Source organism: Roseobacter insulae (assembly GCF_019375555.1).
GTDB classification, from domain to species: Bacteria; Pseudomonadota; Alphaproteobacteria; order Rhodobacterales; family Rhodobacteraceae; genus Roseobacter; species Roseobacter insulae.
This window is the reverse complement of record NZ_JAHXDN010000003.1, coordinates 57,280-113,046: the sequence shown is the minus strand read 5'-3', so window position 1 is coordinate 113,046 and position 55,767 is coordinate 57,280. Positions and strand designations below refer to the sequence as shown.

Below are 55,767 nucleotides of genomic sequence, written 5' to 3'. Positions count from 1 at the left end.
CGACTTTCCAGTCCTGCGTGACATTGGCGTAGGAAATCGTGCGGCCTGCATTCTCCCCCCGGGTGATGCGTGCTTCCCGCTTCGGCTTGTACCGCAGCAGCTGAACCACCATCGGGCCGGTGCCGCGCCGCAAGACCTCCGCATCGATCTGAACCCGGTCACCAACGCGTTTCAACGCCACCTTCACGGCCGCCGGATATTCCTTGTGAAGGGCGATGGCTTTCGACACCTCCATCGGTTTCGCCCCGATAATATCGGTAAGCCCGTTCACGATCATTTCCGGCGTATAGATCGACCGGCGACCGGCCACGGTGGCATAGGCGCGCTGCCGCTCCGCGTTGCGCGGGTCGGCGAATTCATCCTTCCATCCGATGTAATCCCAGTAGTCCACATGCAGCGCCAGGGCGATGACATCGTCGCGTTCCGCAAGCGCATGCAGCATTTCATCCGCCGGCGGGCAAGAGGAACATCCCTGCGAGGTGAACAGCTCGACAACCACCGGGGAGTTTTGCGCAAAACCGGGAACGGCAAAGAGCCAGAGCGCGGCGATGCCTTGAAACAGTCGTTTCATGTGATTCCTCTACTGGCCAAAAGGGCCTTTCCAGTAGCGTAGATTCTCCGCCCTGTAATGACCAATCAAGGTTTCTTGAGAGTTGCAGCGCGATTTAACACAAAAACGGTACACAATGGTATACATTTATGGGAATCGACACCGAATTGAGTTGATCTGCCCCGCGCCATAGGGCATTCAACAGCCAATCCACAAAGATGATCCAGCCCAAGCCAGAGGAACCCTCTTATGCCCATTACCGTTGGTCACGACACGTCCAAGACCCGTAAAAGCCTGAGCGTTGGCGCACAGAGCGTTGACTATTACTCCATCCCCGCGGCGACCGCGGCCGGGTTGGGTGATTTTGCGAAACTGCCCGCCGCGCTGAAAGTGGTGCTGGAAAACATGCTGCGCTTCGAAGATGGCAAGACGGTCACGACCGACGACATCAAGGCCTTTGCCGAATGGGCCAGCAAGGGCGGCAAGAACCCGCGCGAGATCGCCTACCGCCCTGCCCGCGTACTGTTACAGGATTTCACCGGCGTTCCGGCGGTGGTCGACCTTGCGGCGATGCGCGATGCGATCATCAGCCTTGGCGGGGATGCGGAAAAGATCAACCCGCTGAACCCGGTGGATCTGGTCATCGACCACTCTGTGATGATCGATGAATTCGGCAACCCGCGGGCGTTCCAGATGAACGTGGACCGCGAGTACGAGCGCAATATGGAGCGCTACACTTTCCTGAAATGGGGTCAGAAAGCCTTCAACAACTTCCGCGTGGTGCCCCCCGGCACCGGCATCTGCCACCAGGTGAACCTTGAGTATCTTGCCCAGACCGTCTGGACCGACACGGATCAGCACGGCAAGGAAGTGGCCTACCCCGACACGCTGGTCGGGACCGACAGCCACACCACCATGGTCAATGGTGCTGCCGTTCTGGGGTGGGGTGTCGGCGGGATCGAGGCCGAAGCCGCGATGCTGGGCCAGCCCATTTCCATGCTGATCCCGGAAGTTGTGGGCTTTGAACTGACCGGTACGATGATGGAAGGCACCACTGGCACGGATCTCGTTCTGAAAGTGGTCGAGATGCTGCGCGCCAAAGGCGTTGTCGGCAAATTCGTCGAATTCTACGGCGAGGGGCTCGACCGCCTGCCGCTTGCGGACCGCGCCACCATCGGCAACATGGCACCAGAATACGGGGCCACCTGCGGGTTCTTCCCGATCGACAACGAAACCCTGCGCTACCTGCGCACCACGGGCCGGGATGAAGACCGCATCGCGCTGGTCGAAGCCTACGCCAAGGAAAACGGGCTGTGGCGCGGCGACGATTACGCACCGATCTACACCGACACCCTGCACCTCGACATGGGCACCATCGTGCCCGCGATCTCCGGCCCGAAGCGGCCGCAGGATTACGTGGCGCTGGACCAGGGTCAGATCGCCTTCCGCAAGGAGATGGAAGAGACCTTTAAACGCCCGATGGGCAAGGAAGTTGCCGTCGCAGGGGAAGACTACACCATGGAAAGCGGCAAGGTGGTGATCGCGTCGATCACATCCTGCACCAACACCTCCAATCCTTACGTGATGATCGGTGCGGGCCTCGTGGCGCGCAAGGCGCACGAGCTGGGCCTGAACCGCAAACCCTGGGTGAAAACATCGCTGGCGCCGGGGTCTCAGGTCGTCTCCGCCTATCTGGAAGCGGCCGGTTTGCAGGACGATCTCGATGCGCTCGGGTTCAACCTCGTAGGCTACGGCTGCACCACCTGCATCGGCAACTCCGGCCCGATCCAGAAAGAGCTGTCGGACGCCATCGCCGAGGGTGATCTGGTGGCCACATCGGTTCTGTCGGGCAACCGTAACTTCGAAGGTCGGATCAGCCCGGATGTACGCGCCAACTACCTCGCGTCGCCGCCGCTGGTGGTGGCCTACGCACTTGCGGGCACGCTGGACATCAACCTTGCGAAAGACCCGATCGGCCAGGACAAGGACGGCAATGATGTCTTCCTCAAGGACATCTGGCCTTCGACGCAGGAAATCGCGGAACTGGTCGAACAGACGGTGACGCGCGAAGCCTTCCAGACCAAATATGCCGACGTCTTCAAGGGCGACGACAAGTGGCAGGGCGTCAGCACCACGGACAGCAAGGTCTATGACTGGCCGGTGTCCTCCACCTATGTCCAGAATCCACCCTATTTCCAGGGTATGGGCAAAGAGCCGGGCACGATCAGCAACATCGAGAACGCCTCGGTGCTGGCGATCCTCGGCGACATGATCACCACGGACCACATCTCGCCTGCCGGATCGTTCAAGGAGACCACCCCTGCCGGTCAGTACCTGATCGAGCGTCAGGTGCCGGTGCGGGAGTTCAACTCCTACGGGTCGCGGCGCGGCAATCACGAGGTGATGATGCGCGGCACTTTCGCCAACATCCGGATCAAGAACGAGATGCTGGATGGCGTCGAGGGCGGCTACACGAAAGGCCCCGATGGCAAGCAGACGTCGATCTATGATGCGGCGATGGCCTATCAGGACGCCGGCACCCCGCTGGTGATCTTTGGGGGTGAGCAATACGGTGCCGGGTCGTCCCGTGACTGGGCTGCAAAGGGCACAGCGCTGCTGGGTGTCAAGGCCGTGATTGCCGAAAGCTTCGAGCGTATTCACCGCTCCAACCTGGTCGGCATGGGCGTGATCCCCTTCGAGTTCACCGGTGGCGACACCCGCAAATCCCTCGGCCTGACCGGGGAGGAAACGGTATCAATCGCCGGCCTCGACACGATCCAGCCCTTGCAGGAAGTACCCTGCACCATCACCATGGCGGATGGCAGCGTGAAGGAAATCACGCTGAAATGCCGGATCGATACCGCGATCGAGATCGAATACATCGAACATGGCGGCGTGCTACACTACGTGCTGCGCAACCTCGCGCAGGCGGCGTAAAACCCATGCGCGTGGCACTCATTACCGGTGCCGCGCGGGGCCTTGGCCGGGCAATAGCGCAGGATCTGGCGACGGACCATCATGTCGCGATCACCTACAACACCACGGATCCCGGGCCGCTTCTGAAAGAGCGGCCCGACGTCTTTCCCATCAAGGCAGATCTGGCCGGGGCCGCGGCCGCCGCAGATGTGATAACGCGGACAATCACGACCTTCGGGCGGCTGGATGTGCTGGTAAACAACGCCGGGGCAATTGTCCCCACGGCGCATGATGCGACGGATTTTGCAGACCACAAGCTCAACTTCGATGTGAATGTCATCGCCCCGATGGCGCTGTTGTCCGCCGCGCTGCCCTACCTGAACCCGAGTGCCAGCGTGATCAATATCTCCTCCACCAACGCGGTATTGCCCGCCATGGGGGCGTCGGCCTATTCCGCCAGCAAGGCGGCCTTGAACACATGGACCCGCGGCATGGCCAAGGAGCTGGGACCACGCGGCATTCGCGTCAATGCGGTGGCCCCCGGCGCGACGGAGCGGCCGGAAAATCCGCGCCCGGAGGAGCTGATCGAGAAATTCGTCGAGATGACCGCTCTCGGCCGGATAGGCCAGCCCGAGGACATTGCTGCTGCCGTGCGCTTTCTGGCCTCGGATGCTGCCAGCTTCATCACCGGCGAGATACTCAACGTGAACGGCGGCTACCGGCTGTAACCGGGATCAGTTGTTCAGCGCCTTTTCCAGTTCCGGCAGGAACCGCTGTTCATAGTCGCTGCCGACCAGCGGTCCGGCAAAACGAAACAGCACCGTGCCCGATGCATCCAGAATGAAGGTCTCGGGCGGGGCGGTCACACCCCAGTCGATGGCGGTGCGTCCTTGCGGGTCATAGGCCACGGCGGCGAAGGGGTTTCCATCGTCGTCCAGATAGGATGTCGCGGGCCCGGCCTTGTCCTTGAAGTTCACGCCGATGATCGGCATGCCGTCAGCGGCCATCCGCAGCAGGTTGGGGTGCTCGGCCCGGCACGGCGGGCACCAGCTGGCCCAGAAGTTGACCAGCGTCACCTCGCCGGTTGCCATCGCTTCGGGCGTAACGGGTGGATAATCTCCCAAGGCGTCCTGCGTGATCGCGGGCGCACTCTGCCCGACCATGGTGGAGGGCAAGCGGCTTGGATCGTCGCGCAGCATTCCAATGCTCGCCAGTATCACGAAACCGGCAAAGATCAGCGGCGGCGCAATCATCAGGGGCGAGATTTTAGCCACTGGGATTTTTCCTTTTCTCGACGGCCTCAAGGGCGGCACGCGCGGCACGCCCCTTGCGCAGGGTGAAAACCACCAGCAGAAGAAGCAGCAGCGACGACACGCCGTATGCGGACAGCACGGCGTCAGCGTATTTCCCCAGGTCGGGCATCACGCGCGGACCTCCCGGGCCTGCAGGGCGCGGGTCCGGCGCAGGCGGATTTCGGTGCCGGTCCGGTAAAGGACAAGGGCCAGAAACAGGAAAACAAACCCGGCGATGCAAACGAGAAGCGGAAAATAGTAAACATCCGCCACATTCTCCTCCTTATCTAGGCTGAGAGAGGCGCCCTGGTGCAGTCCCTGGTTCCAGAAGTTCACCGCGTAGCGCGACAGCACGGCAAACACCGATCCGACAAGGCATAGCACCGAGGTCAGATCGGCAGCGGTATCCGGGTCTTCAATGGCCTCCCAGAGCGCGATGTATCCAAGGTAGAACAGGAAGAGGATCAGGAAGGAGGTCAGGCGCGGATCCCATGCCCACCACGTGCCCCACATGGGCTGGCCCCAGATCGCACCAGTAAAGAGCGCAATCAGCGTCATCACCACGCCCACGGGCGCGGCCGCCTTGGCCGCAAGCGCAGAGACGTGATGCCTGCGGACAAGCCAGATCAGCGAGGCGACCAGCATCATGACCCAGACGTTGATCGCCATCATGGCAGAGGGCACATGCAGGTAGATGATCTTGACCGTCGATTCGAACTTGTCGGCGTTCGGCGTGAAGAAGAAGCCCCAGATCAGTCCAGAGACCAGACACAGGGCGGCAAGCCCCCAGAATACCGGCAACACGCGGCTGCTGAGCGCGAGAAATCGGACCGGATTTGCATATTCCCACAATGACATGACGCTTACCTAATCGCTTGGCCAGCGCGGCTCAATGGACAAATAGCCGCGATCACCGCAAGTTCACCCGCAACGCGGCAGCCGACGCAAAGGGCATAATGGCAATCGTTCCCGCCGTGATCCCCGCCAGCATCAGCAAAGGCGTCGCAGGGTCCATGCCGGTGGCACCCCGGCGGGCCGCCTCGGCGCCGAAAATCAACGTGGGCACGTAAAGCGGCAGCACCAGCAGCGACATCAGTAACCCCCCGCGTTTCACGCCAACCGTGAGCGCCGCGCCGAAAGTACCGATCACCGACAGCGCCGGGGTGCCAAGCGCCAGCGAGACCACCAGCCAGAAAAACCCCGGAGCTGGCAGGGCCAGAAGGATGCCCAGAACCGGCGCGGCCAGCACCAGTGGCAAACCTGTCGTAAGCCAATGCGCCAGCGCCTTGACGCTCAGCGCGGCTTCGAGCGGCAGAGGTGAGGTCGCCAGCAGATCCAGCGTGCCGTCCTCCCAATCCAGTGCCAGCAGGCGGTCAAGTGACAGAAGGCAGGCCAGCAAGGCACCCAGCCAGAGGATGCCGGGCGCGATCTGCGACAGCAGCGCGGAGTGCGGTCCCACGCCGAAAGGCACCAGAACGGTCACGATCAGAAAGAACGCCAGCCCCAGCCCAAAACCGCCGCCAGCACGAAAGGCCAGTGTGAGATCCCGGATCAACAGCGCCTTCACAAAAAGGCCTCATCACTTGCGCCTGCCCGCGCGTCGGGTTGCGCGCGAAGGGGGGAGATGTCCAGAACCTCCGCCTCCAGCCCCAGATCGATGTGGGTCGCGATCAACGCGGACCCGCCCGAGGCCAGATGTCCCGCAACCACGGTGGCGAACTGGCGCACGGCGTCCTTGTCCAACGATACCGTGGGTTCATCCAGCATCCAGACAGGCCGCCCGGTCACCAGCATGCGCGCCAGACCGAGACGGCGTTTCTGTCCGGCCGAGAGGGTTCCGGCCAGTCGATCCCGAAGCGGTTCAAGAGAGAACGCGTGGAGAGCTGTGGTCACGTCCCGTTGGCCGAAGACATCAGCCCAGAATGCCAGGTTTTCCGAAACGGTCAGCATTGCCTTCAAACCGTCGGAGTGGCTGGCATAGGCGATCAGGTCCTCGCCACCGGTGACCGCGCCCGAAAGCGCCGGCTGCAACCCCGCCAATGTCCGCAGGAGCGTCGTCTTGCCCGCACCGTTGGGTCCGCGCAGGATCAGCGCCTTGCCAGGCGGCAAATCGAAGGACACGCCCATAAGCACCGGCACACCGCCCCGTTCAACGCAAAGATCACGTACTTCCAAACCCATACGACCAGCGTTAACCGATTGCCGCCGCGCGCAAAAGCCCGATTAGACCGGGATCAGCGCAAGGGCGATGCGCCGTCCTTCGCTGAGCAGGACATTGTAGGTACGGCAGGCCGCGGGGGTTGCCATGACCTCGACGCCAAGACCGGCGTCTTCGAGCGCGGTGCGCAGGTCGGCCGGCACATGCGCGGTCTCCTGCCCGGTGCCTATAAACAGGACATCGATGTCACCGGCGAGTTTCAGCAGCGGATCGCGGTCATCGTACCCGCCCCACGCCGCTGTGCCATGCGGTCCGGCGATAACCGCCCCATGAAAAACCTCGCCGCCGATGCGAAAGAAGCCCGCGCCATAGCCTTCGACAGGCTTGGCGTCGGTGAATGTCATCTCGTTCAGGCGCATGTGGCTCTCCTAACTCCAGATCGGCAGCCCCAGAATAGCCGAGGCGGCGATCACAAGGTAGGCCACCCGGCGAAAAAGTACTTCGGCGTCGGGGTCAAACAGCCGCGCGCCCACCATATTCGCGAGCAAATTCGGCACTCCCGCCAAAAGACCCAGCAAGGCGATTTTCCAGACGAACAGATCCAGCATGAAAAACACCGCGACCATGACCACGTCAAACGCGAGCAGGTAGAGCAGGAAATTGGCACGTATCACGGAGATCGGCAGCTTGCTGGACATGTAGAGCATGATCACCGGCGGGCCCGGCACCCCGGCGAAACCGCCCATGAACCCGCCCAGGGCCCCGGTACCTACCGTCAGTTTCGGTGTCAGCACGCCCTTGTAGCGCCACCCGGACATCAGCAGCACCAGCAGGATCGCCACACTGGTGGAAACCACCCATCCGAAAACGGTCGTGTCCATGTGGGACAGGCACAGGATTCCGACAGGCACCGCCAGCGCGCATCCGATCATCAGCCGCCCGACATCGCGCGGCGCGCCGTCCCGCCAGGCCGCGGGCAGATTCGGCAAAGGCCCGACCAGTTCCGCCATCATCATGAAAGTCACCGCCGCGACCGGCGGCAAGACGGCGGAGGCCACGGGCATGATAATCATGCCGCTGCCAAACCCAGCGAAGCCCCGCACGAGACCGGCCGCAACAACCCCCAGCGTCAGCCAGATCAGGCCCCCGGTGTCGACGACACCAGAAAGGGCCTCAAGCATCTATGTTGGCGTATTGATTGCCGGAGTTTGCGTCCGGTTTGGACCAGTCGCGTTTCACACCGAGGTACAGCAGAGCCGCGGATGCCACGAAGATCGAGCTGTATGTGCCCACGATCACACCCCAGATCATCGCAAAAACGAATCCCCGGATCACGTCGCCGCCCAGTACGAAAAGCGCCAGCAGCGCCAGCAGCGTGGTGACAGAGGTCATGAAGGTCCGGCTGAGCGTCTCGTTGATCGAGATGTTCAGCACCTCGTTGAGCGGGCGTTTCTTGTATTTGCGCAGATTCTCGCGGACCCGGTCGAACACCACCACCGTGTCATTCAGCGAATAGCCCACGATGGTCAGAAGCGCCGCGATAATCGCGAGATCAAAGCGGATCTGCAGTTCGGAAAACACGCCGATGGTCAGGATCACGTCATGCACAAGCGCCAGCACGGCCCCCAGCGCAAACTGCCATTCAAAGCGCAGCCAGATGTAGATGAGAACCGCCCCAATCGCCAGCACGACCGCAATCGCCGCCGTCTGGATCAACTCGCCGGACACTTTCGGCCCAACCGATTCCACAGAGACGAACTTGATGTCCGGGCGCACGGTCTTCAACACCTGTTCCGCCGCCTCGATCACATCTGCGGTGACCGCCTCCTGCCCCTCCTGCGCCTGAATGCGGATCATCGCAACGTTCTGATCCGCCTCAAATGTCGGATCGAAGACTTCGGTGATCGACACATCCCCAAGATCCAGCGTCGCGATGGCATCGCGGTAAACGCCGATATCCACCGGCAGCGGGCTTTCCGTCCGGATTGTCGTGCCGCCCCGGAAATCAATGCCGAAATTCAACCCCTGGATCATGAAGGAGGCGAAAGCCACCACCATCATCAGGGCCGATATGCCCAGCCACATCTTCCAGCGCTTGAAGAAATCGAAGTTCGTGTTCTGCTTGACCAGTCTCAGACGCATATCAGACCTCGATTGTTTTCGGGCGCTTGCGCTCGAACCACATGACCACGAAAAGCCGGGTCACGAAAATTGCCGTGAAGACGGATGTCAGGATGCCGAGGCCAAGAGTGATCGCGAAACCTCGCACCGGGCCGGACCCCATCGCAAAGAGGATCACCGCCGTGATGAAGGTGGTGATATTGGCATCCAGAATGGCGCTCAGCGCCTTTTCATACCCCAATTCGATGGCGCGGGCCGGCCCCTTGGAGGTCTTCAATTCCTCGCGGATACGCTCGAATATCAGCACGTTGGCATCCACCGCCATCCCCACCGTCAGCACGATCCCGGCAATGCCCGGCAGCGTCAGCGTCGCACCGATCAGGCTGAGCAAGCCGAAGATCAGGCCGATATTGATGATCAGCGCGATATTGGCAAAGAAGCCGAACAGCCCGTAGCTGAGGAACATGAACACCAGTACCGCAGAAAAGGCGACAAGGGTCGCGACCTTGCCTGCGTCGATACTGTCCTGACCCAACTCCGGGCCGATGGTGCGCTCTTCGAGAAATTCCAGACCGGCGGGCAAGGCCCCTGCCCGCAGCAGAACGGCCAGGTTCGTCGATTCCTCGACCGTGAAACGGCCGGTGATGATGCCCGAGCCGCCGGGGATATGGCTTTGAATGGTTGGTGCGCTGACCACTTCGTCGTCCAGCACAATGGCGAAGGGAGAGCCGATGTTCTCTGCCGTGTAGTCGCCGAATTTACGCGCGCCAGAGGTGTTGAACCGGAAATTGACGGCCGGACGACCGTTCTGGTCAAAGGCGGGTTGTGCGTCCACCAGCTCTTCGCCGGTCACAACGGGGGCTGCCTCGATGGTGTAATAGCTGCCCGGCTCGTCCAGCGACGGCACGATCCTGTTGCCGATGCCGGGGGCCGCGTTGGCATCGGTGCCCCGGGTGATGACCGGATTGAAGGTCAGTTGGGCAGTGGTCCCGATGATTTCTTTCAACTCGCTGGCTGATCCGACGCCGGGCACCTGAATAAGGATGCGGTCCGCTCCCTGACGCTGGATCGTGGGCTCGCGGGTGCCGACCTCGTCGATCCGGCGGCGAATGATTTCAAGGCTTTGCTGGACCGTACGTTCGTCCGTCGCCAGCTTTTCCGCCTCTGATAGCGTCACAATCAGCAGGTCATCCGCAGCGCGCACTTCAATGTCGGTGGCACCAACCCCTGTCAGGGTTTGCACCGGGCGCGCCAGCCCGCGCACGATTTCCAGCGCACGGGCCATGCCTTCCGGCTGGCTGATGCGGACGCGTACCTCGTCGGCGGCTGAGGGTTGCAGACGAATTGTCCCGACCGTTGCCCGCTCAGGCCGCAGCGCGTCGCGAATTTCCGGCCAGGCCGCCTGCATCCGCGCCTCGTAGACGTCCGCGACCTTGACCTCGGCCAGCAGATGCGCTCCGCCGCGCAGATCGAGGCCAAGATTGACCAGCCCCGAGGGCATCCATTCCGGCCAGAGCGCGCGGTCGGCCGCCAGTTCCTCGGTTGTCCCGCCCAGTTCGATGGCGGCACCGGCATCATTGTGTTTTTCGACGTTGGTGTAAAAGGCGTTCGGAATGGCCAGCCACAATCCAACTGCGCAGGTCAGCCAAATCATGATCCGTTTCCAAAGGTCAATCTGGAGCATAAAGACGCCTTTTCAAAGCGTTAAAGGGCGCAGTTACTTTGCCGGTTCAGTCTTGGAAAGCACGGTTGCAATGGTTGACTGGATCACGCGGACCTTCACCCCATCGGCAATTTCAAGCTCCAGTTCACCGTCGTCCTTGACCTTGGCAACCTTACCCACGATCCCGCCCTGCGTGACGACCTGATCGCCGCGGCGCAGCGCCGACACCATGGCCTGATGTTCCTTGACCTTCTTCTGCTGTGGCCGGATGAGCAGGAAATACATGATCGCAAAGATCAGAATAAGGGGCACAAATTGCGCGAACGCTTCCATGGAAATAGTCCTTCTGGGTAGATCGACACCCTGCGGACGCAGTATGCCAAATTTTGGCGGAACCTATGGTCTGTGACGCCGCTTTGCAAGGGACGGCGTGCAGGATATGCAAAAGCCCTGTGCCGCGGTTTGCCGGACGATGCCCGCCACTTGGCCTGCCCGCAAATTAAGTGCATCCTGATCCCGGATCGCCTGCTTCGGAGGGGTCGTGACGCGACGGAATAGCATAACGATGGTGCTGGGCTGGCTGCCCTTGGCGTGGGCGCTTCTTGCAGGGCCGCTCCACAGCGAGTTGCTGCCCGCGCTGGACCAGAGAGAACGCCTCGCATGGCAGGCCGTCGGATGGGTCAATGCCACTGGTATTCACGGTCACGCCTCCTGCAGCGGCACGCTGATCGCGCCTGATCTGGTGGTCACGGCGGCCCATTGCGCGGGCGGCACCAATAAATTCAAGGGCCGCCGACATTTCGTCGCGGGCTGGGACAAGGGCGGATTCATCGCCACCAGCAGATCCGCGGAGATTTTCGTTCATCCCGAATACGAAAGAACAAAGGGCAATCACAAGTTCAAATACGACGTCGCCGTGATCCAGCTGGAATCCCCTGTTCCGGGCTCGGCGGTGACCCCACTGCGCATCGCGGATAATGCCGCATTGCGCCTCGGAGAGCTTGCGGTGCTTGGCTACCACCGCAAAAGCCCGAACGTGCTGAACGGACGCTTTGACTGCATGACCCTGTCCTCCGGGAACGAGCCTGTGGTGATCCTGGACTGCGAGGTGATCAATGGCAATTCCGGTGGCCCGGTTCTCGCCCGGGTCACCAACGAATGGGTGCTGGTCGCAGTGGTTGCCGGACGCGTTGGGGGCGAAACGCCGCTGGCGCTTGCGGTGCCCGTGGACGAGTGGCTTTTGCGGCATTGGCGCGCAGCACTGGTGCGTGCCGAGCAAAGACGCCCCGGCTGATCATACATCCCGCAAATCTCATGGTTCCGCGCCGGGGAAAGATCGGTCATAAGCTCTGGCAACGACGACTCAGACGAAGGACAGCAGCCATGCATGATATCCGTGCGATCCGCGACACCCCCGACGCCTTTGATGCCGCACTGGCGCGGCGCGGCGATGCGCCCGTGTCGTCTGACATTCTGGCTCTGGACGAAGCGCGCCGCGCCAAGATCAGCGCCGCTGAGAACGCCCAGGCCGAACAGAACCGGGCGTCCAAGCAAGTGGGCGCGGCAAAGGCTTCCGGGGATGACGCGGAATTCGAGCGGCTGCGCGCGCTGGTGGGCGAAAAGAAAGCCGAGGTCGCCACCATGCAGGCCGAGGCCAAGGAGCTTGATGCGCAGCTCACCGACACGCTGGCCCGGATCGCGAACCTGCCTGCAGGGGATGTGCCGGACGGTGCCGATGAGAACGACAATGTCGAGGTTGCCCGCTGGGGCGATCTGCCGGAGTTCGACTTTGCCCCAAAGGAGCATTTCGACATCGGCGGCGTCGCTGCCTCGATGGATTTCGAGACAGCGGCCAAGGTCTCCGGCGCGCGGTTCGTCATGCTGAAAGGTGCTGTCGCCCGCATTCACCGGGCGCTGGCGCAGTTCATGATCGACACGCATGTCGATGAAAACGGGCTGATCGAACATCAAACGCCCGTGCTGGTGCGGGACGAGGCCATGTACGGCACCGACAAACTGCCGAAATTCGGCGATGACAGCTACCAGACGACAAATGGCTGGTGGCTGATCCCCACGTCAGAGGTGACCCTGACCTATTCTGTTGCCGGCGATGTGCTGGAGGAACCTGATCTGCCACGCCGAATGACCGCGCATACCCTGTGCTTCCGCTCCGAAGCTGGATCGGCGGGCCGCGACACCGCCGGCATGCTGCGACAGCACCAGTTCGAGAAGGTCGAGATGGTATCCATCACTCATCCCGATGCCTCCGATGCCGAACAGAAACGCATGTTGCGATGTGCCGAAGACCTGCTTGAACGGTTGGGCGTTCCCTATCGCACGGTGATCCTGTGCACCGGTGACATGGGATTCGGCGCCCGGCGGACCTATGACATCGAGGCGTGGCTGCCCGGTCAGAACGCCTACCGCGAAATCTCCTCCGTATCCACCACGGGCGATTTTCAGGCCCGCCGCATGAACGCCCGTTTCAAACCGGCGGATGGCGGCAAGCCTCGGTTCGTGCATACGCTGAACGGCTCGGGCCTCGCCGTGGGCCGGTGTCTGATCGCGGTTCTGGAAAACGGGCAGCAGGCGGACGGCTCGGTCACGCTGCCCGCGGTTCTGGCGCCCTACCTCGGTGGCAAGACAGTGCTGTCGTCGGAAGGCACCCTGACCTAACGGTTCGGCACCACCTCATAGCCCGGCTCCTCTGGTTCATCATCCACCAGTTCCCGGGGAAAGCCCGGCGCAAGAAGGCTCAAACCGGTCGCCTCTTCCAGGCGCTCGATCATCCGGTCGGATTGCGCGCGCGCGCCATAGCGGCGTTGACCATCTGACATCATCTCGATCATCAGGGGCGAGATTTCCAGCGGCACATCAAAGGTGTCGGCCAGCTTCTGAAACAAACCGATGTCTTTCTGCACCAGATCCATGGTGAAATTCACGTCCCGCGATCCCGACAGGATCAACTGGCTTTCCGTCTCGTGCACGAAGGAATTTCCCGATGACATGGCAATGGCTTCATAGGTCATCCCCAAATCCATGCCCGCGGCCTTCATCACCGTCAGGGCCTCGCAGAGCGTGAGCAGGTTGGCCGTGGCAAGATAATTGGTCATGACCTTGAGAATGCTGGAATTTCCAACCTCTCCGACATGCAGAATGCGCCGTCCCATACAGGTGAGTATGGGCAGAACACGCTCGAACGTGGCGCGATCACAGCCCGCATAGATGGAGATGTTTCCGGTGTCAGCGCGGTGACACCCCCCCGAGACCGGACAATCGACCGCGGCGCCGCCCTGCGCGGCGACCAGTTCCGCAAGACGTTTGACTTCGCCCGCGTCGGTGGTGGACATCTCCATCCAGATCTTCCCGGGCGCGACATGCGGCAACATCTGCTCAAGCACTGCGGCCGATGCGTCTGGCGTCGGCAAGCAGGTGATCACCGCGTCGCAGGATTGCATCATTTGCGCCGGGCTTTTTCCGTCCTTGGCGCCCTGCGCAACCTTGGCTGACACGAAATCTGCATTTAAATCATGCACCTGCACGTCGATTTTGTTACGGATGAGCGATCCTGCCAGCTTGCCGCCGACATTGCCCAACCCGATGAATCCCACTTTCATATGTCGCTCCCGAGCTCTGTGTTGGCGCTGAGTTGACTGCGGGATATGCCCCCGGTCGCGTCTGTTTGCGACCTTTACGATTGACCGGAAAGAACGACTGCGTAGGCTGGCCCCATGCAGGATGGATCAAGCGCTGATATCGCCGACACGCGGGCCGGGATCGACGTGACCGAAGGTTTCGAACCCTTCGCGCAGCGCAATGACATCTTTACCCGCGCTTTCTGGGATCCCACGGTGCGCACCCGGCAGACTGACGCGTTTTTTGCCTCCTACCGGATGGAGGCGACGCCCCGGCGCGGCGATGGCTTCAGCCAGCGGGATTTCGCCCTGCGCAATGCCTCTTGGCTGATTTCGGACATCATGACGGATCGTTTCGCCGATCAGGGCCGCCGCGAGGGATTTCAGGCCGCGATCAGCGCCGATACACCCGTGGCGCCGGTGCAGGTCGACGTGACGGACATCCAAGAAATGTCAAAAGAAATCAAGAAAGTGGCGTCTTTCTTTAAAGCAAGCCTATGCGGCATCACGGCGCTTGACCCGCGATGGCATTACGCCTCGCGTGTGGATACCCGCGATCTTTCGGACGCCCCCAACAGCCTGCCGGAAGGCATTACATCGGTGATCGTGCTGGGCCATGAGATGCCGGCAGACCTCGTCGATACCTATCCGGCGGCGCTTGCCGGGGCGGCGACAGGGCGTGCCTACAGTCAGGAAGCCGCCTGTGTGATGCAGACTGCCGCCTATATCCGTAATCTGGGGTACGAAGCCGTGCCATCGATGAACGACACCGCGCTTGTGATTCCCTACGCCCTGAAAGCCGGGTTGGGAGAATATGCCCGCAACCAGATGGTGATCACGCCGGAATTCGGGCCAAGACTGCGGTTCTCCAAGATATTCACATCTTTGCCGCTAAGCCATGACGATCCGCGCCCGATCGGCGTGCGGGCATTTTGCGACATCTGCACCAAATGTGCGGATGCCTGCCCGGTCAAGGCGCTGCCCTACGGAGACCCCGAGGTCGGCGGCGCAAATGTTTCTGCTCTCAAGGGCGTGCGCAAATGGACCTCTGATGCCGAAAAGTGCTTTGGGTTCTGGTCCAAGCTGGCCTCTGACTGCGCGATTTGCATGCGGGTGTGTCCCTTCAACCGCGACTTCACGCAATGGCGTCACCGGCTTTGGCTGCGCCTTGCGCTGTCGCCCCTGCGGCGCGCCGCGCTCTGGCTGGATCGACAGCGCGGCAGCCGCAAGAAGCCCAGCGCATGGTGGGCGCACTAGCGCTCAGCGTCCCGGCACCGAACGACGCACGTTGCCGTGCCAGTCTTCACCTTCAATCGGCCCCGCCTGAAGCGCCTTAACCGCATCCGCACCATGCGACACATCCGGCGCGTCGGCCAGAATCAGCCCAAACAGCACGCCGAAACCAACCAGCAGGATAACCTGAGCGACGTTGGCCAAGGTCCGGTGCGCGGCACTTCTCTCATGTACGATCGTTTCGTAAATCATCTCTTTCACCTTTCAGGAAATGTCCGGAAGATCGGGACACATCACGATATAGGGATAACCGATCAATTCTTAAAACGAATATATAGCATGAGTTACATCACGCATTATGATGATATTTGCAATCAGGCCGGAGACTCTGCAGACACGGCCTTGCGCACCATCTGCCAGTATTGATCCTCGACATCCTGCAAGGACAACCGCCCGCCGGACCGAAACCACGTGTTGACACCGGTGAGCATCGCAATGACGGCCAGCGTCGCGATCTTTGTATCCGCGACGTCGAAAACGCCCGATGACACGCCCGCGCGCAGGATGGCCTCCAGCTTGTCTTCATAGCGTTTTCGCAGCGCTTCGATGTTTGTGAAGTTTTCCGGTGTCAGGTTCCGCAACTCCATATACGCGATGAAAACCGCATCCGGCCGGTCATGGTGAAAGCGGATATGGAACCGCACGAAATTATGCAACCTGTCCCGGGGCGGCATCGCCGGATCGTCTGAGAAAGCCTCCAGCAGGGCGTCCATGTGGCTTTGCATCAGGTCGAACAGCAGCGTTTGCTTGTCGGGCGTGTAGTTATAGAGCGCGCCCACCTGCACCCCCACCTCGCGCGCGATCTGGCGCATGGAGACGGCGGCGAACCCGTGACGCGCAAATAACGTCAGAGCCGCGTCGCGCACCTTGGGGCCGGTGATATCGGAATGTGAACCTGCTGTACGTGCCATGGGAGCACGTTATCTGAACAGTCGTTCAAAACAAGCCTTCTTGCGCCACATGGGTCCATCGGGCACAAGGAGACCCAATTATTCGGAGTTAGCGTGATGCGCATTTCAGCCTGTGTGGTTCTGGCCCTTGTTACATCGGCATGCGCGCAGTTTCCGGAAGTCGACAACGCCACCCCGCCCGGCGCCGAGGTCGCCGCCTACCCCGATCTCGTGCCCCTGGATCCGCTGATCGACGAGGTGGCGGCAACGCAAACGGACATCCCGGAATCGGAGGCGCAACTGGAAGCGCGTGTTGCGAGCCTGCAGGCCCGTGCAAATGCCCTGCGCGGTTCTGTTCTGGGAAGCTCGGACCGCAGGCGGCTGGAAGAAAGCCTGCAGTAGCACCAAGCGCGTTGCACGGGCGCGCCGAACCGGCTACATGGCGCGAAACATCTCTCCCGCGCCCTTTTCAAAGGAATTGCCATCATGTCTGAGCCCCTACGCCTTGGAATCGCCGGATTGGGCACAGTCGGTATCGGTGTGGTCAAGATCGTCCGGCAACACGCGGCGTTGCTGGCCGCCCGGACGGGGCGTGAGATCGTCATCTCCGCCATCTCGGCCCGCGACAAATCCAAGGATCGCGGCGTTTCTCTGAGCGGCTACAGCTGGGAGAATGATCCCGTGAGCCTCGCAACACGTGCCGATGTCGATGTTTTTGTCGAACTGATCGGTGGCGATGAAGGGCCCGCGAAAAACGCTGTTGAGGCGGCTCTCGCTGCTGGCAAGGAAGTGGTGACGGCAAACAAGGCCCTCTTGGCCATTCATGGCCAGGCTTTGGCCGAAACCGCCGAAGCGCATGACCGCGCCCTGAGATACGAAGCGGCAGTCGCGGGCGGTATCCCTGTCATCAAGTCACTGACCGAAGGCCTTGCGGGCAATGACATCACTCGGGTGATGGGAGTCATGAACGGGTCGTGCAATTACATCCTGACCCGGATGGAAACAGCCGGGTTGAGCTACCAGGAGGTGTTTGCCGAAGCCGATGGCCTTGGCTATCTCGAGGCGGATCCGCAACTGGACGTGGGCGGCATTGATGCGGCTCACAAGCTGGCAATCCTCGCGTCGCTGGCCTTTGGCACCCGGGTGGATTTTGACGGTATCACGCTGGAAGGTATCGACCGGGTCAGCATCGAGGACATTCGGGCCGCCGCGGACATGGGATATAAGATCAAGCTGCTGGGCGTTGCTCAGAAGACCGGGCGCGGGTTGGAACAGCGCATGCAGCCCTGCCTTGTTCCCGACAGCTCTCCCTTGGGTCAATTGGAGGGCGGCACCAACATGGTGGTGCTCGAAGGCGACGCGGTCGGCCAGATCGTGTTGCGCGGCCCGGGCGCCGGGGAAGGCCCTACCGCCAGCGCGGTCATGGCCGATGTCTGCGACATCGCCAAGGGGATGCGCACCCCGGTTTTCGGCATCCCGTCCGCGCAACTGACCGGCTCTACACCGGCGCGCACGCAACTGCCTGCACCCTACTACCTGCGCATGTCTCTCGATGACAAACCGGGCGCGCTGGCGAAGGTCGCCAAGGTGCTGGGCGAAGCAGGCGTGTCCATTGACCGGATGCGCCAATACGGGCATGAGGACACCTCCGCCCCGGTACTGATCGTCACCCACAAGACAACCCGCGATGCACTGGACACGGCCCTTGCGGCGATGGACGGCACCGATGTTTTGTCCGGCGCGCCCGTTGCGCTGCGCATTGAGGCGGTGTGAGCCGCGGTTGTCTCACAGGCCTCCTCCCGATACACCTACCGCAGTAAATAATGCCAATAAGGACGAATTCATGCCTGCCAATGCTCAATTTCAGGACCGTATGCTTTCTCTCGGACTCGCCCGGGTGTCCGAAGCCGCTGCCTTGGCCTCTGCCCGGCTGGTGGGCAACGGCGATGAAAAAGCCGCCGATCAGGCCGCTGTCAACGCGATGCGCGAGCAGCTCAACATGCTTGATATTGCGGGCGTAGTCGTAATCGGTGAAGGCGAGCGGGACGAGGCCCCGATGCTCTACATCGGCGAAGAGGTCGGCACCGGCAACGGCCCCGGCGTAGACATCGCGCTCGACCCGCTGGAAGGCACCACGCTGACCGCCAAGGACATGCCCAATGCGCTTACCGTCATCGCCATGGGCCCACGTGGCTCCATGCTGCACGCACCGGACGTCTACATGGACAAGCTCGCCATCGGGCCCGGCTACGCGAAGGATGTGGTCACGCTGGACATGAGCCCGGCTGAACGGGTCGCCGCACTCGCCAAGGCCAAAGGCTGCAGCACATCCGACATCACGCTGTGCATTCTGGAACGTCCGCGGCACGAAGAAATGATTGCCGAAGTGCGCAAGACCGGCGCGTCGATCCGTCTGATCACCGATGGCGATGTGGCGGGGGTGATGCATTGCGCCGAACCCAATACCGGGATCGACATGTATATGGGCGCGGGCGGTGCGCCGGAAGGCGTGCTTGCGGCGGCGGCGCTGAAATGCATGGGTGGGCAGATGTACGGCCGTCTGCTCTTTCGCAATGACGACGAAAAGGGCCGCGCCAGCAAGGCCGGTATCACTGACTTCGACCGCATCTACAGCCGCGACGACATGGTGACCGAGGATGTGATCTTTGCCGCGACCGGAGTCACCGATGGCAACATCCTGCCCGCCGTGAAACGCGAACCCGGCTGGATGACCACGGAAACCCTGATCATGCGGTCCAAGACCGGGTCCGTACGCCGGATCAACTATCGCACCCCGGTGCATGCAGCCTGATCTGACGCCGCATCGCGCTGGCGCGTTTGGCGCTCAACCACGCGCCCGGGAGGTCCGGTGAGTTTTCTGGGTGTCGAGGAGAGCCTGACCGGCAGGCGCTGGGTGGGTCCGGCGCTTGAAATCGACCGCGCGGCGGAAGCTATCGCCCAGCACACGGGACTGCCGCGGGCGGTGACCCAGATCCTTGCGCGGCGCGGCGTGGAGACATCCGGGGCGGAAAGCTTCCTTGCGCCGTCGCTGCGCGATCTGCTTCCCGATCCGCATGTCCTCAAGGACATGGCGCGGGCTACGGAGCGGCTTCTGACAGCGCTTCGCAACCGGGAACGCATCGCCATCTTTGCCGATTACGATGTGGATGGCGGGGCATCTGCCGCGCTGCTGCTGACGTGGTTGCGCCAGATGGGGCATGGCGCGACCCTCTATGTCCCCGACCGCATCGATGAAGGCTACGGGCCAAACGAACAGGCCATGGCGCAACTGGCGGCGGGCCATGATCTGATCATCTGTGTTGATTGCGGTACCCTGTCGCATGGCCCGATTTCGGCCGCCGCCGGCACGGATGTGGTTGTGCTGGATCATCACCTAGGCACCGAAACCCTGCCGGTTGCCTACGCGGTCGTGAATCCGAACCGCCAGGACGAAACAGGCGAGTTGTCCCACCTGTGCGCCGCTGCCGTAGTGTTCCTTGTGCTGGTCGAGGCCGGGCGGCAGTTGCGTACGACCGGCACCGCCGGGCCCGAGCTGATGGCGATGCTCGATCTGGTCGCGCTGGCCACGGTTGCCGATGTCGCCCCGCTGGTCGGGGTGAACCGGGCATTTGTGCGACAGGGGTTGCGGGTGATGGCGCGGCGCGCGCGGCCGGGTCTGGCCGCCTTGGCCGACGTCGCGCGGATGGACACAGCCCCCACATCCTACCATCTTGGGTTTCTCCTGGGCCCGCGGGTTAATGCCGGGGGGCGTATCGGCGCGGCGGATCTGGGCGCGCGGCTGCTGTCCACGGATGACCCGCACGAGGCAGAGGCCCTCGCCACGCGGCTCGACGCGCTGAATACGGAAAGACGCGATATTGAGGCCTCGGTGCGCGCCTCGGCTCTCGGCCAGGCGGAAACCCGGGGGCTGGATGCTGCGCTGGTCTGGGCCGCGGGAGCGGGGTGGCATCCGGGTGTAGTCGGTATCGTCGCATCCCGCCTCAAGGAAGCCTCCGGCCGTCCCAGCATTGTCATCGGTGTCGAAAACGGAATTGGCAAGGGGTCTGGCAGGTCGATCTCGGGCATCGATCTGGGGCAGCCCATTCAACGCCTCGCGGCTGAGGGGCTGCTTGAGAAAGGCGGCGGCCACAAGATGGCTGCCGGCCTGACCGTGGCGGAAGACAAGATCGAGGCCGCGATGGCACGCCTGACTGAATTGCTTGAAAAGCAAGGCGCGCATCTGGCTGGTGCGGCGGATCTGACAGTGGACGGCCTGCTGATGCCCGCCGCGGCCACGGTGGATCTCGCCGAGAAGGTTGAACAGGCCGGACCGTTCGGGGCCAGTGCCCCTGCCCCGAGATACGCGTTTGCGGATATGGCGATACGGTTTGCCCGGCGCGTCGGCGAGACGCATCTGAAAGTTACATTCGGTGACGGCAGCGGGCCGACCCTGGATGCCATTTGCTTTGGCGCTTACGATGGTCCCCTGGGCCCTGCCCTGGAAAATCACGGCGGGGCGCGTTTTCACCTTGCCGGTCGGTTGGATATCAACACATGGCGGGGGCGCCAGTCCGTCCAGTTACGATTGGAAGATGCGGCCCCGGCCTAGCAGCCTATCGGGGCAAAGTTTCTTCACGTAACGTGAAATTTCCGCTTGCGCCGCCAGCATGTATTGCCTAATCAACCGCTCACGACCAAGTGGCCCGTTCGTCTATCGGTTAGGACGCCAGGTTTTCAACCTGGAAAGAGGGGTTCGATTCCCCTACGGGCTGCCACTTCTCCCTGATCAGACCAGCACTATGGCCCTGCCCCTCGGCAGCCGGTTGCCCTGGCGAATTGTCAGCACGGTGGTTCGCAAGTGCTCGCATGCGTGCCCTCGTCGCCCTGTGATCGAAGTGTGGCGGGAGCGCGCGGGCTCAGCTTCAGTATCGCGTCAGGCAAGGGCGCCGGAACGGATTAGAGGTTACGCCTGTTTCGACGCCGGCGCGCCGATCTCCGGGGCTGGTTCCTCCGCTGGCGGCTGGAGCAGATCGGCGGCGTAAAATGTATGTCTGCCACGTCCATTTTTCTTGGACTGATAAAGCGCCAGATCCGCATCCACCAGCATCTGGTCTGCGGAAACAATCTTGTAGTCCCGGGACATGGCGGTGCCCGCACTCGCGGATATCTTGCACCGCGCGCCTTCGAAAATCATCGGTTCGGACAGCAGGTTGATGATCCGTCTGGCAATACGTTCGGCCTGTGATGCATCGTCAATCTCGCGCAGCAGCAACACGAACTCATCACCCCCAACGCGGGCCACGGTATCCCGGGTGCGGGTTTCGCGCAGCATGATCGACGCCACCTGACCCAGAACGAAATCACCCGCAGCATGGCCAAGGGTGTCGTTCACCGCCTTGAAGTAGTCCAGATCAATCAGCATGGCGGCAAAGCTTTCCCCCGACGCGACCAACCCTTCCAGCGCCTGATCCATCGCCCTGCGGTTTTTCAATCCGGTCAACGTATCGGTGAGCGCCTGTGCCTCCGCCTCCACGCGGGCGCCTTGCAGCCTCACGTTCAATTGCCGGGACGCTTCCATGGCGGCGGATTTCGCTTCGACAAGGTATAGCATCTCGATCGTCAGATCCGTCGCTGCAAAATCCGCAGAGGTCAGTTTGTAGTCCCGCACCGCGTCGGCCACGGAGATGCCGAAAGACAGGTTCACGATAACCTGACCAGTTTCCGGCCCCTCCATCAGCACGCCCTTCAGTTCCCGGTGCGGCGGGTCGCGAAACCGCAGATGCAGTTTCATTCCGGTCTTCTGACGCAGGGCCTCAAATGTTTCGATAGCATGCGGGCGCTTGATCTCGAAGATGTCGAGAAAGCCCAGACCTACCAAGGAGCGCCCCGGCAGCAGCTTTTTTGCGGTGGGTCCGGCAAAGCCGATTTTGCCGCTCTGGTCGAGCACGACATGCATGGGGCACAACACGTCCAGCATCTTGTAACAGGGGGTTCCGCCACTCATTCCGACCGTACTCCCAAGTCAAACCCGCGCCCTTCCGCGAAATCCGTTTCGAGGAGGGAAATCGATACGGTCTCAACGCCATCGTCGGTTCCCTGATGCTCCAGAAACACCAAGGCGCCATAGTCGTCCGCCATGGCCCGCAACACGCCGGTGAACAGATGCCCGCCACCGGGAAGCTCGCTCCTGCAACAGAGGCTGTAGGTGTTGGCCGAATGCTCCCGCAGTTCGAGGGAGGGCAGCGTGAGATCGGGTACGGCGAGCCGGGCACGGTCGGGCAAATCGTCAAGCGAGTGCAGAAATTCGACAAAATTCACCCCGCCGAAACGCAGGAGCCGCCGCAGGGCTTCGACGTTTGGATGGGATACGAGATAGGTGCCGATATCCTCCATCAATTCATCATAGGGCCGGTCGAGCACGTCGCAGACCGCCGCAAGCAGCCGGGGAGTGATCTCATCGTCGTAGAACCACATGGCTTCGAAATCGACAAAATTCAGATTCGCGCGCTGCGCGGACGCCGACCATTGAGCCGCGCCATAGGAGTCGATGACAAAGCGTTGAATCGCCCGATTCACAAGCCCGTGCATATTGGCCTCATTCCCGTTCCCTCACGCGAACTATGCAGGCGATGCGTTAACAAATGCCCAACATGGGCCAAACCGGGCCTGCTGCGCGGGGTCAGAAATCGGTGGGGGCGCCGCCTTCTGATTTCCGGCGCGCCACGAAGTCAGCCAGCTCTTCGCGGATGGCCTCATCGAGGGGCGGCGCTTCGAAGCTGCCGATGATCTCCTTGAACATCAGATGCGCGCGTTCCGGGGTCCATACCGCGCCGGCGACTTCCCAGCCTTCGTAGTTCTTCCAGTCGCTGAGAAACGGCTGGTAGAACGCGGTGGTATAGCGATCCTGCGTATGCTGGATGCCAAAGAAATGGCCGGCATTGCCCACCGATTTGATCGCATCCAATGCTATTTCATCGGGTCCGGTCGCCACAATTTGCGGATCCATATACCTTTGTATCTGTTGCAGAATTTCACAATCCATGATGAATTTCTCCGGGCTCGCGATCAGCCCCCCCTCCAGCCAGCCAGCCGCGTGATAGACCATGTTCGTCCCCGATTGCACGGCGGCCCAAAGGCTGTTGGAGGTTTCCCACATCGCCTGACCGTCCGGCACATTGGCCGCACAGACGCCGCTGGACCGCATCGGCAGGCCGTAAAAGCGGCACAACTGGCCGGTCATCTGGGTGGCGCGCATGTACTCGGGCGTTCCGAAGGCGGGCGCGCCGGATTTCATGTCCACGTTTGAGGTGAAAGTGCCCACAGCGACCGGGCACCCGGGGTTGATGATCTGCGCCAGAACCACTGCGCAAAGCGCCTCCGCGAGGGACTGGGCAACCGCACCCGCCATGGTGACCGGGGCCATCGCGCCTGCCAGCGTGAACGGCGTGACCACGAGGCCCTGTCCCCGACGGGCCATGCGCATCCATCCATCCAGCATCGGGAAGTCGTGCTTGAGCGGTGAGGTGGAGTTGATATTCGTGTACATTCGGGGGCTTGCATCGAATTCCTCATGTGACAGGCCACCGGCGATCCGGACCATTTCCATCACGTCTTCGACGCGTTCCTTACCCAGAGAATAAGCATGCATGACTTTGTCGGTCAGGGTAAGTTTGTCGTAAAGCACATCCAGATGACGGATCGAGGCGTGCAAATCGACCGGTTCCACCGGGTAGCCGCCGGCAAAGTGGATGCAGTTGAAGTATTGCGTGAGCTTGAGCAGGTTGCGGCACATGTCGCGCGTGCCCGGGACCTTGGTGCCCAGTTCCATATCCCAGTAGTTGGGTGGTGACGACACGTTGCCAAACAGTAGGTTTTTGCCCCCCACGGTGATTTTCCGATCCGGATTGCGCGGTGTCAGCGTGAATTCCGAGGGTGCCTTGCCAATCCACTCCATCACGAAATCGCGCCCCATCCGGACGTTTTCGCCGTCCACCGTGCAGCCCGCCCTGCGCAGGATATCCACGGCTTCTTGGTTGAGGAACTCAACGCCGATCTCTTCGAGGATCCGCATCGCGCCATCGTGGATGGCCTGCACGCCCTCCGGGGTCAGCGGTTCGGTTGGCAGGTCGGTATTGACCGGCGGGTTCCACGGCATTTGCTCGATCACCGCCGTCCCCCGCCTGCTGGCCGCCCCTGCACGCCCCCCGCTGCGTGATCTGCGGTTACCGGATGATCTGGCCATGTTTCGCTCCCTGCGGTCCGTTGTCCCCGAGTAGGACAGAGCGTCGCGGGATCAGCCGTCTCAATTGCGACCGGATGGGTCGTTTTTGGGAGTTCGCGCGGGCGTTGGAGGGCGGCGGCGGTGGGTCAGGTCTGCTGCGCGATCCAGTCTGGCAGAGCGCCAATATTTTCCAGCACAACGTCCGCGTGGGGCGCCAGCACCGCGTGTTCCGCCATGCCGGTCAGCACGCCAACACAGCGCATGCCTGCAGCGCGCCCCGCGATCAGGTCATGCGTGCTGTCGCCGACCATGGCGACCGTTTCGGGTGCCAAGCCGGTTTCTTTGGCAAAGGCCAGCAATTGACCCGCCTGCGGCTTCGCCCCGTGCCCGCTGTCGAACCCGGCAATGAAATCAAAGAGATCCGTGACCTTTGCGGCGGCAAGATGGGCCCGGGCCGGTGCTTCGGCATCGTTCGTCGCCACCCCCAGGCGCAAGCCTTGCGACCGCAGATCCGTCAGAAAGGGGACCAGCGGCACGGCCTCGATCTGCGGCGCGGTTTCGGCCTCCTCATTGAGAATGCCAATCACATCCTGAAGGGTCGCACCGGGCATATAGGGCAACAGCGCCTGCGCCACCTCACCCGGTGTGCCCGCGATCACGAGGCTGTCAGGCAAAAACCGCTGCGCCTTGTAGTCAAAGCCGATCTGCGCCCCCAGATTCGCCGCGTCTTCCGGGCTGCGCGTCATCCTGTTCAGGAAACCCACGGCCCAGGCTTCCCATGTCGTCGCAAAGTCGAAGAGTGTGCCGTCCTTGTCGAAGAGAACGCCCCTGATCGTCGTCATGTCCAGTTCACCTGCGCGCCGCCCGGCAGAGCCTGCCGCGCGGTCATGAGGCTGTCATACCTGGCACCAACCGCATCGCAGACCTGCACCACCCAGGAATCATCCATCATGATGAAATCAAGAACGGAGCCCAGGAAAACCGGGTCTGCCGCCCCTGCCCTGAGGTCGGTTTCAGAGGCCCCTGAGGCACCCAGAAATACCGGCAACAACTCTTCATTTCCGGCCAGCCACCCCAAAACCTGAAGCGCCAGCACCTCGGCGGATTCCCGCGTGTACATCATGATCTACCTGCAATTCGCGTCACTTTCGAAACCCTTTGTTAACCAAATTGCGCGCAATGTCGAACAGCGGTTCATCACCCTTGAAAGGACGCGAAGAGCGTGCAGGGCAAAATTCTTATCGTAGACGCGATCTCCACAAATCGCATCGTTCTGAAGGTCAAGCTCGCCTCGGCGTTTTACGAGGTCGTGCAGGCCGCGACGGCGGATGAAGCCTGCGTTGCCGCGTTGCGTCACGATCCCGATCTTATCATATCTGCGATGGCCCTGCCGGATTGCGATGCCGCTGAATTATGCCGCCGGCTGCACCGCAGCCCGCAGACCCGGGCGATTCCCATCATGGTCGTGGGATGCCGTCCCAACGCGGATTCGCGCCTGAAAGCGCTCGAAGCCGGCGTTCAGGACGTCATGTTGAAACCCATCGACGATACACTTCTTCTTGCGCGCGTTCGCAGTCTCATTCGCGCCCATAACTCCGCGGCGGAATGGCAAATGCGCGACGATACCTCCAGAGCCTTGGGATTTGCCGAGGATGTAACCGATTTCGGACCCCCGGGGCGGGCGGTTCTCGTGGGTTCCGACGCGCATGCCGCGCATAACTGGATTACGCAATTGCGCCCCAACCTGAGGACAAGCCTGCAGTTCTCGGCCCCGGAAACCGCGCTGCGCGACTTGTCGCCGGGCAAGGTGCCGGATGTCTTTATCCTGTCGCTGGCGACCGATGACAGCAACAACAGCGAAATCCTGCGTCTGCTGGCGGCCATTCGTGCCACGGCAATCACGCGGCATGCGGGCATTCTGGTATTGCAGTCGCGGCAGGATCCCGGCCTGGGGGCCTATGCGCTGGACCTCGGCGCTGATGATCTGATGACGGACGGCTTCGACGTGGCCGAGCTGACGCTGCGCGTCAAGGCCATGCTGCGGCGCAAACGCATCGCGGACCAGTTGCGCGCAACCGTACGCACGGGCCTCAAGGCCGCTGTTTCTGACCCGCTGACCGGGTTGCATAATCGTCGCTACGCGATGCCCCACCTGGCCCGCGTGGCCGAGCATTCCGCCGCAACCGGGCGCAGCTTTGCCGTCATGGTCGCCGACCTCGACCACTTCAAGCAAATCAACGACCTTTACGGGCATGCCTCGGGCGATGCTGTGCTGGTCGAGGCGGCCCGGCGGCTGCGGGACAACCTGCGCGGTGTCGATCTCGTCGCCCGGATCGGCGGCGAGGAATTCCTGATCGTCATGCCGGCCACCCCCCTCACCGAAGCCCGGGTGGCCGCAAGCCGTCTGTGTCGCAAGATCGGCGGGCGCGGTTTTGTGGTTCCCGGTGCGGATGAGCCCATCAAGGTCACCGTGTCCATTGGCGTGACCATGGGGGGGTTGCGGTCCAAGCAGGACACCGTGGAAAACGTCGATGCAAATGTGCTGCTCGATGCGGCGGACAAGGCGCTCTATTCGGCCAAGATGCAAGGGCGAAACCAGATCAACCTGAACCGCCCTGCTGCATAGTTTTCATATTTTCAAATACTTACGAAGGTTTTCTCATCTAGTTTCGACGCCTTGGACCACGCCGAAGAACGTCCTGGACGTCACGCGCGTAGGCCGCGCGTTCCGCGTCCGTCATCTGACCAACCACACGCAGCCACGCCTCCAACGCGCTCTTCTGAACGGCGATGCTTGTCGTCGCCTGGCGGGTGACTGCCGCAGAGAGTTGCTCGGGGTTAAATGGCGAGGCCCTCAGCGCGGTCAAAACATCCGAGTAAAGCGCGCGGCGCGTTGCGCGATCCGGCACACCGGTCGCGCCGTTCTGGCGTACCGCCCGGATAACAGCCCGTTTTTCCCGGTTCGGCAGCGCGATCATATACGGCAACCCATAGGCCCCCAGACCCGCAGTGCGGAACCCGGCACGCCCGGCCTCGCCGTGACGGATCATCGTGCCCACGATCAAACCGGCCACGGCCAGATTAAGCGCCAGCGAAACCCCCAAGAGGATTTTGAAACGGCGTGACGCCCCCGGTTTGCGGTCTGTATCGGTCTGCATGGCTTACCCCTCGTCCAGATCCCAGCCAAAGCTCGTCAGTTCCGCTGTCGAGCTTGCTGTCGCACCCATCTCATACCCCAGCAGGTACGCACCGGCGTCCGGGATCGCCGCCGGTGGGCTCACCCCGATCCAGATGCCGGCGCAGGTGGCAGCGACCAGCCCGCCCACACCCTGCCAGCCACCGATGCCCGCCGCGATCCTGCGCCAGAGCGCCGGATGCGGTGCCATCGCGGGGGCAATTGCGGGCTGCAGGGCATCTGCGTCCTCGAGCACCCGCGCCATCAGCCGCGCGGGTACATCCGGCGGCGTCCGGCGGGCCGCCTCCAACATCCGGTCGGTCGCGGTCATATCTTCGTCGTCATGGGGTGTCATCTTCATATCCCAATTCTGCACGCCGCCCGGCCAGTAAGGCCGCCAACGCTCGTTTGCCCCGCGCGGTCAGGCTTTCCACCGCGCGCGGGCTGATGTCCATCACCGCCGCAATCTCCGGGTTTGCGAGCCCCTCTATGTGCCGCAGCACCACCGCCTGTCTCTGGCGATCCGGCAGCGCGTTCAGGGCGGTCTGCAACGCATCGCTGCGCGACCGGTCCTGCATCCGCTGCACCGCGGTTGGTGCCGGGTCTGCAGGTTCGGACACCTCCTCGAGCGCCACGCCGCGCCTTTTGCGCAACCGGTCCGTACACAGGTTGGCGCATACTTTGTAGAGCCACGTCGTCACCTGCGCCTCTCCCTGACGCCACTCCGGCGCGATCCGCCACAACCGCAGCATCGATTCCTGCGCGACATCCTCCGCCTCGCTGTCGTCGCCCAGCATACGCCGCGCCTGAGCAAAGACGCGCGGCAACAGGCGGGTGGTCAGCACGCGCGCGGCACTCGGGTCCCCGTTCGCGTAAAGTACCAACAGCGCATCGTCCGTCACGGTCGAAAGGGCATCCGGCGGCATATCCATCCCGAGCATCGATAAGAGCCAACGGCGCGCCAATCAAGCCGCGCCGCCCGACATATTGCGCCCCGCGCTTACTCAGCCCAGCCACCGCCCCGGCGACGGTCCTGCATTTTTGCAATCGCTGCCTCGAACTCCGCCTTCGTCACCGCGCCGTCGCCGTCCTGATCCGCACGCCGAAACCGGCGGTCCGCGCGGCCCGGTCTCTCCAGTTCTTCGGCAGACAGCCTGCCATCGTCATCGGCGTCCAGCCGGTCCAGCATCCGGCTGGCGACCTGCTTGGCCCGGGCACTGGCTTCGGCTTCGATTTCGGGCAGGGTCAGGAACCCGTCTCCATCCGTGTCAACCTTGGCGATGCGGGCCGCGCCGCGCGCCTGCATTTCCTCAAGGGTGATTTTGCCGTCGCCATCGGTATCCAATGTCTCGAAATCGACAGGAGCGCCGTGACGGTCCCCTCTCGCATAGGCCGATCCGCCGGCTACGATAATCGATGTGGCCGCGATCATTGCAATAAACACTGTGGTCTTCATGGTACTACTCCTGATTGTTATGTCCCGTGGGTGACCCTTCCTTTCCGGGCCGCACATTCCTTCAACGCGGCTGCGCGTACTTTCCGTCGCACAAAATCTGATGCGTTCGCGACATCCCGCCGCAGCGGCCCTTCGGCACCTTTCAAGTTTGGCGGCAAAAGCGCATGTAGGAAGAACCTCAAAGGACAGGCCCATGACAGATACCTCACAAGCCGCCTCCGGGCTGACCCGCGCACCGATGACCCCCGCACGTGATGCGGACAGCCGTGACACCAAGCGGTCGCTGCTGCGGGGCTGGCGGCGCAAGTGCCCTAACTGCGGCAGCGGGCCTCTGTTGAAGTCCTATCTCAAGGTGAATGATACCTGCTCGGTGTGCCGCGAGGAGCTGTTCCATCATCGCGCGGACGACGGGCCTGCATATCTTACCATCTTCATCGTGGGCCACCTTATGGCGCCGCTGCTGCATTTCGCCTTTGTGAAATGGCGGCCGGAACCCCTGACACTGTTCACCATTTTTGCGGTTGGCTGCGTGGGTCTATCGCTCTACCTTCTGCCGAGACTGAAGGGGGCCATTGTTGGCTATCAGTGGGCACGCGCCATGGGCGGTTTCGGCAAAGCCGCCTGATGCGACGCCCGGTGGCGACGGGTGGAAACATGACGGATCAAAAGACGCCAGACAAAACGACCGTGCGCAATGCCGCGACCGTCATTGCGCTGCGCGACCGCCATGATGACCCCAGCATCTTGATGGGGCAGCGGGGCGCAAAAGCGGCGTTCATGCCCAATAAATTCGTCTTTCCAGGCGGCGCTGTCGATCCTGGCGACGCGCATGTGCCCCTCTCGGGGCCGGTATCCGATATGTGCCGCGACCGGCTGAACGAGGATACCGAGGAAGAGATTGCCCACGCCCTATGCGTCGCCGCCATCCGGGAACTTTGGGAGGAAACCGGCCTCGTGCTTGGCCGATCGGGCAACTGGGCCGATCCGATCCCCACCGACTGGCAGGGGTTTGCCGCAACCGGCCATGTGCCCACGGCTGCGGCGCTCCAGTTTGTTTTCAGGGCGTTGACCCCACCCGGCAGACCGCGGCGCTTTGATGCGCGGTTCTTTCTGGTCGATGCCGACGCCCTGATCGGCGATCTCGATGATTTCTCGGCGGCCTCGGACGAGCTGTCGCACCTGCAATGGGTGCCGTTGCGCAGGGCCAGATCCTTCGACATGCCCTTCATCACGGAGGTTGTCCTTTCGGAAATCGAAGCACGCACCGGTCAGACCACACCTCCCACAAGCGTGCCCTTTTTCAAAAACAATGATGAAGAAAGCCTGTTTCTGCGGTTGCGCGGAAGGCCCATGCCGTCGTGACCCCGGCCTCTCCGGTTGCCCGGCGGCGCTGAGGGGCAGACCCCTCGCGGGATCACGCAGCCCGCGCAGCGCGTCAGATCACCAGAACCAGCGCGAGGATCGACACGCAAAGAACCGCCATACCCGCAAGTTCACGCATGCTCGGTTTTTCCCTGAAAAACAGGACCGACGCCAGAAGGCTCAGGACAAGCTCCACCTGACCGACGGCCTTGACATATGCGGCGGTTTGCAGCGTGAAGGCGATGAACCAGCCGAGCGAGCCGCCCATGGACATCACCCCGATCCACCCGGCGACCCGGCGCGCGCGCCATACTGCCGCAATCTGGGGCGGGTCGCGCAGCATCAGCCACAGCGCCATCCCGATCATCTGGGCGGCGGTGACAGCGGACAACGTGACACCGGCGCGCACGAAAGGGTCCGCCACGTCAATCTGCAAGGACGCCCCGCGGTAACACACCGCTGAAATCGCGAACAAAACGCCCGATGACAGCCCCAGTGCTACGCCGCGGTTCCACATCGCCGACCATCCCCACCCCTTGACGCCAGGCGGTGTGGAGAGCAGCAGGACGCCGACCAATCCCAAAGCGATGGCCGCAAAGGCGGGCCAGCTGACCCCTTCCCCGAGCAGGATCAGGCCAATAATGACCGACAGGATCACCTCGGTTTTCATCAAGGTCACACCGACGGCAAAGTTGCGTGACTTGAACAGGGTGACGACGCAGACCGTCGCGATGATCTGTGCGAGGGCGCCGCTCATCGCAAAGGCCCAGAACGCGCCGGTCAGTGCCGGCAGGGGGTGCCCTGTGTTTGTAAGGTAGACAGCCACCAGAACCGCCACAAGCGGCGCCGAGTAGAAAAACCGCGCGAAAGTCGCCCCGGTCGGCGACAACGTTGCGGTCGCCAGCACTTTTTGCAGCATGAACCGCAAGGTCTGGAACACGGCTGCGGCGAAGGTGACCGCGACCCACAGATCGGGAGACAGGAAAGTCATGCCTCCTCATGGCGCAGATTTCGCCCGTCCGCCAGAGGTGTCCGCCTCAGAGCTTCGGGTCCGGGTTTTCGGTGTGCCCATCCACAGCGATCACCTGGCCAGAAACGAGACGTGCACCCTCGGAGGCCAGAAACACCGCCATATTCGCGATGTCGCGTGCCTCGACGAACCGCTGCATCGATGTCCCCCCGGCGTAGCCCGCGTAAACCGCGTCACGGGTCATGCCCTTGGCCACCGCTTCGCGTTCAAGAACGCCCTCCATCCGGTCCCCTTCCACGGCCCCGGGGCAAATGGCGTTTGCCCGGATACCATGCGGGCCCAATTCCATCGCGAGGGTTTTCATCAGCCCGATCACCGCCCATTTCGCGGCCGCGTATGGGGCGCGATTGGGATATCCATATATTCCCGCCGTCGATGATGTGAGGATCACCGCCCCCGTGCCCCGCGCCTTCATGCCGGGTGCGGCGTGTTTGGCGGCCAGAAAGGCGCCTTCCACATTTACCGCCATGCAGGCGCGCCAGTCCTCCAAGGCGACCTCCTCGACCGGTGCGGTGGGGCCGGCGATCCCTGCATTCGCGCACAACACGTCGATGTGCGGCATCCGGGTGATCAGCTCCTGAATGGCGGCCTCGTCGGTTGCATCAGCGGTGCAGCGCTGCCATCCGTATGGGCAATCGGCCAGCGCCTTTTGGTCGATATCCGTTATCCAGACGCCATATCCCGCCGCCTCGAACGCCGCCCCCATGGCGCGGCCAATGCCCGACGCACCGGCCGTGATCAGTACCTGCTTCACCGCGGCGCCCCGACGTACCGGCCTGCCCCTTCGGGTTTGGGATGATCCGCCTGCGCTTTTGCAAAACGGCGCAGCGCCGCATCGACCTGCGGGCCTGCATCGGACGGGCGGCGTGTTTCGAGACTGACGTGCAGCAGAAAGTGTTCCCCCGTCGCCAGAAGCCGGTCGCCTTCGTACATCTCGTGCCAGAGGTGCATCTTCTTGCCACCGCCTCCCAACACCCGGGTACGCACGTCGATGATCGCACCGGCGTGGACTTCATCGACGTGCCGGATATGGGTTTCCGCGGTAAAATAGCTGCCGCCCGACGCGATATAGGCTGCATCGCACCCAATCAGTTCCATGAAGCGATCCGTCGCGTCGCCGAATGCCTGCAGGTATTTCGCTTCGTTCATGTGCCCGTTGTAGTCGGTCCAGTCGAGCGGAACGGCGCGGTGAATCGTCAGAACCGGCTGGGAGGGGTCGGCAATGTCATCCGCCCTCTGACCCAGAACCGACCGGGCGCGAATATCCGTCTCCTGTGCCTGCAAGAGCGCACCCGCGCCCCAGTTCTGCGCCTTCAGGGCGCGCATCATGGCGACCAGATTGTTGTCCCGAATGCGTTCAAGCGCGCGGATCGAATGATGCCCCGACTGCGCATCAGACTGCCCGGCAATCAGGTCGACCAGATCGTCGGTGAACTCGGGCACGTCCATCAGCTTGGTCCAGGGCCATTTCAGCGCCGGGCCGAACTGCGCCATGAAATGCTTCATCCCGGCTTCGCCGCCCGCAACGCGGTAGGTCTCGAACAGACCCATTTGCGCCCATCTGATACCGAACCCGTAGCGGATGGCGTCATCGATTTCTTCGGTCGTGGCGATACCATCCTTGACCAGCCAGAGCGCTTCGCGCCACACGGCCTCGAGAAAGCGGTCGGCGACATGGGCGTCGATCTCTTTCTTCAGATGCAACGGATACATCCCGATGCCTGTCAGTAGTCTCTTGACGCTCTTGACCACGGCGGCATCGGTTTCAGCGGTTGTGACAACCTCCACCAGTGGCAGCAGGTAGACCGGATTGAACGGATGGCAGACCATGATCTGCCCCGGGGCCGCAGCGCCTTGTTGCAGCTGCGACGGTTTGAACCCCGACGTGGACGAACCTATAACCGCCTGCGGCAGACAGGTCTTCTGGATCTCAGCGAAGGTTGCATGTTTGATGTCCAGCCGTTCGGGCACGCTTTCCTGTATCCAGCTGGCCCCGTCGACCGCCGCGGCAATCGACCCGTGACACGAGAGCCTGCCCTCATCCGGCAGGGCGACATCCAGCAGGCCCGGAAGCGACCTGCGGGCGTTTGCCAGCACTTCGTCGACCTTTCGGGCGGCATCAGGGTCCGGGTCAAAGACCTGCACGTCCCAGCCATTCAACAAAAAGCGCGCCGCCCAACCGCCGCCGATCACGCCGCCGCCAATGATTGCCGCCGTTTGCGTCATGGGAACGTCCTCTTCAACCGGCTGATATCCCAGCCGTAAAATGCGAGAACCTCGCGGGCCGCCGCCGCGCGGTCGCCGGGGGTGTCGTTGCCGCGGTTGAGCACCACGCCGAAATCACCGGCCACCGTGCCAAGCGCGGCTGTGCGAAACGCCTCGTCCACCCACATGACCACCAACGTGCCTTCCGGGTCGGCAGGATCGCGCAGCACCCCCGCGCGCGAGATGTCGTAAACACCGGCGCGCTCGGCGATCACGTCGCTCGTCAATGTCAGGGTTTGCCTGTCAGCATCATGGCGGAAGGCTACGACGCCCTGCCGTATCGGGTCAAAACTAGCGACCAGAACCCAGTCGCCGGCAAAATCGGCAGCGTCGAAGCGCGTCGTCGCGCCAATCGGCGCGTCGGTATCCCTGTAGCTGTCCGGACCCGATGGCCCGAAAGGCACGCAGCCCGCCACGGCAAGGCTGATCATCACCGGCCACGCGGCGGCCCTGAGCGTCGCGGACCCGGATGCAACTGATCCTGACACCGGGGCCGGGCAAGCCGCCTGCCCTGTCATCGCTTGGGTGCCCGTTTGACCAGCCCAAGTTTCTCGCGCACCTGCGCCGGGCCGATGACCTTTGCGCCCATGTTTTCGACAATGGTTGCGGCGCGCTCCACCAGGTGCCAGTTCTCGGCCAGAACACCCTTGTCCAGCCACAGATTGTCCTCCAGCCCGACACGCACGTGCCCTCCGGCCAGGACGGCGGCGGCGACATACGCCATTTGAGTGCGCCCGAGAGAGAAAGCCGAAAACGTCCAGTCCTGCGGCACGTTGTTCACCATCGCCATAAAGGTGTTGAGGTCGTTGGGCGCGCCCCAGGGCACTCCCATGCACAGCTGTACCAGCGCCGGCGCTTGCAAGACACCATCCGCCACCAGCTGCTTGGCATACCACAAGTGGCCCGTATCAAAGGCTTCGATTTCCGGCTTCACGCCCAGATCGGTCATCATGCGCCCCATCGCCGTCAGCATGCCCGGCGTATTGGTCATGACATAATCGGCTTCCGCGAAGTTCATCGTGCCACAATCGAGGGTGCAGATCTCCGGCAGGCATTCGGCCACATGCGCCACGCGGGCGCTGGCACCGATCATATCCGTGCCCTGCGGGTTCAGCGGCAGAGGCTCCTCGACATCGCCGAAGATCATATCGCCGCCCATGCCCGCAGTCAGGTTCAGCACGACATCGACATCGGCATCCCGAATGCGGTCTGTGACCTCGCGATAGTAGTCGAGTTTGCGACTCGGAGCCCCCGTCTCCGGATCGCGGACATGACAATGCACGATTGCGGCACCGGCCTTTGCAGCGGCAATGGCGCTTTCGGCAATCTGTTGCGGCGAGCGCGGTACATGCGGGCTGCGGTCCTGCGTGGCCCCCGAGCCGGTGACGGCGCAGGTGATGAAAACCTCGGTGTTCATTGTCAGCGGCATGGCGTGCTCTCCCTTGTGTTCGGGCGGAGGATGACGCAGAAATTCGCATAGCACTTGTCAAAATACGAAGAACACTTGATGCAAACCGAAAATATCCTGCGAACGACCCTGTTGGTTCTGGAGGATACCAATACCCTGTCGTTTGCCGCCGCCGTTGACCCGATGCGCGCGGCCAACCGGCACGCCGGACGCAGCGTGTTCGACTGGCGTTTCGCCACGCCCGGCGCCGCCGACGTCACCCTGACCAGCGGGTTGTCAGTGCCCGCATCTCCGCTGCACCTGACCGCCGCATGTGATCTGCTGATCATCGTCGCCGGGTTTTCGCTGGAGGTTCAGGCGACACCGGCCCTGCGCGCCAGCCTGCGCCGCCTGGCGGCCACGGCACGTTTCGTGGCAGGTATCGATGGTGGCCCCTGGATCATGGCGCGCGCAGGTCTGCTTGACGGGTATCGCGCGACGACGCATTGGGAAGATCTCGGCGCTTTTGCCACGACTTTTCCGAACGTGATCACGTCGGACGCCCGTTTTGTCGACAGCGGCAACCGCTTGACCAGTGGCGGTGCCGCACCGGCCATCGACATGATGCTGCACCTGATATCGGACCTGTTTGGCCCCGGCCTGTCGGACCGGGTGGCGGGCAGTTTCATCTATGATGCGAATACCGTCCCTGCCCGCCCGCAGAGCCGCAGGAAACTGCGGGTTCAGCATTCGCCGATCACCGCGCGGGTTGATGCGATCATGCAGGCGCACCTCGAAGACCCGGTCAGCATTCGCGATCTTGCCCGCACCCTGGGCATCAGCCAGCGGGCCCTGCAGATGCATTTTCAGACCCGGCTCGGGATCACCCCGCAAGCTCACTATCTGGACCTGCGGTTGAGCGAGGCCGACAGGTTGGTCACAGAAACCGGCGCCGCCCTTCACGACGTGGCCTTAAGCACCGGCTTTGCCTCGCAATCGAGCTTCGCGCGGGCCTACACGCGGCGTTTCGGCAGCTCGGCACGCAAGCGGCGGGCCGATCAGATCCGGGTCAATACGGCATAGGATGTTGTCGGTGCGCCGCGTCGATCTCTGCCAGAACCGCCTCATCCAGCGTGAGCTCAATCGCGCCGAGACTATTCTCAAGCTGCGCCGGTGTCGTCGCCCCAAAAATGATCGACCCCATGAAGGGCCGGGTCTTGCACCAGGCAAGCGCCATCTGGGTCGGGTCCAGCCCATGACGTTCCGCGATCGCGGTGTAAGCGCCGATAGCATCAAAGGCACGCGCGGTTTTGCGCCCGCCAAGGTCCTCGCTGAGCGACATGCGCGACTTCTCAGGCACGGCACCCCCCTGGTACTTGCCTGTCAACAAGCCTGCGGCCAGCGGCGAAAAGGCCAGGAGCGGGACGTCTTCCTGCACACTCATCTCGGCCATGTCGGTGTCGTAAAGCCGGCAAAGCAAGGAGTATTCATTCTGTACCGATGCCACGCGCGGGCCACCGGTGCGTGCCGCGGCTTCGAGCCACTTGGTGGTTCCCCACGCGCTTTCATTGCTGAGACCGAAGGCGCGGATCGTCCCCCGTTTGACCTGATCCTGCAGCGCACCCAATGCATCCTCCATATGGTTTTGGGTATCGAGCATAAGCTGCCCGGAGGGATCATAGGTCCAGTTCTTGCGGAACATGTAGCTGCCCCGGTTCGGCCAGTGGAACTGATAGAGGTCGATGTAATCTGTCTTGAGACGCCGCAGGGATCCCTCGATCGCCTCGGGAATTGTCTGCGAGGTGATCGGTGCACCATCGCGAACAATGGCGAGCCCCTCCCCGGAATGTTTTGTTGCCAGAACCACGTCGCTGCGACGCATGTCGCGTTCGAACCAAAGGCCGATGATCCGCTCGGTGCGCCCGATGGTCTCGGCGCTGACCGGGTTTACCGGATACATTTCGGCGGTGTCGATGAAATTGATGCCCGCGTCCAGCGCCCTGTCGATCTGGGCGTGGCCTTCTTCGGCCGTGTTCTGGGTGCCCCACGTCATCGACCCCAGGCAGAATTCGGAAACGTCGATGTTCGAGCGGCCCAGTCGGTTCATCTTCATCGCGGCAGTGTCCTTTTTGATGTGGCGCAACTCTAGCCTCTCCTCTGGTCACTGCAAGCAGCTTTGGCACCAGCAAAAAACAGGCCTTGCGCGGCAACGAAGGATTGAGAACAAAATAAGAACACACTATATTGCCTTGTATGTCTGTTTCGCATCCCCTGTTGTCCCGGCGCTCTGCAAAGGCGGGTCCGACGCTTCCGCTTTTAGCCACGGCACCGGAATTGCATCTGGCGCAGGCGCGTGTGCACGAGGCCTGCGGTCTCGCCCGGCGTACATTGGCCCTGTGGCTGGCCGCACAGACCCAGGGCCCGGTGATGTGGATCGCGCCATCCTGGACACAGGAACAGTTGCATTGCGATGGGGTCACGGCATGGATCGACCCTGCGCGGCTGATATTCATCCACCCGCGTCGCCCTGACGATGTGCTTTGGACAATGGAGGAGATTTTACGGTCGGGTGCCGTGGCTCTGGCGGTGGCGGATCTGCCCGGTTTACCGGGGCTGACACAGGTGCGTCGCATGCATCTGGCTGCGGAAACCGGGGCAGCCGAGGGGCAATATGCTCCCCTGGGCCTGCTGCTCACCCCCGGTGCTGGCGGGGCGGCCGGGGTGGAAACACGCTGGCATCTTTCCCCCGCACACACGAAAGGGCCGGAGACCTGGCGGCTGGAGAGATTGCGCGCCCGGACCGCACCGCAACAGGGGTGGGAGGTTCATCGCTCCAAGACCACGCAGGCGCTTCAGATCAAGTCGGCGTGACGGCATTGGCAAGCCGTACAAAAGGCTTATCTAGAGAATTGGTCACAGGGGATTTCTCGCCATGTCTTTGCAACTATCACGCCGCCTGCTGATCGCTTCGGGACTGGCGACATGGGCCACGACGGGGCTTGCAGCGCCGCAGCGCTACGACCTGGTGAAAGAGCGGTCCCGGGTGGCCTTCCTCTTCAAGGTAAACGGCGCGGCGCAAACCGGCACCGTTCCCGTCAGCACCGCCGACATACGCGTCGACCCGCGCAATCTCGCAGCCTCCAGCGCGGACGTCACGGCGGACATCCGCCGCGCCAAGACCGGCATGCTGTTTGTCACGCAGGCTCTGCTCGGCGCATCGGTGCTGGACGCGGCCAATCACCCCCTCGTGCGATACACCTCGACCCGGATCATTCTTGGCAGATCCGGGCGCATCTCGGAGGGTGCGAAAATCGAGGGTCAGCTGACATTGCGCGGGGCGACGCGGCCGCTGCAACTTGCCGCGACGCTGACGCGACCACCCGGGTCCGCGCCGGATGACCTTTCTGTTCTGAATATCCGGCTGAACGGTACCCTGAGCCGGCGGGATTTCGGCGCAACCGGATATCCAAACCTGGTCGATGACACGGTTGCTCTCGACATCAACGCAGAAATTCGGGCGCAGGGCTGAAAACGACCCCCTTTGTCGAATAACCGATAGGGCCGCAGGGGCATTCCGGTCAGGGTGAGGCAATATGCGCCTTCTGATCTCCTTTGCCGCCCTCTTTCTGTCTGTGCTGCTCCTGCAATTATCCTCCGGAGGCGTCGGGCCGCTGGACGCCTTGTCGGGCTTGGCACTGGGATTTTCCCGGCAGGAGATCGGCCTGTTGGGGTCAGCCCATTTCACGGGCTTCTTCATCGGGTGCTGGTGGGCTCCGCGCCTGATGGGAAGTGTTGGGCATTCGCGGGCTTTCGCCGCGTTCACGGCCGCTGGCGCGATTGGCCTGATGAGCCACATGCTGATCATTGATCCCTACGCCTGGGCCTTGATGCGCGTCGCCTCGGGCATGTGCGTGGCGGGCTGTTACACGGTCATCGAAGCCTGGCTGCAGGCCAAGGTCACGAACCAGACGCGGGGGCGCACGATGGGTGTCTACCGCGTTGTGGACATGACGGGATCCATGGCCGCGCAGCTGATCATCGGGGTCCTGGACCCTGCCAGCTATGTCTCTTACAACCTGCTGGCCATCGTATGCTGTGCAGCCCTGCTGCCCTTGACCCTGACCACCGTGCGCCAGCCGGAAACCCCCGCCTCCCCGCGCCTGCGGCCCCGTCTGGCCTACGAGCGCTCGCCCCTTGCCGCCGCCGGCGTGCTCGCGGCCGCCCTTTCATCGGCGTCCTTCCGGATGGTTGGTCCGGTCTACGGGCAGGAAGTCGGCCTCAGCATCGACCAGATTGCCTATTTCATGGCCTCTTTCGTGTTGGGCGGCGCCATCGCTCAATACCCGGTCGGATGGCTCGCGGACCGATTTGACCGCCGCCGGGTGTTGATCTGGCTGTCAATCGCCGCGGTGATCAGTTCCGCGATCACCATCTTTGCCTCCGGCTTGGGCACCGCGGGCGTGATGCTGACCGCCGGCCTCTTTGGGCTGACCACCTTCCCGATCTATTCGGTCGCGGCATCGCATGCCCACGACTTCGCCAGCGACGCGGAACGTGTCGAGCTCTCGGCGGCGCTGATGTTCTACTACGCCCTGGGGGCCATCGCCGCGCCCTATATCGCCTCGCTCCTGATCGACATCTTCGGACCAAAGGCGCTCTTTATTCTGATCGCCGCGGGCCACGTGGTGCTGGTGGTATTCGGATTGACCCGGATGCGCGCGCGTCCCGCGCCCGCAGATCGCACCCGGTTCACCTATGCGCCAAGAACCTCCTTTATCATCGGGCGGCTCACCCGGCGCAGCCGGTCGGAGCCGAAGGGCTGACTCCGTCGCAGGCGGCTTCAACAAATCTGGTCCTCGGCGCAAAGCTCAGGTAGAGGGTGACAAATCCGCGTAAAACAAAAGGCCTTGCCATGGCACGCCACCTCATCACCTCCGCCATTCCCTACATCAACGGGATCAAGCACCTTGGCAATCTGATCGGCAGCCAGTTGCCCGCAGATCTTTTCGCGCGCTACATGCGCGCGCGCGGGCATGAGGTCCTGTTTCTGTGCGCCACCGACGAACATGGCACCCCGGCCGAGCTGGCCGCCGCCAAGGCGGGCAAACCCGTGGCGGAATACTGCGCCGAAATGCATGCCATCCAGTCCGACATCGCAAAGGGTTTTCGGCTGTCCTTCGACCATTTCGGGCGCTCCTCCAGCCCGCAGAACCACGCGTTGACCCAACATTTCGCGGGGCGGTTGGCGGAGGCCGGCCTGATCCGGGAGGTCAGCGAGAAACAGGTCTATTCCCATGCGGACGGCCGCTTTTTGCCCGACCGCTACATCGAAGGCACCTGTCCGAACTGCGGATATGACAAAGCCCGCGGAGACCAGTGTGAAAACTGCACAAAACAGCTTGACCCGACAGACCTGATCGACGCCCGGTCGGCGATTTCCGGATCAACCGACCTGGAAGTCCGGGAAACCAAGCATCTTTACCTGCGACAGTCCAAGCTCAAGGACGATCTGGACGCCTGGATCGATTCAAAAGTGGAATGGCCGGTTCTGACCACGTCGATCGCGAAGAAATGGCTGCACGACGGCGACGGGTTGCGCGACCGCGGCATTACCCGCGATCTCGATTGGGGTATTCCTGTGCGCAAGGGCACCGAAGACTGGCCCGGCATGGAAGGCAAGGTTTTTTATGTCTGGTTCGATGCGCCCATCGAATACATTGCCTGCGCGGGCGAGTGGGCTGAGGCCAACGGGCTGCAAGCCGCCGACTGGGAGCGGTGGTGGCGCACCGACAAGGGCGCGGAAGACGTGCGCTATACCCAGTTCATGGGCAAGGACAACGTGCCGTTTCACACCCTCAGTTTCCCGGCGACTCTTATCGGGTCGGGTGAACCCTGGAAGATGGTCGACCATCTGAAGTCGTTTAACTACCTGAACTATGATGGCGGCCAGTTTTCCACGTCGCAAGGCCGTGGCATTTTCATGGATCAGGCGCTCGACCTTCTGCCGGCTGACTATTGGCGATGGTGGTTGCTGAGCCATGCCCCCGAAAGCAGTGATGCTGAATTCACCTGGGAAAACTTTCAGAGCTCGGTCAATAAGGATCTGGCCGACGTTCTGGGAAATTTTGTCAGCCGGATCACCAAATTCTGCCGGTCGAAATTCGGTGAAGCGGTGCCGGAATCGGGCGCTTACAGCGATGCGGAAATCGCGCTTATCGGCGACCTGACGGGCCGTGTCCGACGATACGCCGCGCTGATGGAGGCCATGGAAGTTCGAAAATCCGCGCAGGAACTTAGGGCCATTTGGGCCAGCGGGAACGAATACCTGCAGACCGTGGCGCCCTGGACGACATTCAAAACGGACCCTGAAAAGGCTGCCGTCCAGACCAGAATGGGCCTCAACCTTGCGCATCTCTATGCCGTGTTGTCCGCGCCGTTTCTGCCCGATGCCAGCGAGACGATCCTGTCCAGTCTCAAGATGCACGACAGCGCTTGGCCGGACAACATCGCGGACTTCCTGAATACCCTGCCCCCAGGGCATGCGTTCGAGGTGCCGGAAGTCCTGTTTGCAAAAATCACAGACGATCAATGTGCCGACTGGCAGTCGAAATTTTCCGGCCAACGGTCTGACTGACGACTGGATGTCTGATTCGTGTTGCAGGGCGCGCCCTCAGCTACGCCGCTTGCGCAGATAGGGGCTTGCGCGTGTTAAAACTCCTCCCAGCCGGAGTCCAGATCGACGTCTTCTTCGACCTTGATCGCCGCGTTCCCCGCTGACAGTGGCTGCCGCGCAGCAGCCGGTTCCGGACGCTCTGCATCCACGGCTACCGGGGCGGCCGCCGCGCTATGATCAAGGCGGAAGCGGGCAACTGCCGCGGCCAGCGCATCGGCTTCCGATGTCAACGCATGACTTGCGGCCGTCGTTTCCTCGAACATCGCGGCGTTTTGTTGCGTGACGTGGTCGAGCTCATTCACCGCGGTATTGATCTCGTTCAGCCCTGCGGACTGTTCACGGGCCGAGGCCGCGATGTTCGACACCCGCTTCGAAATCTCGGACACCGAAGTCACGATGGCATCCAGCGCACTTCCTGTCTTGTCGACGAGGTCGACGCCCTTCGCAACCTGATCTCCCGAGCTGGAGATGAGCACGTTGATCTCGCGGGCCGCATCGGAAGACCGTTGGGCCAAAGCGCGCACTTCCGTTGCCACGACGGCAAAACCGCGCCCGGCTTCCCCCGCACGCGCGGCTTCGACACCTGCGTTCAGCGCCAAAAGATTGGTCTGGAAGGCAATGTCGTCGATGACCGTGGTGATTTTCGAGATTTCCTGCGAAGAGGTCTTGATGGCGTCCATCGCCTCTACCGCCTGGCGCGCCACCTCCCCGCCTTTTTCCGCGTTGGATTGCGCATCCGTAGACATGGAGGAGGCCTCGTCGGCCCCTTCCGCGGCTGACCTGACAGAGCTGGTCAACTCATCCAGGGCCGCGGCGGTTTCTTCCAGCGTGGCCGCCTGTTTTTCGGTTCTGCGGGACAGGTCATCCGCGGCGGAGGTGATCTCACTGGTTTCATTCCGGATGGAATCGGAGTTATGCATCACCGCCGAAACAGCATCCTTCAGCGCGGCGACCGCCGCATTGAAATCCGCGCGCAGTTTTTCGTAATCGTCCGGGAAGGCGGTGGTGATGTCGCTTGTCAGATCCCCTTCGGAGAGCTTTTGCAGACCGATGCCAAGTGCATCGACAACGCTGCGCTGTTCTGCTGTGATCCGCGCCCGTTCCTGTTCCGCCCGGAGTTCGGCTTCCGCCGCACTTGTGACGTCCGACCCAAGGAAGATCACGCTTTCAACCTCGCCTTTCGGCGACATGACGGATGAGAAGCTACCCTCCACGACCAGCCGCCCTGCACCGGAGGGCGCTTCCACGTCGAAGCGCCCGAATACCGGCTCTCCGCGCAGAACCTCTGACCGCAGGTCACCGTCGCTTTTCGATCCGTCAGTCGCCCCTTTGAACAGATCGCTTAACCCGAGACCGGCTCCCTCGATCGCCTGCAGCGCCAGAACCTTTTTCATGTTGCCGTTGGCGTCGACGACGTTGCCTGCGCTGTTGAATTCAATCCGCAACTGATTTTCGTCAATGGTGTTCAAGACCGCGGCATTGCGCATCGCCTCGGATTGATCTGCCCATTCGATCACCGCCCCGATCATTTTCCCGTCGTCATCCAGCGCCGCGTTGAAGTTGATCTCGATCAGCGCATCGCCGATTTTTGCATTATGCGACAGCGGCAGAACCTGCAGACCCTCATCCCTGATCTTTCCACACAACGCGCGGAGCTCGCCGAAGTTCGAAAGATCAGAGCCAAGCGCACCGCGGGCGGCCAGATCCGGCCAGTCACCTGTCAGGTCGGCCATCAGATCGTTCAGCAGCGCATCGCAGGCCGGGTTCATGAACAGCACGGTCAGCTCTTCGTCAACCATCATCATGGGCGCGGTCGAGCCAACAAACGCCGCACTTTTGAACGCGCTTTCGCGTTCCGCTTTCTTGGCAACGGCCAACGCTTCACGGAACATGTCCAGACTACGCGCCATCTGCCCGACTTCATCCCCACGCCCGGTGAACGGCACCTCGGTGTCGTAGTCGCGATCCGCAATCGCATGCATCGCGCCATTGATCCGTTTCAAGGGCTGGGACAGTTGATTGCGCAGGAAATAGGTGAAAAGGGCAACCGCCACGATCATGACCGCCAATCCGGCGCCCAGTGCCTTCTTCTCCATCTCCGTCACGATCGCGATCTGGTTTTCGGTCGACCAGCCCGTCACTACAACACCAACAACGTCTCCGGCATCGCCAAAGGTGGCTGGATGCGCCGTGATCAACCCGTTGTCTGACACTGCGATCTGGCCCGTCTCCAGTACTTCTTGCGCAAGCTCGGTCGCGGCGGCCTCATCGAAGGCGCCGCTGTCTTCAGAGAAAAGAACCGTACCGTTCGATCTGACCACCAGGGCCCCCGCGGCATCGGGCTGTGCCGCCTTCAGAACACCGCTGACCAGGTCGCCGACCGCATTGGCATTGCCAAACTGGATCGCGCCCCCCATCTGCATCGCCATCAGGCCGGTCACTTCACCGGCGCGCGTGCCAAGCCCGTCATAAGTGATCTGCTTGACCATTCGGTGCTCCAGATAAGAGACGGCCGACACGACCGAGACCACGCAGATCACCACCATCGCCAGGCATTTGGCGAACAGGCTGTTGAAGATATTGCTGTGACTGCGGGAACTTTTGGGAAGCGGCATCAAGTGACCCTTTGCGTGTAAACTGGACGACATACCTGACCCATCGACTGCATCGGCAGGCAAACCTCCGGGCTGTTTACAAGCGAGGTCTTACAGAGCGCTTAACACGTCACCGTTTTGCGGTGGTTTTGGCACGGATCAATCACATGGGATTTTCAAAAAAGTCGACAAAGACCAGCGACCTGAGGTGGTACCCGCGGCCGGACTCGAACCGGCACGGCATTCCTGCCTGGGGATTTTAAGTCCCCTGTGTCTACCATTCCACCACGCGGGCACGCGGCGCACCATAGCGCAGCGACGGGCAGTGTAAACGGGTCAGATATCTTTTCCCGCTGGCGCGAGGGGACCCCCTTCCGCCATCAGGAATCGCTCTGACAACCACGGATTATTCTCCAGCGCGACCAACAGCTGGGCGCGGGCTTCATCAATGCGGCCAAGGTTCATCAACGTCAGCGCGCGCCCTGATTGCGCAGGCACATGCAGGGGCGACAGCATCAGCGCCTTGTCCAGATCCAGCAATGCCTCGGCGTAGTCTTCCCGAAGGAAATGAATATAGGCCCGCTGGTTGAAACCCTCTGCATAAAGCGGACAATATTCCGCCAACCGGTCGAACTCTCTCAGCGCGCCGGCAAAATCGTAGCTGTCACGCCGCCGAAGCCCGTTGTTGAGCACTTCCTGTGCCGCCTCGTTCGGGGCTCGCAACCACACCTGCCACATCCTGTCCGACACTGCGCGCCCGGCCTGATCATTCGCAGCGGCACGCGCCTCTTCGAACAACCCTTCGAGCTCTGCGGTAAAATCACCAGGGGCCGGGCATTCCGCAAAAACCGGCCCTGCGCTGAGGATGGCGGCAAGTAGTGTTCTCTTCATGACCCTAAGTTTGGCGCAACAACCGGATGCGTCAAGCGGTATCCGCCAACATCGTCTCCTTGACCGCCTCCATCGCCACATAGGTCGACGTGCCCGCCACATGCGGCAAGGTCGAGATCGTGTCGCCGAGAAACTGACGGTATTGCGACATGTCGCTGGTGCGCACCTTCAGCAGGTAGTCGAAACTGCCGGCAATCATATGCGCCTGCTCAATCTCGGGAACCCGGACCACTGCCACGTTGAAGGCTGACAGCGCCTTTTCCCGCGTATCGCTGAGCCGCACTTCGACAAAGGCGACGTGGTCCAGCCCCAATTGTATCGGGTCCAGCAGCGCGCGATAGCCGATGATCACACCGCTTTGTTCAAGCCGCCGCAGGCGGGCCTGTGTCGGGGATTTCGACAGTCCGATCCGCTTGGCCAGATCGGTGATGCTGATGCGCCCGTCTTCTGCGAGAACGGACAGAATCGCCCGGTCAAACCGATCGAGGCTTAACTGTTCATTCTGGTCATTCTTGTTTGATAATTTAATCATTTCGCCCTGCTCCCTTGCCATCTTCAGTCATTATGACTTCGAACTCTGATATATCCTATACAAAGTTTTCATTGGAGTTTGCGAAATGGTTCGTGACACATCTCTCTCCCTGCGCCATCAGATCGATTCTGGCACCTACGTGGATCAGGACGTCGTTCTGAGTGATCTGATCCGGACGGCGGATCTGTCAGATAAGTCGCGCGCGGCCATCAGCAAATCGGCGGCACAGTTGGTACGCGATATTCGCGACACCAGCGCACCGGGCCTGATGGAGGTTTTCCTGGCGGAATACGGGTTATCGACCGATGAAGGCGTAGCCCTCATGTGTCTTGCCGAGGCCCTGTTGCGTGTCCCCGATGCCGATACCATCGACGCGCTGATCGAAGACAAAATCGCCCCGTCCGACTGGGGCCGTCACCTTGGGCACTCCACGTCAAGCCTGGTCAATGCCTCGACATGGGCGCTCATGCTTACCGGCCGGGTTCTCGACGATGAGCAACCCGGGCCAGTGCGCCATCTGCGGGCGGCAATCAAACGTCTGGGAGAGCCTGTCATTCGCACCGCCGTCAGCCGTGCGATGAAGGAAATGGGGCGTCAGTTCGTGTTGGGTGAGGACATTAACGCCGCCATGCAACGTGCCGCAGGTATGGAGAAAAAAGGCTACACCTACTCCTATGACATGTTAGGCGAAGCGGCCCGAACCGAGGCGGACGCAAAACGGTATCACCTGAGCTATTCGCGCGCGATTTCCGCCATCGCGACGGCCTGCCGGTCCTCCGACATCCGCCTCAACCCCGGTATCTCGGTCAAGCTGTCGGCGTTGCATCCGCGTTACGAAGTGGCGCAGGAAACGGCGGTGATGACGGACCTCGTGCCGCGCCTGCGGGCTTTGGCGCTGCTGGCGAAATCCGCGGGCATGGGCTTGAACGTCGACGCCGAAGAAGCGGACCGGCTCGCGTTATCGCTGGAAGTCATCGACCGGGTGATGGCGGAACCGGCACTGGCAGGCTGGGACGGCTTCGGCATCGTGGTGCAGGCTTTCGGACCCCGGGCCGGCACGGTGATCGAGGCAGTGTACGATATGGCAAAGCGGCACGACCGCAGAATCATGGTGCGTCTCGTCAAGGGCGCCTATTGGGACACCGAGATCAAACGCGCGCAGGTCGAAGGCATCGATGGCTTTCCGGTTTTCACGCAAAAGGCCGCCACGGATGTCTCCTACATCTGCAACGCGAAAAAGCTGTTGGGACTGACGGATCGTATCTATCCGCAATTTGCCACACATAACGCGCATACGGTGGTCGCGATCCTGCAGATGGCCGCCGATCCGGAGTTGTACGAGTTCCAGCGCCTGCATGGCATGGGAGAAACCCTGCACAACCTGATCATGCAGCAAAATGGCACGCACTGCCGCATTTATGCACCTGTCGGCGCGCACCGCGACCTGCTGGCCTACCTTGTCCGGCGCTTGCTGGAAAACGGCGCCAATTCAAGCTTCGTCAACCAGATCGTCGATGAACATGTGCCACCCGAAGTGGTGGCGGCTGACCCGTTTGATGTCCTGCAATCCTCACCGCCATCACAGATCCCCCGCGGGCCGGAGATTTTCCTGCCGCTGCGCGCAAATGCCAAAGGGTTCGATCTGACGCACAGCCAAACACTGGACGCCATCGAGGCGGCCCGCACCCCCTTTGCGGCGCACCGCTGGATCGCCACACCCCTGCTGGCCGCAGAGGTCGATGCCGCTGGCCCGACAACCGATGTCAGCAACCCGGCCGACCCGGAGGACACGCCGGGAACGGTTCAAGCCGCCACGGCCGCAGACGTCGCAACCGCTTTCGGTCAGGCCGCCACGTGGTCCGAGCCGCTGGCAACGCGGCGCGCGGTTCTTTTGCGCGCGGCCGATCAGATGGAAAACCGCTATGGGGAGATTTTTGCGGTTCTGGCGCGCGAGGCAGGCAAGGGCTTGCCCGACTGCGTCGCAGAACTGCGGGAAGCCGTGGATTTTCTGCGCTACTATGCGGCACAAGCCACGAACACCCCGCCCGCCGGGATTTTCAGCTGTATTTCTCCGTGGAATTTCCCCTTGGCGATTTTCTGCGGGCAGGTCACAGCAGCCCTCGCCGCGGGAAATGCCGTCTTGGCAAAACCGGCGGAGCAGACACCGCTGACAGCCTTTCTTGCCGTCTCCATTCTGCATGAGGCAGGGGTGCCGCGCACTGCCTTGCAACTGCTTCCCGGCGGCGGTGATGTGGGGGCCATGGTGACGTCCGACCCACGCGTCGGCGGGGTCGCCTTCACCGGTTCAACGGCGACAGCCCTGCGCATCCGCGCGGCCATGGCGGCACATTGCGCGCCCGGCACGCCGCTGATCGCCGAGACCGGTGGCCTGAACGCGATGATCGTTGACAGCACCGCCCTTCCGGAACAGGCCGTGCAATCGATAATTGAAAGCGCGTTTCAGTCTGCGGGTCAAAGGTGTTCGGCGCTGCGCTGTCTCTACGTACAGGAAGACATCGCCGAAAGCTTCACCGAGATGCTGATCGGCGCCATGAACACGTTGCGCATGGGTGCGCCTTGGCACCTCTCGACAGATGTCGGCCCGGTCATCGACGACACCGCCCGCAAGGGGATCGCCGACGACGTGGAACAGGCCCGCGCCGATGGCCGCATTCTGGCCGAGTTGACGGCCCCGACCACGGGGACCTTCGTCGCGCCCACCCTGATAAGGGTCGACAGCATCACGGATCTGCAGCGCGAGATATTCGGGCCGGTGCTGCATCTGGCAACCTTCAAGTCGCACGAACTGGACAGGGTCATCGACACGATCAATGGCACCGGCTACGGGCTGACATTCGGCCTGCACACCCGCATCGATGACCGGGTTCAGCATATTTCCGAACGTATTGAGGCGGGCAACATCTACGTGAACCGCAACCAGATCGGTGCGATTGTCGGCAGCCAGCCCTTCGGTGGCGAGGGTCTGTCGGGCACCGGACCGAAGGCGGGTGGCCCGAACTACCTGCCACGTTTCGCGGAACCGGATCGTGAAACCCGAGACGGCACCTGGGACACACCCCTGCAAGACCTTCCGGTGCTGCCGCCGTGCCTTCCCACCCCGCTGTCGACTCACAGCCTGCCGGGACCGACGGGCGAGTCCAACCGGCTGAGCACCCTGCCACGCCCGGCGCTCCTGTGCATGGGGCCGGGATCGGATGCGGCGATGGCGCAGGCCCGCGCGGTCGAAGCCCTGGGCGGCGTGGCGGTTCTGGCGACCGGCGCCATCGATCCTGCGAAGCTCACCGAGGGACCCGCTTATGGCGGTGTGCTGTGGTGGGGCGATGCAGACACCGGGCGCGCGATTGAGACGGCACTGGCAAAGCGCGACGGGCCGATTATCCCGCTGATCCCCGGTCTTCCCGATACCGCCCGGGTGCGGTCGGAACGCCATGTGTGCGTTGACACCACGGCATCGGGCGGCAACGCGGCGCTTCTGGGCGCGGTCACCTGACCGCCTGCCCCCGGCGCCTGTGGTGCCGGGGTGCCTTGACGCCACCCGCCCGATCGCTCAGCGTAACGCCATGTTTCCAATACGCGACCACAACCCCTCGGGGGGCACCCCATATGTCACCTACATCCTGATGGCGGCCAACATCGGCATCTTCCTCAGCTACTTCGGCATTATGGAAGATGCACGCCAGATCAATGCCTTCTGGATGGACTGGGCGCTGATCCCCGCGCGTCTCGACCACGGTCAGGGAACATATACGCTGGTGTCGTCGATGTTCCTGCACGGTGGCTGGATGCACCTTGCCGGGAACATGCTGTTTCTGTTCATCTTCGGCGACAACGTGGAAGATGAAATGGGGCATCTGGGATACCTGCTGTTCTATGTCGCCACGGGCGTTATCGCGGGCCTTGCGCAATATGTCTCGGCCCCGGTTTCAAATGTTCCGACCGTCGGTGCCTCCGGGGCAATTGCCGGTGTCATGGGGGCGTATTTGCTGTTCTACCCGAAAGCCAAGGTCGATATCCTGATCATCTTCATCGTCTTTTTCCGCATCTTCCCGATTCCGGCCTGGATCATTCTGGCTGTCTGGTTTGCGATGCAGTTTGCCGGCGGCGTCGCCTCCGACCCGGATACCGGCGGCATTGCCTACTGGGCCCATGCAGGCGGATTTCTCGCCGGTCTGGCGCTGGCGACCCCTGTCTGGCTGAAACGCGGCGGGCCGGGATACTGGCGCCGCACCAAAGGGCATCCGCCCCATCCCGAAGTGCTTTATACCGTTACCACGAGCCGCATTCCCAAGGTCTCGCGGCGCAAGCGCGGCCCCTGGACGTAATGGGCCGAGGGCCGCTCTAGCTGCGCACCAGTTTCGCAAGGGGCGAGAAAAGCGCCTCATTTGCGCAGATGATCGTGCCATCAGCGATGATATCGCCCGCGGTATCGATTGCCTCGGCCAGGCCGCCTGCCTCCCGGACGATGATCAACCCTGCCGCCAGATCCCATGCGTTGAGGCGCCGTTCCCAAAAGCCGTCGTACCGGCCTGCGGCCACGTATGCGATGTCCAGCGCCGCGGCCCCCCAGCGACGAACGCCGGAACATACCGGTGCCACGCGGGCAATCTCCTTGAGCGTGTCGGGCAGATCGGGCCGGCCCCCGAATGGCAGCCCGGTCGAAAACAGGCTTTCAATCATTTTGCTGCGCCCGGAAACCCGCAGCCGACTTTCGTTCATCCACGCGCCGGCGCCCTTTTCAGCAAAGAACATCTCGTCCTTGGCCGGGTCAAAGATCACGCCTGCCACGATCTGTCCCTTATGCTCCAGCGCGATGGATACCGCCCAATGCGGCAGACCATGCAGAAAGTTGGTGGTGCCATCCAGCGGGTCCACGATCCAGCGCCGCGTCGGGTCCTGCCCTTCCTCACCGCCACCTTCTTCGCCCAGCCAGCCATAGGTCGGCCGCGCGGTCATAAGGTCTTCCTTGATGATCTTCTCCGCGTTGATGTCGGCGCGGCTGACAAAATCGCCCGCGCCTTTCATCGACACCTGAAGGTTCTCCACCTCGCGGAAATCCTTGACGAGAGCACGCCCGGCACGGCGGGCAGCCTTGATCATGATGTTGAGGTTTGCGCTGCCGACCATTTTACGGGCTCCGATGAGGGATCAGGCTGCGCGTATAAGTGCTGGCGACCGGCTTGCCAAGGGGGCTGATGCGCAAAGCCTTGGGCGGGGCGTCATGGCGGCAATGCACCGGGTGCAACTGTCGCGCATGGCTACCGTGCCGCCGCCCATGCGGCGACCCCACCCGCCAGTTCCGGCCGGAAATAGGCCACCATGCGCCCGCCGGGGTCGGCTGGTACGTGTGGCGCCCAGGGGGCTACCCCGTGCAGCGCCAGGCGGTGCACCAGATAAGCGGACCCCGGCGGCCCGTGCACCGGCACCCGCCGACAGGAATTGAACGCCTCCCGGCGCGCCGCCTGGTAGATGCTGGTCACATCGATGTCTGACAGGGTGTCGGTGCCGTGCCCCTCGAATACCTTTTGCATGGCGGTCTGAATGATCCGGTGGCTGCCCTCCCAGACGACAAGCGGCGCGGCGTCGGGATGTGCCTGCGTCAGCGGAATGCCCAAAACGAAGGCATGCGGTTCCCGAACAAAGCGGCGCTTGGGCGTACCAAGGCCGATAATCCCGTCCACATGGGCGGCATCCCGGTTCAGCCGGTACCGGAAGCCTGCATCGCCCTCTCCCTCGCGGGCACGCGGATAACCGGGATAGATCACCGAAAGCTGCCCCCGGTGCAGCGCAGGCCATCCGCCACAGTTCTGGGTGGCAAAATCAACCGCCGCCCCCCGCAGCGGACCGCTGTCCGCCACGCGGCCCGTCGCGTCATTGGGCAGCGCATCCAGACCAACGAACCAGGTCCCGCCACACTGATGTAGATGTTTATTTTCAGAGGCCTGTACAGCGACCTTAGCGCTGTTCAAAGCCTGTTTCGCCCATCTCTCAACAGCCGGTTCAACCGGAAACACCACCCACCCCTTGTCAAAGAAGGCCGCTACCATCCCGCCGCCTTCCGCATCATATTTGCCGCCACAAGCAACAGGAACACCGCAAAAACGCGTTTCAGTGGACGGGGATCAAGCGCATGCGCAATCCGCGCGCCCAGCGGCGTGGTGACCAGCGTCATCGAAATGGTGATGGCGAAGGCAATGACATTGACCGATCCGATCGTCGCGGGCGGGCGTATGTCTGCGGCAACGGGCGTGACCAGAAAGCCCAGAACGGCGGGCACCGCAATCAGCAACCCGAACCCGGCAGCCGTGGCAACGGCGCGGTGAATGGCCGTGTTGTAAAGGCTCATCAGCGGCACTCCAAAACTGCCGCCGCCAACGCCCATCAGCACGGAGAGAAACCCTACGGTCAGAGAGAGCGCAGCCCGCAGCACACCGCCGGGCATTGCCGATCCCAGCCGCCACGAACTGCGCCCGAAGGCCATGTAAAGGCCAATGGTCATCGCCAAACCCCCGAAAATGAACTGCAGGGTTGCGGTGCGCAGTTGCGCCACCACCAGCATGCCGGCACAGGCCCCCAGCATGATCCCCGGCGCCCAGCCCCGCAGGACAGACCAATCCACCGAACCTTTCTTGTTGTGGCTGTGCACGGATCGGGCCGAGGTGGCGATGATTGTCGCAAGAGAGGTCGCGACACAAATCTGCATCAGCTGTGAGCTTTCAAATCCAAGCGTTTGAAAAGCATAGAAATAGGCGGGCACGAGGACGATACCGCCCCCGACACCCAGCAAGCCCGCCAGCACGCCGGCAAACGCACCGATGACCAGCAAAAGGCCAAGCATTTGTAGAAGTAAAGCGGGGTCAGACATCGGGGACTCTCTGTTTTGGCCAGTCTCAGGCGGCATCGCGCCGGACGACATGCGTCAGCGCCTGTTCGACCAGTGCAGGCCCCGCACCGGGGTGATGTGCCCCTTCGGAGAGGACCCGCCGCCAGGCCCGGGCTCCGGGGCGGCCGGTAAAGAGCCCTAGCATATGGCGCGTGATCTGCCCCAGCTTGCCGCCCTGCATCAGATGCGCGTCGATATAGGGCAGCATCTGCAGCACCGCCTGTTCCGGCACCGTCGCCTCGCCGACACCGTAAATCAGCGGATCGGCCCTGCACAGGATCGCTGCAGGATCATGGTAGGCCGCCCGGCCAATCATCACCCCGTCGAGCCCCGCCTCCAGAAACGCCCGTGCCTGTTCAAGAGACGTGATGCCGCCATTGATTGTGATCTCCAGATTCGGAAACAGCCCCTTCATGCGCATCACCAGATCATAGTCCAGAGGTGGAATATCCCGGTTTTCCTTCGGGCTCAGCCCCTGCAACCAGGCTTTGCGCGCATGAATGCTGACCCTGTCGCATCCCGTGCCGACAACGCGCGCCAGAAACTCCGGCAAAACCTCTTCGGGGTCCTGATCATCAACGCCGATGCGGCATTTGACCGTTACCGGCACGGAAACAGCCGACCGCATGGCCGAGACACAGTCTGCAACCAGCGCCGGTCGCTCCATCAGCACCGCGCCAAAGCAGCCGGATTGCACGCGGTCAGAGGGGCAGCCAACGTTGAGATTGATCTCGCAGTAGCCCGCGTCCTCGCCCAGTTTCGCCGCCTGCGCCAATTCAGCCGGGTCGGACCCGCCCAACTGCAGCGCCACCGGGTGTTCCGCCGCCGAGTGATCAAGCAAATGCACGGATTGCCCGCGGATCAACGCCGCCGACGTGACCATCTCCGTATAGAGAAGGGTTTGCCCGCTGAGCAAACGATGCAGATACCGGCAATGGCGGTCGGTCCAGTCCATCATCGGCGCGATCGACAGTTTAGCGTGCTGGTTGATCTGCATCATTCAATGTACTTCAGGCTGTTGACCGCTAAAGCTGCGGTGCTGGATGACGCGGGAGTAGCCCGAGCTTGCTCCCACGACGAGTCATGACACACATAGCGCACACGAAAAACAGCCACAACGCCAAGCTCCTCTTGGGTGTCTGGCCCGTGCGCAGATCAGACAAAAACGCCGCGACCCCCGGCGCGACATTCCTTCGCCGCGACGATGCCCACCGCTGAACGCGCACCGAAAAGACACCTACCCCGCTCCATGGCGCGATCTGGATGTCGACCGCCGGATGCTCCTGATCCGCGACCGCAAAGACCCGCGCAACAAGACCGAAACGACCAGCACATTCCGCTGTTTGATTCCACTGGTTTTGACGCTTGGGCCTTGGTCATGGCGCAGGGCAAGCATCTGGGGACGCTTGAGGGCAGGATAGTCCCCTATAACTCTCGATCTGTTGGCACAGCCTTCCGGCGCGCCTGCGTCGAGGTTAGCGTGAAGGACCTGCACTTCCGCGATTTGCGGCACGAGGGCACAAGCCGTCTCTTCAAAGCGGGTGTCGCCATTGAACAGGTCTCCCTCGTAACCGGGCGCAAGGATTGGACGATGTTGCGCCGCTACCCGCAACTCCGGCCGGAAGCGCTGCATCGGCTGGCGGCATCGGGCGCGCCCTTCCCTTCCGACAACCTCGCGGCCGAGTGATCCAAGGCTCAAAGAGACGCCGTCCGGACCCGCCCATGTCTATTTCGGGCGGCACAAAACCACCGTAAAAAAGCGCGAAAGCATCAAACGAAAAATACTCGCAACGCGGCGCCTGCATCATAAACAACGCGCAATACACTTAAATCAACCAGATGAGCCAAACGCTCGCTTAGCAGATTGCCCTAATTGGACCCATAAGCGCTGACGTCAGACACTGACCGTATCAACTCTTTCGGCATCATCATATGCACCCCCTTTTCGCGGTTCACCGTCTGGGTGATCCGAAGATCCCCCGCTAGTGAACACAGCATATAGGCGTGCTCCCGGCTGATGCCCGTTCGCTCCGACACCAGCGCAATCATGCGGCGCAGTGCGATTTCGACACACACGTCCAGATCGGCGTGAAATCCCATCGTAAGCACATGCTCCGACGTTTCCGCTTCGGGGTAAGACACGTCGAGGTCGCGACGCACGGTCAGGCGGAACCGCCCCTGCAGGGCCGTTTCGATGGCAGTGACACATACCTCGCCATCGCCCTGCGCGCCATGCCCATCGCCACAGGAAAAAAGCGCGCCTTCCGTAAAGACCGGCAAGTAGAGGGTGGTGCCCGCAACGAGTTCCTTGTTATCAAGATTGCCCCCGTGGGCACGCGGCTCAATCGTCGAAATCCGGCCCCATTCAACCGGTGGAGCCACAGCCATCACACCAAAAAAAGGCGCAAGCGGTAGTTTCAGCCCCCATGGCATTGTCGCCTCCTTGGTCTCAGTATCCAGCGGGATCGTGGTGGCCTGGGTATCTGGAAAATCTTCTGGCAGAGTGCCAACCAACGGGCGGATCACGTTATACCCCCAGTCCTGCCGCAGCTGCACATCCAGAATATCCACTTGCAACACATCACCCGGCCTCGCGCCTTCAACGGCCACCGGTCCGGTCAGGATGTGGCCGGGCACCCAGGGCACGCCAGCCTTGTGGATTTCAAGCAGTTCAGGTGGCACGTGATACCCGTCGCCCGGCAAGACTTGCGGCCCCCCCGACACCGTATCTATTGTGACTTCCTGCCCGCTGGTGATGGTTG

General features: G+C 62.3%; 57 protein-coding genes and 2 tRNA genes (2 of these 59 cut by a window edge). 21 read left to right on the top strand and 38 right to left on the bottom strand.

Annotation, left to right across the window (positions count from 1 at the left end):
- Window positions 1–571: the 5' portion of a DUF1223 domain-containing protein gene (locus KX928_RS11940; protein ID WP_219502420.1), read on the bottom strand. The gene continues 125 nt to the left of window position 1, outside the view; the window shows 571 of its 696 coding nt (coding positions 1–571); the start codon lies at window positions 569–571; the stop codon falls past the left edge of the window.
- Window positions 572–799: 228 nt separating this feature from the next.
- On the opposite strand from KX928_RS11940, the gene acnA reads away from it, so the two are divergent.
- The gene (acnA, locus tag KX928_RS11935) at window positions 800–3,487 is read left to right on the top strand and encodes an aconitate hydratase AcnA (protein WP_219502417.1); all 2,688 of its coding nucleotides are present in this window, start codon (window positions 800–802) and stop codon (window positions 3,485–3,487) included.
- A gap of 5 nt (window positions 3,488–3,492) precedes the next feature.
- Window positions 3,493–4,194: an SDR family NAD(P)-dependent oxidoreductase gene (locus KX928_RS11930; RefSeq protein ID WP_219502414.1), complete on the top strand. Its 702-nt coding sequence runs from the start codon at window positions 3,493–3,495 to the stop codon at window positions 4,192–4,194.
- 6 nt (window positions 4,195–4,200) lie between these two features.
- On the opposite strand, the gene KX928_RS11925 is transcribed toward KX928_RS11930, so the two are convergent.
- From KX928_RS11925 to yajC, 10 genes are read right to left on the bottom strand one after another with little or no spacing between them, the layout of a single operon-like run.
- Complete coding sequence (locus KX928_RS11925) at window positions 4,201–4,740, bottom strand: DsbE family thiol:disulfide interchange protein (RefSeq protein WP_219502411.1); 540 nt, start codon at window positions 4,738–4,740, stop codon at window positions 4,201–4,203.
- Complete coding sequence (ccmD, locus tag KX928_RS11920; protein ID WP_219503803.1) at window positions 4,733–4,888, bottom strand: heme exporter protein CcmD; 156 nt, start codon at window positions 4,886–4,888, stop codon at window positions 4,733–4,735. Before ccmD ends, KX928_RS11925 begins: the two co-directional genes overlap by 8 nt.
- Entirely contained in the window at window positions 4,888–5,616 is a 729-nt protein-coding gene (locus KX928_RS11915) for a heme ABC transporter permease (RefSeq protein WP_219502408.1), read from the bottom strand. Before KX928_RS11915 ends, ccmD begins: the two co-directional genes overlap by 1 nt.
- 52 nt (window positions 5,617–5,668) lie before the next feature.
- Complete coding sequence (gene ccmB, locus KX928_RS11910) at window positions 5,669–6,325, bottom strand: heme exporter protein CcmB (protein ID WP_219502404.1); 657 nt, start codon at window positions 6,323–6,325, stop codon at window positions 5,669–5,671.
- The gene (gene ccmA, locus KX928_RS11905; RefSeq protein ID WP_219502400.1) at window positions 6,322–6,939 is read right to left on the bottom strand and encodes a heme ABC exporter ATP-binding protein CcmA; all 618 of its coding nucleotides are present in this window, start codon (window positions 6,937–6,939) and stop codon (window positions 6,322–6,324) included. The genes ccmB and ccmA overlap by 4 nt, the downstream gene beginning before the upstream one ends.
- Before the next feature lie 42 nt (window positions 6,940–6,981).
- Window positions 6,982–7,335: an Mth938-like domain-containing protein gene (locus tag KX928_RS11900; protein WP_219502397.1), complete on the bottom strand. Its 354-nt coding sequence runs from the start codon at window positions 7,333–7,335 to the stop codon at window positions 6,982–6,984.
- 9 nt (window positions 7,336–7,344) lie between these two features.
- Complete coding sequence (locus tag KX928_RS11895; RefSeq protein ID WP_219502394.1) at window positions 7,345–8,097, bottom strand: sulfite exporter TauE/SafE family protein; 753 nt, start codon at window positions 8,095–8,097, stop codon at window positions 7,345–7,347.
- A complete protein-coding gene (secF, locus tag KX928_RS11890; protein WP_219502391.1) occupies window positions 8,090–9,058 on the bottom strand; it encodes a protein translocase subunit SecF in 969 nt (322 codons plus the stop codon). Before secF ends, KX928_RS11895 begins: the two co-directional genes overlap by 8 nt.
- A gap of 1 nt (window position 9,059) precedes the next feature.
- Window positions 9,060–10,721 (bottom strand): protein translocase subunit SecD, encoded by a 1,662-nt coding sequence (gene secD, locus KX928_RS11885; protein ID WP_219502388.1) that lies wholly within the window; start codon window positions 10,719–10,721, stop codon window positions 9,060–9,062.
- Window positions 10,722–10,754: 33 nt separating this feature from the next.
- Window positions 10,755–11,033, bottom strand: coding sequence for a preprotein translocase subunit YajC (gene yajC / locus KX928_RS11880; RefSeq protein WP_219502372.1), 279 nt, complete (start codon window positions 11,031–11,033; stop codon window positions 10,755–10,757).
- Between the two features lie 208 nt (window positions 11,034–11,241).
- Here yajC and KX928_RS11875 point away from each other — a divergent pair, with 208 nt between their 5' ends.
- Window positions 11,242–11,994: a trypsin-like serine peptidase gene (locus KX928_RS11875; RefSeq protein WP_219502370.1), complete on the top strand. Its 753-nt coding sequence runs from the start codon at window positions 11,242–11,244 to the stop codon at window positions 11,992–11,994.
- A gap of 89 nt (window positions 11,995–12,083) precedes the next feature.
- A complete protein-coding gene (gene serS, locus KX928_RS11870; protein ID WP_219502368.1) occupies window positions 12,084–13,376 on the top strand; it encodes a serine--tRNA ligase in 1,293 nt (430 codons plus the stop codon).
- On the opposite strand, the gene KX928_RS11865 is transcribed toward serS, so the two are convergent.
- Entirely contained in the window at window positions 13,373–14,398 is a 1,026-nt protein-coding gene (locus tag KX928_RS11865) for an NAD(P)-dependent oxidoreductase (RefSeq protein ID WP_308342333.1), read from the bottom strand. The two genes, serS and KX928_RS11865, sit on opposite strands and share 4 nt — an antisense overlap.
- A 33-nt stretch (window positions 14,399–14,431) precedes the next feature.
- On the opposite strand from KX928_RS11865, the gene KX928_RS11860 reads away from it, so the two are divergent.
- On the top strand, window positions 14,432–15,592 hold the full coding sequence (locus tag KX928_RS11860) for a 4Fe-4S double cluster binding domain-containing protein (RefSeq protein ID WP_219502364.1): 1,161 nt from the start codon (window positions 14,432–14,434) through the stop codon (window positions 15,590–15,592).
- Window positions 15,593–15,595: 3 nt separating this feature from the next.
- Here the strand turns inward: KX928_RS11860 and KX928_RS11855 are convergent, their stop codons facing one another.
- Both KX928_RS11855 and KX928_RS11850 read right to left on the bottom strand, forming a co-directional pair.
- The gene (locus KX928_RS11855; protein WP_219502361.1) at window positions 15,596–15,820 is read right to left on the bottom strand and encodes a hypothetical protein; all 225 of its coding nucleotides are present in this window, start codon (window positions 15,818–15,820) and stop codon (window positions 15,596–15,598) included.
- Window positions 15,821–15,942: 122 nt separating this feature from the next.
- The gene (locus tag KX928_RS11850; RefSeq protein WP_219502359.1) at window positions 15,943–16,539 is read right to left on the bottom strand and encodes a TetR/AcrR family transcriptional regulator; all 597 of its coding nucleotides are present in this window, start codon (window positions 16,537–16,539) and stop codon (window positions 15,943–15,945) included.
- 93 nt (window positions 16,540–16,632) lie between these two features.
- Here KX928_RS11850 and KX928_RS11845 point away from each other — a divergent pair, with 93 nt between their 5' ends.
- The 5 genes from KX928_RS11845 to KX928_RS11825 all read left to right on the top strand — a co-directional run bounded on the left by KX928_RS11845 (window position 16,633) and on the right by KX928_RS11825 (window position 21,293).
- The gene (locus KX928_RS11845) at window positions 16,633–16,920 is read left to right on the top strand and encodes a hypothetical protein (RefSeq protein WP_219502357.1); all 288 of its coding nucleotides are present in this window, start codon (window positions 16,633–16,635) and stop codon (window positions 16,918–16,920) included.
- A gap of 84 nt (window positions 16,921–17,004) precedes the next feature.
- Window positions 17,005–18,291 (top strand): homoserine dehydrogenase, encoded by a 1,287-nt coding sequence (locus KX928_RS11840; protein WP_219502354.1) that lies wholly within the window; start codon window positions 17,005–17,007, stop codon window positions 18,289–18,291.
- Window positions 18,292–18,361: 70 nt separating this feature from the next.
- Window positions 18,362–19,330, top strand: a complete 969-nt coding sequence (gene glpX, locus KX928_RS11835) for a class II fructose-bisphosphatase (protein ID WP_219502351.1) — start codon at window positions 18,362–18,364, stop codon at window positions 19,328–19,330.
- Window positions 19,331–19,387: 57 nt separating this feature from the next.
- A complete protein-coding gene (gene recJ, locus KX928_RS11830; RefSeq protein WP_219502349.1) occupies window positions 19,388–21,127 on the top strand; it encodes a single-stranded-DNA-specific exonuclease RecJ in 1,740 nt (579 codons plus the stop codon).
- Between the two features lie 91 nt (window positions 21,128–21,218).
- Window positions 21,219–21,293 (top strand) — tRNA-Glu (locus tag KX928_RS11825).
- A gap of 188 nt (window positions 21,294–21,481) precedes the next feature.
- Here the strand turns inward: KX928_RS11825 and KX928_RS11820 are convergent.
- From KX928_RS11820 to KX928_RS11800, 5 genes are all read right to left on the bottom strand, one after another.
- A complete protein-coding gene (locus KX928_RS11820; protein ID WP_219502346.1) occupies window positions 21,482–22,522 on the bottom strand; it encodes a diguanylate cyclase domain-containing protein in 1,041 nt (346 codons plus the stop codon).
- A complete protein-coding gene (locus KX928_RS11815) occupies window positions 22,519–23,106 on the bottom strand; it encodes a heme NO-binding domain-containing protein (RefSeq protein WP_219502339.1) in 588 nt (195 codons plus the stop codon). Before KX928_RS11815 ends, KX928_RS11820 begins: the two co-directional genes overlap by 4 nt.
- 91 nt (window positions 23,107–23,197) lie before the next feature.
- The gene (locus KX928_RS11810; protein ID WP_219502338.1) at window positions 23,198–24,760 is read right to left on the bottom strand and encodes a trimethylamine methyltransferase family protein; all 1,563 of its coding nucleotides are present in this window, start codon (window positions 24,758–24,760) and stop codon (window positions 23,198–23,200) included.
- 125 nt (window positions 24,761–24,885) lie between these two features.
- Window positions 24,886–25,581 carry an HAD family hydrolase gene (locus KX928_RS11805; RefSeq protein WP_219502337.1) on the bottom strand — a complete coding sequence of 232 codons (696 nt, stop codon included), beginning with the start codon at window positions 25,579–25,581 and terminating at the stop codon, window positions 24,886–24,888.
- Window positions 25,578–25,862 (bottom strand): DUF3572 domain-containing protein, encoded by a 285-nt coding sequence (locus tag KX928_RS11800; RefSeq protein ID WP_219502335.1) that lies wholly within the window; start codon window positions 25,860–25,862, stop codon window positions 25,578–25,580. Before KX928_RS11800 ends, KX928_RS11805 begins: the two co-directional genes overlap by 4 nt.
- Window positions 25,863–25,961: 99 nt before the next feature.
- On the opposite strand from KX928_RS11800, the gene KX928_RS11795 reads away from it, so the two are divergent.
- Window positions 25,962–27,365, top strand: coding sequence for a diguanylate cyclase (locus tag KX928_RS11795; protein ID WP_219502333.1), 1,404 nt, complete (start codon window positions 25,962–25,964; stop codon window positions 27,363–27,365).
- A gap of 37 nt (window positions 27,366–27,402) precedes the next feature.
- Here KX928_RS11795 and KX928_RS11790 read toward each other — a convergent pair whose 3' ends face one another.
- From KX928_RS11790 to KX928_RS11775, 4 genes are all read right to left on the bottom strand, one after another.
- Window positions 27,403–27,897: a periplasmic heavy metal sensor gene (locus KX928_RS11790; protein WP_219502331.1), complete on the bottom strand. Its 495-nt coding sequence runs from the start codon at window positions 27,895–27,897 to the stop codon at window positions 27,403–27,405.
- 3 nt (window positions 27,898–27,900) lie between these two features.
- Complete coding sequence (locus KX928_RS11785; protein WP_257883731.1) at window positions 27,901–28,269, bottom strand: hypothetical protein; 369 nt, start codon at window positions 28,267–28,269, stop codon at window positions 27,901–27,903.
- Window positions 28,256–28,846, bottom strand: coding sequence for an RNA polymerase sigma factor (locus KX928_RS11780; RefSeq protein WP_219503796.1), 591 nt, complete (start codon window positions 28,844–28,846; stop codon window positions 28,256–28,258). Before KX928_RS11780 ends, KX928_RS11785 begins: the two co-directional genes overlap by 14 nt.
- 68 nt (window positions 28,847–28,914) lie before the next feature.
- A complete protein-coding gene (locus KX928_RS11775; protein ID WP_219502329.1) occupies window positions 28,915–29,370 on the bottom strand; it encodes an EF-hand domain-containing protein in 456 nt (151 codons plus the stop codon).
- Window positions 29,371–29,608: 238 nt separating this feature from the next.
- Between KX928_RS11775 and KX928_RS11770 the strand changes: the two genes are divergently transcribed.
- The gene (locus KX928_RS11770; RefSeq protein WP_257883774.1) at window positions 29,609–29,995 is read left to right on the top strand and encodes a DUF983 domain-containing protein; all 387 of its coding nucleotides are present in this window, start codon (window positions 29,609–29,611) and stop codon (window positions 29,993–29,995) included.
- A gap of 29 nt (window positions 29,996–30,024) precedes the next feature.
- Window positions 30,025–30,732 (top strand): NUDIX hydrolase, encoded by a 708-nt coding sequence (locus KX928_RS11765; RefSeq protein ID WP_219502326.1) that lies wholly within the window; start codon window positions 30,025–30,027, stop codon window positions 30,730–30,732.
- A 73-nt stretch (window positions 30,733–30,805) separates the two neighbouring features.
- Here KX928_RS11765 and KX928_RS11760 read toward each other — a convergent pair whose 3' ends face one another.
- From KX928_RS11760 to bcoG, 5 genes are read right to left on the bottom strand one after another with little or no spacing between them, the layout of a single operon-like run.
- The gene (locus KX928_RS11760; RefSeq protein WP_219502324.1) at window positions 30,806–31,723 is read right to left on the bottom strand and encodes an EamA family transporter; all 918 of its coding nucleotides are present in this window, start codon (window positions 31,721–31,723) and stop codon (window positions 30,806–30,808) included.
- A 46-nt stretch (window positions 31,724–31,769) separates the two neighbouring features.
- Window positions 31,770–32,468 carry an SDR family oxidoreductase gene (locus tag KX928_RS11755; protein WP_373274801.1) on the bottom strand — a complete coding sequence of 233 codons (699 nt, stop codon included), beginning with the start codon at window positions 32,466–32,468 and terminating at the stop codon, window positions 31,770–31,772.
- A gap of 44 nt (window positions 32,469–32,512) precedes the next feature.
- Window positions 32,513–33,988, bottom strand: a complete 1,476-nt coding sequence (locus KX928_RS11750; protein ID WP_219502320.1) for a carnitine 3-dehydrogenase — start codon at window positions 33,986–33,988, stop codon at window positions 32,513–32,515.
- Window positions 33,985–34,545 carry a hypothetical protein gene (locus KX928_RS11745; protein WP_219502318.1) on the bottom strand — a complete coding sequence of 187 codons (561 nt, stop codon included), beginning with the start codon at window positions 34,543–34,545 and terminating at the stop codon, window positions 33,985–33,987. Before KX928_RS11745 ends, KX928_RS11750 begins: the two co-directional genes overlap by 4 nt.
- Window positions 34,542–35,456 (bottom strand): 3-dehydrocarnitine:acetyl-CoA trimethylamine transferase BcoG, encoded by a 915-nt coding sequence (bcoG, locus tag KX928_RS11740; protein WP_219502316.1) that lies wholly within the window; start codon window positions 35,454–35,456, stop codon window positions 34,542–34,544. The genes KX928_RS11745 and bcoG overlap by 4 nt, the downstream gene beginning before the upstream one ends.
- Window positions 35,457–35,534: 78 nt before the next feature.
- Between bcoG and KX928_RS11735 the strand changes: the two genes are divergently transcribed.
- Window positions 35,535–36,497, top strand: a complete 963-nt coding sequence (locus KX928_RS11735) for a GlxA family transcriptional regulator (RefSeq protein ID WP_219502313.1) — start codon at window positions 35,535–35,537, stop codon at window positions 36,495–36,497.
- Here KX928_RS11735 and KX928_RS11730 read toward each other — a convergent pair.
- Complete coding sequence (locus KX928_RS11730) at window positions 36,484–37,527, bottom strand: aldo/keto reductase (RefSeq protein ID WP_219502311.1); 1,044 nt, start codon at window positions 37,525–37,527, stop codon at window positions 36,484–36,486. The genes KX928_RS11735 and KX928_RS11730 overlap by 14 nt on opposite strands.
- Before the next feature lie 140 nt (window positions 37,528–37,667).
- Here KX928_RS11730 and KX928_RS11725 point away from each other — a divergent pair, with 140 nt between their 5' ends.
- The 4 genes from KX928_RS11725 (at window position 37,668) to metG (ending at window position 42,048) form a co-directional block, all read left to right on the top strand.
- Window positions 37,668–38,285, top strand: coding sequence for an ImuA family protein (locus KX928_RS11725; protein ID WP_219502309.1), 618 nt, complete (start codon window positions 37,668–37,670; stop codon window positions 38,283–38,285).
- Window positions 38,286–38,346: 61 nt separating this feature from the next.
- Window positions 38,347–38,943 (top strand): YceI family protein, encoded by a 597-nt coding sequence (locus KX928_RS11720; RefSeq protein WP_219502307.1) that lies wholly within the window; start codon window positions 38,347–38,349, stop codon window positions 38,941–38,943.
- 64 nt (window positions 38,944–39,007) lie between these two features.
- A complete protein-coding gene (locus tag KX928_RS11715; RefSeq protein ID WP_219502305.1) occupies window positions 39,008–40,237 on the top strand; it encodes an MFS transporter in 1,230 nt (409 codons plus the stop codon).
- 89 nt (window positions 40,238–40,326) lie between these two features.
- Complete coding sequence (gene metG / locus KX928_RS11710) at window positions 40,327–42,048, top strand: methionine--tRNA ligase (protein WP_219502303.1); 1,722 nt, start codon at window positions 40,327–40,329, stop codon at window positions 42,046–42,048.
- A 74-nt stretch (window positions 42,049–42,122) separates the two neighbouring features.
- Here metG and KX928_RS11705 read toward each other — a convergent pair whose 3' ends face one another.
- The 4 genes from KX928_RS11705 to KX928_RS11690 form a co-directional block, all read right to left on the bottom strand.
- The gene (locus KX928_RS11705; RefSeq protein WP_219502301.1) at window positions 42,123–44,702 is read right to left on the bottom strand and encodes a methyl-accepting chemotaxis protein; all 2,580 of its coding nucleotides are present in this window, start codon (window positions 44,700–44,702) and stop codon (window positions 42,123–42,125) included.
- A gap of 188 nt (window positions 44,703–44,890) precedes the next feature.
- A tRNA-Leu gene (locus KX928_RS11700) sits at window positions 44,891–44,976 on the bottom strand.
- A 41-nt stretch (window positions 44,977–45,017) separates the two neighbouring features.
- A complete protein-coding gene (locus KX928_RS11695; RefSeq protein ID WP_219502299.1) occupies window positions 45,018–45,572 on the bottom strand; it encodes a tetratricopeptide repeat protein in 555 nt (184 codons plus the stop codon).
- Between the two features lie 31 nt (window positions 45,573–45,603).
- Window positions 45,604–46,104, bottom strand: a complete 501-nt coding sequence (locus KX928_RS11690; RefSeq protein WP_219502297.1) for an Lrp/AsnC family transcriptional regulator — start codon at window positions 46,102–46,104, stop codon at window positions 45,604–45,606.
- Between the two features lie 85 nt (window positions 46,105–46,189).
- On the opposite strand from KX928_RS11690, the gene putA reads away from it, so the two are divergent.
- The gene (gene putA / locus KX928_RS11685) at window positions 46,190–49,615 is read left to right on the top strand and encodes a bifunctional proline dehydrogenase/L-glutamate gamma-semialdehyde dehydrogenase PutA (protein WP_219502294.1); all 3,426 of its coding nucleotides are present in this window, start codon (window positions 46,190–46,192) and stop codon (window positions 49,613–49,615) included.
- 70 nt (window positions 49,616–49,685) lie between these two features.
- Window positions 49,686–50,447 (top strand): rhomboid family intramembrane serine protease, encoded by a 762-nt coding sequence (locus KX928_RS11680; protein ID WP_219502293.1) that lies wholly within the window; start codon window positions 49,686–49,688, stop codon window positions 50,445–50,447.
- 16 nt (window positions 50,448–50,463) lie between these two features.
- Here the strand turns inward: KX928_RS11680 and KX928_RS11675 are convergent, their stop codons facing one another.
- The 4 genes from KX928_RS11675 to dusA all read right to left on the bottom strand — a co-directional run bounded on the left by KX928_RS11675 (window position 50,464) and on the right by dusA (window position 54,002).
- Window positions 50,464–51,249 carry an inositol monophosphatase family protein gene (locus KX928_RS11675; RefSeq protein WP_219502292.1) on the bottom strand — a complete coding sequence of 262 codons (786 nt, stop codon included), beginning with the start codon at window positions 51,247–51,249 and terminating at the stop codon, window positions 50,464–50,466.
- Window positions 51,250–51,380: 131 nt separating this feature from the next.
- Window positions 51,381–52,169, bottom strand: a complete 789-nt coding sequence (locus KX928_RS11670) for a hypothetical protein (protein WP_219502291.1) — start codon at window positions 52,167–52,169, stop codon at window positions 51,381–51,383.
- Window positions 52,163–52,987, bottom strand: coding sequence for a sulfite exporter TauE/SafE family protein (locus tag KX928_RS11665; protein ID WP_219502288.1), 825 nt, complete (start codon window positions 52,985–52,987; stop codon window positions 52,163–52,165). Before KX928_RS11665 ends, KX928_RS11670 begins: the two co-directional genes overlap by 7 nt.
- Window positions 52,988–53,012: 25 nt before the next feature.
- Window positions 53,013–54,002 (bottom strand): tRNA dihydrouridine(20/20a) synthase DusA, encoded by a 990-nt coding sequence (gene dusA, locus KX928_RS11660; protein WP_219503793.1) that lies wholly within the window; start codon window positions 54,000–54,002, stop codon window positions 53,013–53,015.
- A gap of 381 nt (window positions 54,003–54,383) precedes the next feature.
- On the opposite strand from dusA, the gene KX928_RS11655 reads away from it, so the two are divergent.
- Window positions 54,384–54,692, top strand: coding sequence for a tyrosine-type recombinase/integrase (locus KX928_RS11655; protein WP_257883729.1), 309 nt, complete (start codon window positions 54,384–54,386; stop codon window positions 54,690–54,692).
- Between the two features lie 182 nt (window positions 54,693–54,874).
- On the opposite strand, the gene KX928_RS11650 is transcribed toward KX928_RS11655, so the two are convergent.
- Window positions 54,875–55,767, bottom strand: partial view of an acetamidase/formamidase family protein gene (locus tag KX928_RS11650; RefSeq protein ID WP_219502286.1) — the 3' portion only. It continues 67 nt past the right edge of the window; 893 of the gene's 960 nt are visible here — the last part of the coding sequence; the start codon falls outside the window, past its right edge; the stop codon is at window positions 54,875–54,877.

Excerpts from the sequence above, each read along its gene's own strand:
- KX928_RS11930 (WP_219502414.1), top strand. The coding sequence starts at position 3,493 with ATGCGCGTGGCACTCATTACCGGTGCCGCGCGGGGCCTTGGCCGGGCA.
- metG (WP_219502303.1), top strand. The coding sequence starts at position 40,327 with ATGGCACGCCACCTCATCACCTCCGCCATTCCCTACATCAACGGGATC.
- KX928_RS11805 (WP_219502337.1), bottom strand. The coding sequence starts at position 25,581 with ATGACGACGATCAGGGGCGTTCTCTTCGACAAGGACGGCACACTCTTC.
- serS (WP_219502368.1), top strand. The coding sequence starts at position 12,084 with ATGCATGATATCCGTGCGATCCGCGACACCCCCGACGCCTTTGATGCC.
- KX928_RS11725 (WP_219502309.1), top strand. The coding sequence starts at position 37,668 with ATGTCTGTTTCGCATCCCCTGTTGTCCCGGCGCTCTGCAAAGGCGGGT.
- KX928_RS11705 (WP_219502301.1), bottom strand. The coding sequence starts at position 44,702 with ATGCCGCTTCCCAAAAGTTCCCGCAGTCACAGCAATATCTTCAACAGC.
- putA (WP_219502294.1), top strand. The coding sequence starts at position 46,190 with ATGGTTCGTGACACATCTCTCTCCCTGCGCCATCAGATCGATTCTGGC.
- KX928_RS11760 (WP_219502324.1), bottom strand. The coding sequence starts at position 31,723 with ATGACTTTCCTGTCTCCCGATCTGTGGGTCGCGGTCACCTTCGCCGCA.
- KX928_RS11750 (WP_219502320.1), bottom strand. The coding sequence starts at position 33,988 with ATGACGCAAACGGCGGCAATCATTGGCGGCGGCGTGATCGGCGGCGGT.
- KX928_RS11735 (WP_219502313.1), top strand. The coding sequence starts at position 35,535 with ATGCAAACCGAAAATATCCTGCGAACGACCCTGTTGGTTCTGGAGGAT.
- KX928_RS11895 (WP_219502394.1), bottom strand. The coding sequence starts at position 8,097 with ATGCTTGAGGCCCTTTCTGGTGTCGTCGACACCGGGGGCCTGATCTGG.
- KX928_RS11730 (WP_219502311.1), bottom strand. The coding sequence starts at position 37,527 with ATGAAGATGAACCGACTGGGCCGCTCGAACATCGACGTTTCCGAATTC.
- KX928_RS11785 (WP_257883731.1), bottom strand. The coding sequence starts at position 28,269 with ATGACACCCCATGACGACGAAGATATGACCGCGACCGACCGGATGTTG.
- secD (WP_219502388.1), bottom strand. The coding sequence starts at position 10,721 with ATGCTCCAGATTGACCTTTGGAAACGGATCATGATTTGGCTGACCTGC.
- KX928_RS11850 (WP_219502359.1), bottom strand. The coding sequence starts at position 16,539 with ATGGCACGTACAGCAGGTTCACATTCCGATATCACCGGCCCCAAGGTG.
- KX928_RS11855 (WP_219502361.1), bottom strand. The coding sequence starts at position 15,820 with ATGATTTACGAAACGATCGTACATGAGAGAAGTGCCGCGCACCGGACC.
- KX928_RS11860 (WP_219502364.1), top strand. The coding sequence starts at position 14,432 with ATGCAGGATGGATCAAGCGCTGATATCGCCGACACGCGGGCCGGGATC.
- KX928_RS11715 (WP_219502305.1), top strand. The coding sequence starts at position 39,008 with ATGCGCCTTCTGATCTCCTTTGCCGCCCTCTTTCTGTCTGTGCTGCTC.
- KX928_RS11765 (WP_219502326.1), top strand. The coding sequence starts at position 30,025 with ATGACGGATCAAAAGACGCCAGACAAAACGACCGTGCGCAATGCCGCG.
- KX928_RS11680 (WP_219502293.1), top strand. The coding sequence starts at position 49,686 with ATGTTTCCAATACGCGACCACAACCCCTCGGGGGGCACCCCATATGTC.
- ccmD (WP_219503803.1), bottom strand. The coding sequence starts at position 4,888 with ATGCCCGACCTGGGGAAATACGCTGACGCCGTGCTGTCCGCATACGGC.
- KX928_RS11770 (WP_257883774.1), top strand. The coding sequence starts at position 29,609 with ATGACCCCCGCACGTGATGCGGACAGCCGTGACACCAAGCGGTCGCTG.
- KX928_RS11720 (WP_219502307.1), top strand. The coding sequence starts at position 38,347 with ATGTCTTTGCAACTATCACGCCGCCTGCTGATCGCTTCGGGACTGGCG.
- KX928_RS11695 (WP_219502299.1), bottom strand. The coding sequence starts at position 45,572 with ATGAAGAGAACACTACTTGCCGCCATCCTCAGCGCAGGGCCGGTTTTT.
- dusA (WP_219503793.1), bottom strand. The coding sequence starts at position 54,002 with ATGCAGATCAACCAGCACGCTAAACTGTCGATCGCGCCGATGATGGAC.
- KX928_RS11690 (WP_219502297.1), bottom strand. The coding sequence starts at position 46,104 with ATGATTAAATTATCAAACAAGAATGACCAGAATGAACAGTTAAGCCTC.
- KX928_RS11900 (WP_219502397.1), bottom strand. The coding sequence starts at position 7,335 with ATGCGCCTGAACGAGATGACATTCACCGACGCCAAGCCTGTCGAAGGC.
- KX928_RS11755 (WP_373274801.1), bottom strand. The coding sequence starts at position 32,468 with ATGGGGGCGGCGTTCGAGGCGGCGGGATATGGCGTCTGGATAACGGAT.
- KX928_RS11915 (WP_219502408.1), bottom strand. The coding sequence starts at position 5,616 with ATGTCATTGTGGGAATATGCAAATCCGGTCCGATTTCTCGCGCTCAGC.
- KX928_RS11745 (WP_219502318.1), bottom strand. The coding sequence starts at position 34,545 with ATGACAGGGCAGGCGGCTTGCCCGGCCCCGGTGTCAGGATCAGTTGCA.
- KX928_RS11810 (WP_219502338.1), bottom strand. The coding sequence starts at position 24,760 with ATGGCCAGATCATCCGGTAACCGCAGATCACGCAGCGGGGGGCGTGCA.
- KX928_RS11820 (WP_219502346.1), bottom strand. The coding sequence starts at position 22,522 with ATGAGTGGCGGAACCCCCTGTTACAAGATGCTGGACGTGTTGTGCCCC.
- yajC (WP_219502372.1), bottom strand. The coding sequence starts at position 11,033 with ATGGAAGCGTTCGCGCAATTTGTGCCCCTTATTCTGATCTTTGCGATC.
- KX928_RS11840 (WP_219502354.1), top strand. The coding sequence starts at position 17,005 with ATGTCTGAGCCCCTACGCCTTGGAATCGCCGGATTGGGCACAGTCGGT.
- KX928_RS11775 (WP_219502329.1), bottom strand. The coding sequence starts at position 29,370 with ATGAAGACCACAGTGTTTATTGCAATGATCGCGGCCACATCGATTATC.
- bcoG (WP_219502316.1), bottom strand. The coding sequence starts at position 35,456 with ATGCCGCTGACAATGAACACCGAGGTTTTCATCACCTGCGCCGTCACC.
- KX928_RS11815 (WP_219502339.1), bottom strand. The coding sequence starts at position 23,106 with ATGCACGGGCTTGTGAATCGGGCGATTCAACGCTTTGTCATCGACTCC.
- KX928_RS11670 (WP_219502291.1), bottom strand. The coding sequence starts at position 52,169 with ATGGTAGCGGCCTTCTTTGACAAGGGGTGGGTGGTGTTTCCGGTTGAA.
- KX928_RS11790 (WP_219502331.1), bottom strand. The coding sequence starts at position 27,897 with ATGCAGACCGATACAGACCGCAAACCGGGGGCGTCACGCCGTTTCAAA.
- glpX (WP_219502351.1), top strand. The coding sequence starts at position 18,362 with ATGCCTGCCAATGCTCAATTTCAGGACCGTATGCTTTCTCTCGGACTC.
- ccmA (WP_219502400.1), bottom strand. The coding sequence starts at position 6,939 with ATGGGTTTGGAAGTACGTGATCTTTGCGTTGAACGGGGCGGTGTGCCG.
- KX928_RS11800 (WP_219502335.1), bottom strand. The coding sequence starts at position 25,862 with ATGATGTACACGCGGGAATCCGCCGAGGTGCTGGCGCTTCAGGTTTTG.
- KX928_RS11780 (WP_219503796.1), bottom strand. The coding sequence starts at position 28,846 with ATGGATATGCCGCCGGATGCCCTTTCGACCGTGACGGACGATGCGCTG.
- KX928_RS11675 (WP_219502292.1), bottom strand. The coding sequence starts at position 51,249 with ATGGTCGGCAGCGCAAACCTCAACATCATGATCAAGGCTGCCCGCCGT.
- acnA (WP_219502417.1), top strand. The coding sequence starts at position 800 with ATGCCCATTACCGTTGGTCACGACACGTCCAAGACCCGTAAAAGCCTG.
- secF (WP_219502391.1), bottom strand. The coding sequence starts at position 9,058 with ATGCGTCTGAGACTGGTCAAGCAGAACACGAACTTCGATTTCTTCAAG.
- KX928_RS11655 (WP_257883729.1), top strand. The coding sequence starts at position 54,384 with ATGGCGCAGGGCAAGCATCTGGGGACGCTTGAGGGCAGGATAGTCCCC.
- KX928_RS11665 (WP_219502288.1), bottom strand. The coding sequence starts at position 52,987 with ATGTCTGACCCCGCTTTACTTCTACAAATGCTTGGCCTTTTGCTGGTC.